Source organism: Steroidobacter agaridevorans (assembly GCF_009932555.1).
GTDB classification, from domain to species: domain Bacteria; phylum Pseudomonadota; class Gammaproteobacteria; order Steroidobacterales; family Steroidobacteraceae; genus Steroidobacter; species Steroidobacter agaridevorans.
The window spans coordinates 10668-68338 of record NZ_BLJO01000006.1 but is presented as its reverse complement, the minus strand read 5'-3'; the positions used below and the strand labels follow the sequence as shown (position 1 = coordinate 68338).

General features: G+C 62.0%; 41 protein-coding genes and 1 tRNA gene (1 of these 42 only partly in view). 21 read left to right on the top strand and 21 right to left on the bottom strand.

The features are described from left to right. Positions 1 to 880: the 3' portion of an acetate/propionate family kinase gene (locus GYH35_RS21275; protein ID WP_161829450.1), read on the top strand. Its footprint begins 260 nt before the window's first position; the window shows 880 of its 1140 coding nt (coding positions 261–1140); its start codon lies off the left edge, out of view; its stop codon occupies positions 878 to 880. On the opposite strand, the gene GYH35_RS21270 is transcribed toward GYH35_RS21275, so the two are convergent. From GYH35_RS21270 to egtB, 4 genes are read right to left on the bottom strand one after another with little or no spacing between them, the layout of a single operon-like run. Beyond that, the gene (locus tag GYH35_RS21270; protein ID WP_161829449.1) at positions 867 to 1988 is read right to left on the bottom strand and encodes a carboxylate-amine ligase; all 1122 of its coding nucleotides are present in this window, start codon (positions 1986 to 1988) and stop codon (positions 867 to 869) included. The two genes, GYH35_RS21275 and GYH35_RS21270, sit on opposite strands and share 14 nt — an antisense overlap. 3 nt (positions 1989 to 1991) lie before the next feature. Beyond that, positions 1992 to 2747 (bottom strand): trehalose-phosphatase, encoded by a 756-nt coding sequence (otsB, locus tag GYH35_RS21265; RefSeq protein WP_161829448.1) that lies wholly within the window; start codon positions 2745 to 2747, stop codon positions 1992 to 1994. Between the two features lie 59 nt (positions 2748 to 2806). Further along, on the bottom strand, positions 2807 to 3778 hold the full coding sequence (gene egtD / locus GYH35_RS21260) for an L-histidine N(alpha)-methyltransferase (RefSeq protein ID WP_161810627.1): 972 nt from the start codon (positions 3776 to 3778) through the stop codon (positions 2807 to 2809). Positions 3779 to 3792: 14 nt separating this feature from the next. Then, on the bottom strand, positions 3793 to 5076 hold the full coding sequence (gene egtB / locus GYH35_RS21255; protein WP_161810628.1) for an ergothioneine biosynthesis protein EgtB: 1284 nt from the start codon (positions 5074 to 5076) through the stop codon (positions 3793 to 3795). Positions 5077 to 5446: 370 nt separating this feature from the next. Here egtB and GYH35_RS21250 point away from each other — a divergent pair. Then, positions 5447 to 5522 (top strand) — tRNA-Phe (locus GYH35_RS21250). Positions 5523 to 5530: 8 nt separating this feature from the next. Here GYH35_RS21250 and GYH35_RS21245 read toward each other — a convergent pair. After that, complete coding sequence (locus GYH35_RS21245) at positions 5531 to 7819, bottom strand: S9 family peptidase (RefSeq protein ID WP_202624471.1); 2289 nt, start codon at positions 7817 to 7819, stop codon at positions 5531 to 5533. Positions 7820 to 7833: 14 nt separating this feature from the next. After that, positions 7834 to 9786 (bottom strand): NPCBM/NEW2 domain-containing protein, encoded by a 1953-nt coding sequence (locus GYH35_RS21240; RefSeq protein WP_161829447.1) that lies wholly within the window; start codon positions 9784 to 9786, stop codon positions 7834 to 7836. Positions 9787 to 9905: 119 nt separating this feature from the next. Here GYH35_RS21240 and GYH35_RS21235 point away from each other — a divergent pair, with 119 nt between their 5' ends. The 3 genes from GYH35_RS21235 (at position 9906) to GYH35_RS21225 (ending at position 13412) form a co-directional block, all read left to right on the top strand. Further along, on the top strand, positions 9906 to 11324 hold the full coding sequence (locus tag GYH35_RS21235; RefSeq protein WP_202624470.1) for a glycoside hydrolase family 28 protein: 1419 nt from the start codon (positions 9906 to 9908) through the stop codon (positions 11322 to 11324). A gap of 239 nt (positions 11325 to 11563) precedes the next feature. Beyond that, entirely contained in the window at positions 11564 to 12604 is a 1041-nt protein-coding gene (locus GYH35_RS21230; protein ID WP_161829445.1) for a type IV toxin-antitoxin system AbiEi family antitoxin, read from the top strand. Positions 12605 to 12662: 58 nt separating this feature from the next. Then, the gene (locus GYH35_RS21225; RefSeq protein WP_161829444.1) at positions 12663 to 13412 is read left to right on the top strand and encodes a nucleotidyl transferase AbiEii/AbiGii toxin family protein; all 750 of its coding nucleotides are present in this window, start codon (positions 12663 to 12665) and stop codon (positions 13410 to 13412) included. Between the two features lie 54 nt (positions 13413 to 13466). Here GYH35_RS21225 and GYH35_RS21220 read toward each other — a convergent pair whose 3' ends face one another. From GYH35_RS21220 to GYH35_RS21210, 3 genes are all read right to left on the bottom strand, one after another. Next, positions 13467 to 15044 carry an alkaline phosphatase D family protein gene (locus GYH35_RS21220; protein WP_161810633.1) on the bottom strand — a complete coding sequence of 526 codons (1578 nt, stop codon included), beginning with the start codon at positions 15042 to 15044 and terminating at the stop codon, positions 13467 to 13469. Positions 15045 to 15191: 147 nt separating this feature from the next. Beyond that, a complete protein-coding gene (locus GYH35_RS21215; protein WP_161810634.1) occupies positions 15192 to 15794 on the bottom strand; it encodes a BON domain-containing protein in 603 nt (200 codons plus the stop codon). Positions 15795 to 15848: 54 nt separating this feature from the next. Beyond that, entirely contained in the window at positions 15849 to 17018 is a 1170-nt protein-coding gene (locus GYH35_RS21210) for a M23 family metallopeptidase (RefSeq protein ID WP_161829443.1), read from the bottom strand. 198 nt (positions 17019 to 17216) lie between these two features. Here GYH35_RS21210 and rmuC point away from each other — a divergent pair, with 198 nt between their 5' ends. Together rmuC and GYH35_RS21200 are read left to right on the top strand one after the other, a co-directional pair. Beyond that, the gene (rmuC, locus tag GYH35_RS21205) at positions 17217 to 18698 is read left to right on the top strand and encodes a DNA recombination protein RmuC (RefSeq protein WP_161810636.1); all 1482 of its coding nucleotides are present in this window, start codon (positions 17217 to 17219) and stop codon (positions 18696 to 18698) included. A gap of 16 nt (positions 18699 to 18714) precedes the next feature. Continuing rightward, entirely contained in the window at positions 18715 to 19716 is a 1002-nt protein-coding gene (locus tag GYH35_RS21200; RefSeq protein ID WP_161829442.1) for a helix-turn-helix transcriptional regulator, read from the top strand. A 391-nt stretch (positions 19717 to 20107) separates the two neighbouring features. Here GYH35_RS21200 and putA read toward each other — a convergent pair whose 3' ends face one another. Beyond that, complete coding sequence (putA, locus tag GYH35_RS21195; protein ID WP_161829441.1) at positions 20108 to 23263, bottom strand: bifunctional proline dehydrogenase/L-glutamate gamma-semialdehyde dehydrogenase PutA; 3156 nt, start codon at positions 23261 to 23263, stop codon at positions 20108 to 20110. A 109-nt stretch (positions 23264 to 23372) separates the two neighbouring features. On the opposite strand from putA, the gene GYH35_RS21190 reads away from it, so the two are divergent. Beyond that, on the top strand, positions 23373 to 23867 hold the full coding sequence (locus GYH35_RS21190; protein ID WP_202624469.1) for an Lrp/AsnC ligand binding domain-containing protein: 495 nt from the start codon (positions 23373 to 23375) through the stop codon (positions 23865 to 23867). 7 nt (positions 23868 to 23874) lie between these two features. Here GYH35_RS21190 and GYH35_RS21185 read toward each other — a convergent pair whose 3' ends face one another. From GYH35_RS21185 to GYH35_RS21165, 5 genes are all read right to left on the bottom strand, one after another. Beyond that, complete coding sequence (locus tag GYH35_RS21185; RefSeq protein ID WP_161829440.1) at positions 23875 to 24555, bottom strand: hypothetical protein; 681 nt, start codon at positions 24553 to 24555, stop codon at positions 23875 to 23877. Between the two features lie 95 nt (positions 24556 to 24650). Next, the gene (locus GYH35_RS21180) at positions 24651 to 25214 is read right to left on the bottom strand and encodes an RNA polymerase sigma factor (RefSeq protein WP_161829439.1); all 564 of its coding nucleotides are present in this window, start codon (positions 25212 to 25214) and stop codon (positions 24651 to 24653) included. Positions 25215 to 25308: 94 nt separating this feature from the next. Then, complete coding sequence (locus GYH35_RS21175; RefSeq protein WP_161829438.1) at positions 25309 to 27906, bottom strand: CHAT domain-containing tetratricopeptide repeat protein; 2598 nt, start codon at positions 27904 to 27906, stop codon at positions 25309 to 25311. Then, complete coding sequence (locus tag GYH35_RS21170; protein WP_161829437.1) at positions 27872 to 28417, bottom strand: hypothetical protein; 546 nt, start codon at positions 28415 to 28417, stop codon at positions 27872 to 27874. Before GYH35_RS21170 ends, GYH35_RS21175 begins: the two co-directional genes overlap by 35 nt. 10 nt (positions 28418 to 28427) lie before the next feature. Next, the gene (locus GYH35_RS21165) at positions 28428 to 29711 is read right to left on the bottom strand and encodes a peroxidase family protein (RefSeq protein WP_161829436.1); all 1284 of its coding nucleotides are present in this window, start codon (positions 29709 to 29711) and stop codon (positions 28428 to 28430) included. 168 nt (positions 29712 to 29879) lie between these two features. Here GYH35_RS21165 and GYH35_RS21160 point away from each other — a divergent pair, with 168 nt between their 5' ends. From GYH35_RS21160 to GYH35_RS21120, 9 genes are all read left to right on the top strand, one after another. Continuing rightward, complete coding sequence (locus tag GYH35_RS21160; protein ID WP_161810645.1) at positions 29880 to 30731, top strand: HpcH/HpaI aldolase/citrate lyase family protein; 852 nt, start codon at positions 29880 to 29882, stop codon at positions 30729 to 30731. A 182-nt stretch (positions 30732 to 30913) separates the two neighbouring features. Further along, positions 30914 to 33325 (top strand): sodium:solute symporter, encoded by a 2412-nt coding sequence (locus tag GYH35_RS21155; protein WP_202624468.1) that lies wholly within the window; start codon positions 30914 to 30916, stop codon positions 33323 to 33325. Positions 33326 to 33329: 4 nt separating this feature from the next. Beyond that, entirely contained in the window at positions 33330 to 34205 is an 876-nt protein-coding gene (locus GYH35_RS21150) for a LysR substrate-binding domain-containing protein (RefSeq protein ID WP_161810647.1), read from the top strand. Between the two features lie 111 nt (positions 34206 to 34316). Continuing rightward, positions 34317 to 36500, top strand: a complete 2184-nt coding sequence (locus GYH35_RS21145) for a TonB-dependent receptor (RefSeq protein ID WP_161810648.1) — start codon at positions 34317 to 34319, stop codon at positions 36498 to 36500. Between the two features lie 77 nt (positions 36501 to 36577). Then, a complete protein-coding gene (locus GYH35_RS21140; RefSeq protein WP_161829435.1) occupies positions 36578 to 37786 on the top strand; it encodes a serine hydrolase domain-containing protein in 1209 nt (402 codons plus the stop codon). Between the two features lie 7 nt (positions 37787 to 37793). Continuing rightward, positions 37794 to 38687, top strand: coding sequence for a ribokinase (locus GYH35_RS21135; RefSeq protein WP_161810650.1), 894 nt, complete (start codon positions 37794 to 37796; stop codon positions 38685 to 38687). Then, positions 38684 to 40837, top strand: coding sequence for a formylglycine-generating enzyme family protein (locus tag GYH35_RS21130; RefSeq protein ID WP_161829434.1), 2154 nt, complete (start codon positions 38684 to 38686; stop codon positions 40835 to 40837). The genes GYH35_RS21135 and GYH35_RS21130 overlap by 4 nt, the downstream gene beginning before the upstream one ends. Before the next feature lie 6 nt (positions 40838 to 40843). Continuing rightward, positions 40844 to 42694, top strand: coding sequence for a glycoside hydrolase family 127 protein (locus tag GYH35_RS21125; protein WP_202624467.1), 1851 nt, complete (start codon positions 40844 to 40846; stop codon positions 42692 to 42694). Between the two features lie 106 nt (positions 42695 to 42800). Further along, the gene (locus GYH35_RS21120; protein WP_161829433.1) at positions 42801 to 44018 is read left to right on the top strand and encodes a CaiB/BaiF CoA transferase family protein; all 1218 of its coding nucleotides are present in this window, start codon (positions 42801 to 42803) and stop codon (positions 44016 to 44018) included. Between the two features lie 123 nt (positions 44019 to 44141). On the opposite strand, the gene GYH35_RS21115 is transcribed toward GYH35_RS21120, so the two are convergent. The 5 genes from GYH35_RS21115 to GYH35_RS21095 all read right to left on the bottom strand — a co-directional run bounded on the left by GYH35_RS21115 (position 44142) and on the right by GYH35_RS21095 (position 51949). Next, a complete protein-coding gene (locus tag GYH35_RS21115; RefSeq protein WP_161829432.1) occupies positions 44142 to 45629 on the bottom strand; it encodes a tryptophan halogenase family protein in 1488 nt (495 codons plus the stop codon). 9 nt (positions 45630 to 45638) lie between these two features. Then, positions 45639 to 46652: a cupin-like domain-containing protein gene (locus tag GYH35_RS21110; protein ID WP_161810655.1), complete on the bottom strand. Its 1014-nt coding sequence runs from the start codon at positions 46650 to 46652 to the stop codon at positions 45639 to 45641. Beyond that, positions 46636 to 47346 (bottom strand): SapC family protein, encoded by a 711-nt coding sequence (locus GYH35_RS21105; RefSeq protein WP_161810656.1) that lies wholly within the window; start codon positions 47344 to 47346, stop codon positions 46636 to 46638. Before GYH35_RS21105 ends, GYH35_RS21110 begins: the two co-directional genes overlap by 17 nt. Before the next feature lie 6 nt (positions 47347 to 47352). Then, positions 47353 to 48903: a tryptophan halogenase family protein gene (locus GYH35_RS21100; protein ID WP_161829431.1), complete on the bottom strand. Its 1551-nt coding sequence runs from the start codon at positions 48901 to 48903 to the stop codon at positions 47353 to 47355. Positions 48904 to 48985: 82 nt separating this feature from the next. Then, the gene (locus GYH35_RS21095; protein ID WP_202624466.1) at positions 48986 to 51949 is read right to left on the bottom strand and encodes a TonB-dependent receptor; all 2964 of its coding nucleotides are present in this window, start codon (positions 51947 to 51949) and stop codon (positions 48986 to 48988) included. A 233-nt stretch (positions 51950 to 52182) separates the two neighbouring features. Between GYH35_RS21095 and GYH35_RS21090 the strand changes: the two genes are divergently transcribed. The 3 genes from GYH35_RS21090 to GYH35_RS21080 all read left to right on the top strand — a co-directional run bounded on the left by GYH35_RS21090 (position 52183) and on the right by GYH35_RS21080 (position 56010). Next, on the top strand, positions 52183 to 53532 hold the full coding sequence (locus GYH35_RS21090; protein ID WP_161810659.1) for a sugar porter family MFS transporter: 1350 nt from the start codon (positions 52183 to 52185) through the stop codon (positions 53530 to 53532). 64 nt (positions 53533 to 53596) lie between these two features. Next, on the top strand, positions 53597 to 54655 hold the full coding sequence (locus tag GYH35_RS21085; RefSeq protein ID WP_161810660.1) for a LacI family DNA-binding transcriptional regulator: 1059 nt from the start codon (positions 53597 to 53599) through the stop codon (positions 54653 to 54655). Positions 54656 to 54666: 11 nt separating this feature from the next. After that, the gene (locus tag GYH35_RS21080; RefSeq protein WP_161810661.1) at positions 54667 to 56010 is read left to right on the top strand and encodes a GH1 family beta-glucosidase; all 1344 of its coding nucleotides are present in this window, start codon (positions 54667 to 54669) and stop codon (positions 56008 to 56010) included. Positions 56011 to 56013: 3 nt separating this feature from the next. Here the strand turns inward: GYH35_RS21080 and GYH35_RS21075 are convergent, their stop codons facing one another. After that, entirely contained in the window at positions 56014 to 56328 is a 315-nt protein-coding gene (locus GYH35_RS21075) for a hypothetical protein (RefSeq protein WP_161810662.1), read from the bottom strand. 202 nt (positions 56329 to 56530) lie between these two features. On the opposite strand from GYH35_RS21075, the gene GYH35_RS21070 reads away from it, so the two are divergent. Beyond that, a complete protein-coding gene (locus GYH35_RS21070; protein ID WP_161829429.1) occupies positions 56531 to 57577 on the top strand; it encodes a YncE family protein in 1047 nt (348 codons plus the stop codon). Positions 57578 to 57671 lie beyond the last annotated feature (94 nt).

The following is a 57671-nucleotide window of genomic DNA, read 5'->3' as shown; positions in this document are numbered from 1 at the left end:
GCAACTGAACCACCTCGCGCCATTGCACAACCCGCCGGCGCTCGCAGCCATTCGTCGCGCCATGGCTTCGTTGCCTGGCGTTCCTCACTTCGCCGTGTTCGATACCGCGTTTCACTCCGCGCTGCCCGCTCATGCGCGTGAGTATGCGTTGCCGCTCGATATCCGCCGGCGATTTGGCATTCGTCGCTTTGGCTTTCATGGGATCAATCACGAACATGTGGCTCACAGCGTCGCCGCTTACTTGCGGACTGATGTGAAGAAGCTGCGAGTCATTTCTTGCCACCTGGGGAATGGCGCGAGCGTCACTGCCATCGAAGGTGGGCGGAGTGTCGACACAAGTATGGGAATGACGCCGCTCGAAGGGTTGGTCATGGGAACGAGGGCAGGGGATGTCGATCCGGGCGTGCTGTTACAACTGCGTCGCGAAAGTCATCTCGATGCGGATGAGCTGGATGACTTGCTCAACAAACGATCCGGGTTGAAAGGACTCGCTGGAACGAACGACATGCGAGAGATCGCGCGTCGGGCCAGCGTCGGCGATGAGGATGGTGTGTTGGCCATCGACCTGTACGTGCACCGCGTTCGGAAGTACATCGGCGCGTACGCGGCAGGAATGGGTGGAGCGGATGCCATCGCGTTCACGGCTGGCGTCGGAGAGCACAATGCTCTGATTCGGCGTCGCTGCTCGGAGCGGCTGGAGTTCATGGGCGCCGTGCTCGATGTCGCGAGCAATGAGCGTGTGAAGTTATCGAGTGAGCAACCCGTCGCTGCGTTCAATGCCGCTGGCTCACGCGTGCACTTGCTCGCCGTGCGCGCCGATGAAGAACTTTCCATGGCTCGCGCCACAGCCGCGGCATTAGCAGGCGTCAGCGCAAAGTAGTCACCTTGAGCCACTCGACGACTTTCAGTAGCGCCTCCCAACTCTCATCCCCCGCCGCACGACGGTCGTTATAGATCTTGAGTTGCTCGTGCGCGCTTGTCCCCTCGCTGAGAATGCGATCGATCGGCTTCAGCGCTTCCGCACAGTCGAGCCGATCGATCTGCTCGCCGCATGCGGCAATCAAATCGCTGACGACCGTTGCAACCGGCACCACCTCGTTGGACGTCTCGAGGATGAACTTCGCGTTGATTCCATCCCGCTTGGCGCGCCACCGATTCTCATCGATGAGCCGCCGTGTATGCGTGCTGCGCTCCTTGCCCATGTCGGGATTGTCCACCAACGTAGCGACCAGCGCGCGATACAGGGCGGCGATTGCCAAAGCATCTTCCAGTCTCGTGCACGCGTCGGCGATTCGCATCTCGAGCGTTGGATATCGCAACGCCGGCCGAATCGCCCACCATAGCTGCGTCGAGTCGCTGATCGCTCCGGCCGCCTGCATGCGATCCGTGAACGCCTGGTAGTCGGCCTCGTCCCGAAAGAAATCCGGGATGCCGCTGCGCGGCCACTCGTCATAGAGCGCCTGCCGATAGCTCAGCAAGCCAGTAACGCGGTGATTCCAGAACGGCGACGACGTGCTCAGCGCAAGAAACGCCGGCAGCCAGTGCATCGCCCGATTCATCACGTCGACGCGGTCGATCGTCTCGGGAATGGCCACATGAACATGCAGCCCGCAAACCAGATTGCGCTGGCTGATGATTCGAAAGTCGGCAATCAACTTGTCGTAGCGTCGCTTCTCGGTAACGAGCTGCTCTTGCCACACGCCCAGCGGATACGTACTCGCCGCGACGATATTCAGCCCATGCTCCGCCACGACCTCGCTCAGCACGCGCCGAGTTCGCGACATCACTTCGCTCGCCTCCGCGTGACTGCGCAGGATCGGCGACGCAATCTCAATCTGTGACTGCAACAACTCCGACGTGACGACATCGCCGAGCTTGGCCTGCGCGTCGCTCATCAACCGATCGAGCGAGGGCGTGCCCAGCAGCCCGGTCTGGGCATCGACGAGGAAGAATTCTTCCTCGATGCCGAATGAGGGATCGAACGCCATGGGCTACTGAGCTGGCTGAGGTGGAACGACCGGCGGAACAGTCTGCAACCAACGCAACACTTCACTAACACTGCCCAGCCGATGCTTCGCGCGAGTAGCAGCCGCCTGGCCCACGCGAATCGACACACCCTTCATCTCGTTCACGACTTCGAACGCGTCTTCGTCAGTGACGTCGTCTCCGATGAACACAGGGATGCGCCCGGCGAACGGCGCTTCCTGCATGAAGGACGTGATCGAACTGCCTTTGGTCCACGCGCCGGGTCGCAGCTCCAGCACGCTCTTGCCCGCTTGCAACGCGAACGTCGGGCCGAGGTGCGTCAGGACTTCGTTCATGATGCGATAGACCTCGTCCTGCATTTCAGGGGCACGGCGGAAATGCATGGCGACGGCGTAGTGTTTGTCTTCTAGCAGCAGACCTTCGTGACCCCGCACGAATTCAGCAAGCTGGCCGCGCACACGCGCGATCGTCGCTGCGTCCACTTCGGGGCGTAACACATGCCCATCTGCGGTGCGTCGCTCGCAACCATGTACGCCCGAGGCAATGAACTTCAACGGCGAGAACAGGCCGTCGAGATTCGCGAGACTGCGGCCGCTGACCAGCGCCAGCGCCCCGTCGAGGCGCCAGCGGACATCTTCGAGTAAATGTTTGAGGTGGGTGGGCACGTGCACTCCCTGCGGTGTCTCGGCCAGCTCCAGCAGCGTGCCATCGACATCGAGAAACAGCGCCCACCCCTGCATATTAGGAGCGGATTCCGACATGACCGTGGACCATACGTGGGTTTACCTTCCGGCTCAACTCCGCAGGTCCGTCGGCGGTTCTACTGCAGGCGTGCGGGCTCCAGCAGTTGCACGCTGAACAGCTTGTTGGAGTCCATCCACACTCGCTTGACTGCCAGGCCGGCGGTCGCTGCCAGTTCGCCGAAGGAGTCGAGCGTGTACTTGTGGCAATACTCGGTGCGCAGATGCTCGCCGCGACCGATGCGCACTTTCTCGCCACCGAGGTGCACGGTCTGATCCTTCTTGCTGACCAGATGCATTTCGATGCGGCTCTCGTTCTCCACCCACACGGCGAGATGATCGAAGGCGTCGAGGTCGAAGTCAGCGCCGAGCTCGCGATTCACATGACGCAGAGCATTGATGTTGAACTCCGCCGTCACGCCAGCTGCGTCGTCGTAGGCACGCTCGAGAACGCGAGGATCTTTGCGCAGATCGATGCCGATCAGCACCGCGCCATTCTTACCAACCAAGTCCCGCATGCGAGCGAGCAACTCGCGCGCCTGCGGGCGATCGAAATTCCCCAGCGTCGAGCCGGGGAAATAAACGATGCGACGCTGCGCACTACGAACGAACTGCGGCAGCTCGAAGTTTTGCGTGAAATCGGCGCACACCGGCACGATGTGCAGCTGTGGATAATCCTTCGCGAGCGCGCCGGCGGCCTGGAACAAGTGTTCGCGCGAAATATCGACCGGCACGTAGGCCAGCGGCTGCTCCAGCCGATCCAGCAGCAACCGCGTTTTCAAACTGGTGCCGCTGCCGAACTCGATCAACGCCGCTTCCGGACCGATGTGCTGCGCCATCTCGGCTGCATGGCCGTGCATGATCTGCAGCTCGGTGCGAGTGATGTAGTACTCGGGCAGCTCGCAGATGTTGTCGAACAGGAACGAGCCCAACTCGTCGTAGAACCAGACGGGCGACAGTTCCTTCGGCTCTTTCTTCAGACCGTCCAGTACATCGTTGGTCAGGGCGTCCTGAGTGGATTTGGCGGGAACGGTGCTCGGATGCTTTGCCATTGTCCTTCCTTCAATTACAGGTCGCGCGCCAGGCGCACACCCATGAACTGCCAACGAGCCTGGGGATAAAAGAAATTCCGATACGTTGCGCGCACATGATCGGCCGGTGTCACACACGAGCCGCCGCGCAGGACCAGCTGACTGCACATGAACTTGCCGTTGTACTCGCCGAGCGCGCCTTTCACGGGCCGATAGCCGGGATACGCGACATAAGGAGACGCGGTCCACTCCCAGACATCGCCAAACATTTGTTTCAAGCCAGGCTGATCGCCGGCAGGCAACGGTTTGAGCATGTCGCTCTTCAATAAGTTTCCACGGACGGGCAACGATTCGGCGGCAAGCTCCCACTCGGCTTCCGTCGGCAGTCGCGCATTCGCCCACCGAGCGAACGCGTCGGCTTCGTAGTAGCTCAAGTGATGCACCGGCGCCGCCGCGTCCAACGGCTGCAAGCCTCGCAATGTGAATTCGGCGTCGAGCGACGGCGTCCAGTAGAACGGCCGCGTCCAGCTTTCCTGAGTCACCGTACTCCAACCGTCAGACAACCAGAATTCGGCGCGTCGATAGCCGCCGTCGCGAATGAACTCCAGATACTCGCCATTGGTCATTAGACGATCGCCGAGCGCGTAGGGCTCCACCAGAGTGCGATGACGTGGGGTCTCATTGTCGAAACAAAAGTGCTTGCCAGTCGCGCCGATCTCTCGAATGCCGCCTTCGAACGTCAGGAACTGCAGCGGCTCCGAGGTGCGCACTTCGGTCGCCGGTTGTGGCTTGCGCGTGTAAGCGGGCAGCAATGGGTTCTTCGACAACAGGTGCTTGATATCCGTGAACATGAGCTCTTGATGCTGCTGCTCGTGATTCATGCCTAGCGTCACCAGCGGCTCGAACTGGTCGTCATCGTCGCTGCGCGAATCGAGCAGCTTCAGCATGTGCTCGTCGATGTGCTGCCGGTACGCGAGCACTTCCTTGACGGTCGGCCGAGTGAGCAAGCCGCGCTCCGGGCGCAGGTGCATCGGGCCAACAGCCTGGTAGTACGAGTTGAACAGCACTTCAAACCCGGCTTGAAAGGGCTGATAGCCAGGCAACAGTGGGCGCAACAGGAACTGCTCGAAGAACCAGCTGGTGTGCGCCAGGTGCCACTTCGCCGGGCTCGCGTCCGGCATGCTCTGCACCACGTAATCCTCGATCTCCAGCGGGCTGCAAATGCTGACCGACGTCTCGCGGATGCGGGAATAGCGGCAGGCCAGGGGTTCGTGGGAGCGATCGATGACGGGAGTGGCTGCCGGATAGACCGCTGCCATGAAGGGACTCCTTATATATGGGACCTGGATGTCTGCCGGGTGCGCATCCTTGTCCAAGGAGTCGCCCCCAACAACGCCCGATCGCACCGAAAAGTTGCAAACCTAAGTAAACCGAGGGGTTAGCCGCGATGCGCGAGCCGCAGAGTATAGAACCCCAAACCTGACAGCCCGCGCCGGCATTTCCGTGCGCATTTGTGGCCCGAGAGCAGGTGCGGTCGCCATCCGGATGTCGGGTGGGGGCCGATTTGCCTCCCGACCACTCGTTTTTCTTGACGCCTTGCCGAGCCCCCGCTCTAATACGCGCCCGCTCCGGCGCATGCCGCCGAAGCCACCTCCAGGCCCCGACCCTCGGTCCGGGCCACCCCAGCATGGCCGGGTAGCTCAGTTGGTAGAGCAGCGGACTGAAAATCCGCGTGTCGTTGGTTCGATTCCGACCCCGGCCACCACTTTCAAATTAGGGACTTAGATCGCTTTGCGCGCCTGCCGCGCCGGTCCCTTGCGTGGCCCGCAGCGCCCGCATAAAGAACTCGAACTGCCTCCGCTGCACATACGGAATCGGCCCCGTCGATCTCCCCACGCTGTGCTCCGCGCCCGGCACCACCAACAGCTCGAAATCCTTGTCGGCTTTGATCAGCGCATCGACGACCTGCATCGTCGAAGCGGGATCCACGTTTGAGTCCTGCTCCCCGACGATCAACAAGAGCTGACCTTGCAGCTTGGCGGCGTGGTCGACGCCCGAGGCGGCGGCGTAGCTTGCGTCGACGGGCCAGCCGAGCCATTGCTCATTCCAGCTGATCTTGTCCATCCGGTTGTCGTAGCAGCCTGCGTATGCAACCGCGGCTTTGTAGAAGTCAGGATGGAACAACAATGCATTGAGCGCGCTCTGGCCACCGGCGGAGGCGCCGTAGATGCCGACGCGACTGATGTCATAGGAAGGATCGCGAGCGGCGAGCGCTTTGTGCCAGAGAATGCGGTCGGGGAAGCCGGAGTCGGCGAGGTTCTTCCATGCGGTGTCATGAAAGGCTTTGGAGCGGTTCGCGGTGCCCATGCCGTCGATTTGCACGACGATGAAGCCGAGATCGGCTTGCGCCTGCATGCCGATGACTTTGTCGCCGCCGGAATGGAAGCCGAACGGCCAGAAGGTCTTGGGCACGAAGCTGTCGTGTGGGCCGGCGTAGATGTTTTCGAGCACCGGATATTTCTTTGCGGGATCGTAGTCGCGCGGACGCACGATCAAGCCCCAAATCTCAGTCGTGCCATCGCGTCCCTTGGCTACGAAGGGCTCGGGCGGTTTCCAGCCGGCGGCGGTCAGGCGCGAGATATCGCCGCGTTCGAGCGTCGCGATCAGTGTGCCGTCTGCACGGTGAAGCTCGGATACGGTGGGCAGGTCCACTCGCGAATAGGTATCGACGTAGGCGGACATGTCGGGCGCAAACCGAACTTCGTGTGTTGCGTCGGCCGTCGTCAGTCGGGTGAGATTGGCGCCGTCGAAGTCGATCCGAAACACATGTTTGAAATACGGATCTTTGCCGGCATCCATGCCGCTGGCCGAAAACCAAATGCGTCGCTGCGCGTCGTCCACCTTGAGCACGTCGCGGACGACCCACGGGCCACGGGTGATCTGCTTCAGCGCGCCGGTAGCAGCGTCCGCGAGATATAGGTGTCGCCAGCCATCGCGTTCGGAGATCCAAACGATCTCTCGTGCGTCGTCGCCAACATCGTGTCGATAGCGACGATCGGCATACACAAAGGTCCTGGCATCTTCGGTGATCACGGCCTTCGGTGCGCCCGTCTGACCATCGACTTCGATCACCCGTGCCTGACCATGTCCGCGGCGCTCATAGTCGAAGACAAACGTGTGGCCATCCTTGCGCCATGCGGGCTGGGACATCTCATAGGGATTGGGGAAGAGCGCGTTGTCGATGTCGATCCGGCGACGCTCGGCAACATGAAACAAAACGGGTTGCTCGATATCGACCGCATCGCCGGGCTTCGGATAGAGCTGCTCGCGGAGCGCCGGTTGCAGCTGATTCGATGGGGCTGCTTCGACCCGAGTGACGATCCGCCGAAAGCCCGGCCGCACACGATAAGCGACGAGTCGCGTCGAGTCGGGCGACCAGGCCAGGGTTTCGGGATCGTAGAAGTTGCCAGGCGTTCCGTCAGTGCTGAGTGCGAACACATCCTTCGATCCCACGGCGCGGACGACGACATTGTCGTCCTCGACCAACGCCTCCCACTTTTCGTCCGGCGACTTGCGCGGATGATTGTCTGCCGGCACTTCCAAATCGCGGACCACGCCGAAGGCGCGTGGGCGATTCCTGTCTGTGGGTTCGGCCTTGTAACACGCAAAGTTCACAATGCCGCACGTCCAGCGCTCGTCTCTAACCGTCACAGTGATCGCGCGGTTCTCATCCGCATATTCGAACGTCTCGAACGGCAGGCGCAGTGGCTCGACGTGCTGCTGGGTCGCATCGCTCAGCGCGATAGCCAGCTTCCCAGCGTCGAACGGTGCGCGGCGCTTCTGTGTGCGCACATCGATTTCAACGAAAGCGAAGCCGCCTTCGACGGTCTTGCGATAGTGAAATCGTTTGCCTTCATGACTCCATTCGACGGGTTCCGCAACGTCACGAGTGAGATACATCCAGTCGTCGCGGAGCGTAACGGAGCGGCGGACGGCCGCTGCATCCGGCGCGGCGAGGGCGGGCGCGGCCAACGCCGAGGCCAACATCACAGATACAAACATGTGTGAGCTACGCATCACTTGGCCTGCCCGATCTTCAGCATGACTGCTCCATGACTCGGCACCTCGATCGCATAACCGCCGTCGAAGTTACCGAGATCGCGTCGTTCCCAGAGGTTGCGAACCGGTTGCGTGCCCTTGAGTCCGAGGTCGGACCAGCGCGCTTCGATGCGGTGAGAGTCGAGGCCGCGATTGAACAGGGCGACCGCGATGGTGCCGTCAGCCAGCGGTCGCGACCAGATCTCCGTGCGATCCTTCGACCACACTCGGCCGCCTGCTTTCGCCAGCACGTCGAGATTGACGTCCAGAACCTCATCGTTGGTCAGTAGCGCGATCGTGAACGGATCGAGCTTCGACAGATCGGCGCCGATGAACAATGGCGCGGCTTGCATTGCCCACAGCGTGATATGCAGCACTTGCTCGTCGGGCGTCAGTCGTGTCGGATGCAAGTCCGGTCCCCAGCCGACAGGGCCGACCACCAGCATATCGGTATCGTTCCAACGGCCGGGGCTCACATATTTTTCGCGCCCGGCCTGACGAAAGCCGACGCTGTCGAGATTGGCCCACATGTCGAGCAGGTCGCCGGTCGTGCGCCACATGTGCCCACCGACTTCGCCGCCCCATTTCCAAACGTCGCCATAGCCGTACTGGCACAGGTTGAACACGATGTCGCGATTCTGGGCGGCCAGTGCGTTGCCCATGATTCGATAGGGCTTCTTCAGTTCGGCGAGCGAGCGATCCTGCGCGACGTCGTCGTATGAGCACCAGTCATATTTGAGGAAGTCGACGCCCCAGCGCGCGAACGTCGCTGCATCCTGCGCCTCGTGCTGGTAGCTGCCTTGGAAATCGCCGCAGGTCTTCGGTCCGGGCGATGAATAGATGCCGAATTTGAGTCCTTTCGAATGGATGTAATCGGCGAGCGCCTTCATGTCCGGGAATTTCTCGTTCGGTTTCAGCTCGCCTTTGTCATCGCGGCCGCTGGTCCACGCATCGTCGATCACGATGTGGTTGTAGCCATACGAGGCCAGTCCCGAGCGCACGAGCCAATCGGCAGCGGCGCGTACTTTCGCGTCATCGACGGCGGTGCCCCACACATTCCAGGAGTTCCAGCCCATCGGTGGCGTGAGCGCGAGTTTGTGTTGGCCCGCGACGATGCGGAAAGGACGAGTCGCGCTGCCCTCGGCGTTCGTCACTTTCAATTGCAGGTCGGTCGTGCCTTCCTTCGCGAGTTGTCCCGTGATGATGCCTGTCGCGGGATCGAGTCGCAGGCCCGCAGGCAAGCTGTCGGCTGCGAAGCGCAGCGTGCCTGCGCCCGTTGCAGGAATCCGATACAGGAAAGGACGGCCCGGTGTCGCGCCATAAACCAGCGGGCCGTGGATCGCAGGTTTCGATGATGTAGTCGAGGCGATCTTGGGCATCGGCGCCGGCGGAGCGACATAGGGAGTGGGGCGGCGTGAGGTGGCCGATGCCAGCTCGATTCGTGCGTTCGCCCAGTTGGCGAGGTCGCCATTGCTCGTGTCGCCGCCGTCGTCCAACAGCAGCGTAATCGTGCGTGCGCCCGTGAGATTCACATCGAATGTTTTGGGCGCATCGCCGACTTTGAGAATGCCGGTGTCCGCGGCCTGCTTGTCGTCGACCCACACTTCGAAGCGGACCGTGCCTTCGCGTTTGCGATCGTTGGCGCTGTCATCGAGTCCGACCACCGCGCTGAAGCGCGTGGCTTCGCCGTGCAGGTCGAGCACCAGCTCGCTGATCGAGCGGGTGCCAATGCCGCGTTCGTAAGTCTTGCCATCCATGATCAGCTTGCCGCCGCCGACCGCGAGATTCGCGAGCGGCACACCGCGCCGCTGTTTTATGGCTTTGAGATCGACCTGGTCGAGCCAGAAAGTGGTTTCGCCAGCGGCGCTCGCCGCCGACAGGTCAGAAGATAAGAGCAGGGCGGCGAGCGAGGCGATGGCGGTGATTCTCATGGTGGTATATCGTATACCATCGCATCGGGGCCGCAAGTCGCGCGGCATGCGCCATCGGGTTGCGCGGTGTGTGAAGATACCCCGACGTTCATCTCGGAAAGGTACGAATGCGCACATCGATGAATAGACGGACCTTCGTCGCGGGAACCGGCGCCGTTGCCCTGATGGCCTCGGGCAAAGTGCCGGCGGCGACCAGTTCGGAAGAAGCGTGGGAGCGAGCGGCCGACATCGCGCGAAACATTCGGCCGCCGACCTTTCCCGATCGCATCTTCGACATCACCAAATTCGGCGCAGTGCCCGATGGCGCCACCTCGAACACGGCTGCGATTGCGAAGGCAATTGAAGCCTGCGCAGCGGCGGGCGGCGGAAGAGTGTTAGTGCCGGCCGGCACCTTCTTCACCGGTGCGATCCATCTCAAGAGCAACGTCGAGCTGCATGTCGTCGATGGCGCGACCCTCCGCTTCGATACGAACCCGGCGAGTTATCCGCTGGTGTTCACGCGCTGGGAGGGCATGGAGCTGATGAACTATTCGCCGCTCATTTACGCCTTCGAGCAGAAGAACATTGCCATCACCGGCAAGGGCATCCTCGATGCGCAAGGTAGCGCAAAGAACTGGTGGCCATGGAAGGGGCGCTGGGGCGGCACCGTGGATCATGGCTGGGTCGAAGGCAAAGGCCTGCCGACGCAGCTCAAGGCACGCACCGAGCTCTTCAATATGACCGAGGCCGGTGTGCCGCCGGAGAAGCGCGTTTTCGGCGAAGGCGGCTATCTGCGCCCGCCGTTCATCCAGCCGTATCGTTGCGAGAACGTGCTCATCGAAGGCGTCCGTTTGCGCAACTCGCCGTTCTGGAACATTCATCCGGTGCTGTGCCGGAATGTGACGGTGCGAGGCGTGGATGTGTTCGGGCACGGGCCCAACAACGACGGCATGGATCCCGAGTCGGTCGATCACATGCTCGTCGAAGACTGTTCGTTCGATACCGGCGATGACTGCATCGCTGTGAACTCGGGGCGCAATGCGGATGGACGGCGTCTCAACGTGCCCTCGCAGAACATCTTGATTCGCAACTGCCGGATGAAGGCAGGGCACGGCGGCGTGGTCGTCGGCAGCCAGATCTCGGGCGGCGCACGTTGGGTGTTCGCGGAACAGTGTCACATGGACAGTCCGGATCTTTGGTATGCGATCCGGTTCAAGAACAATGCATTGCGTGGCGGGCTGCTGGAGAACTTCTACTACCGCGATATCGACGTGGGTCAAGTCGGGCGCGCTGCGATCACGTGCGACTTCAACTACGAAGAAGGCGCGAACGGTGCATTCACGCCCAGACTTCGAAACATCGTAGTGGAGCGGATGCGGGTCGCCAAAGCCGGGCGAGTGCTGGATTCTCAGGGCTTGCCGAAGGCGCCGGTGGACGACATCACTCTCAAAGACTGCGAGTTCAATGAAGTCACCCAGCCCAGCATCGTGAAGTACACACGCAGCGTCCGCCTCGAAGGCGTGCGGGTGAATGGCGCTCTGGTGAAGTCGCTCGGCTAGAGGATGCAAGCGAGTCCCCGCGCAATGCGGGGACTCTGCGCGCTGCTGCCACGAGTCATCGTCGGGCAGATGTCTGGCCTATAAAAAGCAATGCAGATCAATTAGTTACGGAAGAGCATAGATCGCCTTGTTCACTTTTATGGCTTGTTCACAAAAAATGAACACCAGACGGATTTGAACGGCGGCGGCGGTCTGTTCATAATGGCGTCGTGTTCACATTTTGTGAACAAGGTACAAAAGTGAACGACACCGAAGCCACCGTGATGGAGCAGGTAGCCACCCACTTGCGAGATCGGGGCCTGCTTGTCGTCGTTAAGGATGCTCGTCGCGAAGAACGCATCGATGCGTGGCTTCGTGTTACCAAGGACAAGCGACATGTCGACTATGCGGTTGAAGTAAAGCAACAGGTCACGCCTCAGACTCTGGGCGCCGTGGTCACGCAGCTCGAGCAATGGGGAAAACTGACCAAGAAGCCGCCGCTGCTCGCAGCTCCATACATCACACCGCCGGTCGGGGATCGACTGATGGCGCTCAAGCAGCAGTTCGTGGACGCGGCTGGCAACGCTTATCTCGATGCTCCCGGGATGTTCGTGCTGATCACGGGTCGCAAGCCAGATAAGACCACGTTGCCCGAGAAGCCAGTCGATGCTTTCACTGCCGCGAGTTTGAAAACACTGTTTGCTTTCATCTGCAAACCGGCGTTGGCGGCGGCTCCCTATAGAGAAATAGCGGTGGCTGCGAACGTTTCTCTAGGCGTGCTTCCTGGAGTGCTGGCCGGGCTGCAACAGGCAGAGCACCTTCACATCATGGGCAACAGTCGCAAGCTCATCGCCACCAGGCGCTTGCTCGATGCATGGTCACTCGCCTATGCGAGCAAGCTACGCCCCAAACAACTCATGCGGACATTGGTGACGCCAGCCTTTGCGAGCTGGCGTAAATGGGATCTGCAAGCGGATCGAGCGGCATGGGGCGGTGAGCCCGCGGCGGCGCTACTGACAAAGCACCTGGAGCCAGGTGTACTCACGCTGTACGCCGGGAAGCCACCGGCACGGCTGATGGTCGAGCATCGCATGTCGACTGCCAGCCACGGCACGGACCACAATCTGGTCGAGATTCGCAAGCCCTTCTGGGGAGACATTGCGTGGCACGAAAAGCCCTGGGTGACGGTGCCGCCGGCGCTCGTTTACGCCGACCTGCTGGCCACCGGCGATGCGCGTTGCATTGAATCCGCTCAAATGATTTACGAGGACATCCTTGCTCGATCTTTCCCAGCGCGGTGAGTTGAGTCTGCACAGTGAAGTGGCAGCGGCTGTCGTGCACGTACTCACGCAGTCAGGCATGGCGGGCATCGTTGTGGGTGCGTTCGCTCGCGACCTGCATTTGCATTACGGGGCTGGAGTTCCGCAGCAAAGGCGCACGGAAGACGTGGACTTCGCCTTTGCTATCGACACTTGGGCTGCATTCGATGCGCTGAAACGACGCTTGATCGAGTCCGGAGCGTTTCGGGCTGTCGAAGGAAATCAGCACCGACTCGTGCATGCCAACGGCATCAAGATCGACCTGGTCCCATTTGGAAGCATCGAAAGAAGTGACCGGACCATCGCCTGGCCGCCCACGGGTGACACCATCATGGATGTGTACGGGTTTCAGGAGTCACTTGCGTCGTCGGAACAGGTTCTGCTGCCAGGGAACGTGAAAATTCACATTGTGAGCCTGGCGGCGCTCGCGCTTCTGAAGATCATTGCGTGGCACGACCGACATCAGCGTGCGCCGCGCAAGGACGCGGCGGATTTGAATCTCATCTTCAGGAACTATCTTGCGCTTCCAGACAATAAAGAACGATTCTGGAACGATTTCAGCGAATGGGCCGAGTCGGAAGACTTCGATTACGAGGACAGCGGAGCACGAATGCTGGGGCATGACATACGTCGTCTGATCGGTGCCCCCGGGTTGGCAAAGCTCGATGAAATTTTGAAAGCTCAGATCGAGCAGAGCGACGTTGCCAAATTGCCCCGCGAGATGGATGGGCACTCTCCGGAGCGGGCGCACGCGTTGTTGAAATCACTCTATCGCGGCTTGGTCCCCTGACGGCAAGGCTGTTGCGGCGGCGGCGTCCAGCCCGCCGCCGCCCCATCGCTATCATTAAACCTTCAGCGCTCCAGCCTTGCCCTGCTCGACGACGAACGATGCGAGAGTGCTGATCGGCGCGTCTTCCACGACGACGCTCGGCACGACGCGGTAGTCCGTCTTCCACTGCTCGCGAGAAATCTCGCAGCGGACATAGCCGTGGCTGTTATTTTGGAAGAGCTGATGCGGATTGTTGACATCGCCGCCGTACGTTGTCCGCAACGTGCGATCGCCGCCGCTGCTGATCGAAGTGCCGATGAACTCGGTCGCCACCGGCTCCGCGTCGAGATTGATGTAATCCGGCGGAACGTTGCGCACGTAGTTCTGATGCACGTCGCCTGTGATCACGACGGTGTTGGACAGCTTTTGGGCAGTGATGAAGTCGAGAATGGCCGCGCGGTCGAATGGATAGCCGTCCCACTTCTCGCCGCCGTACGACTTGATCGCGGGATCCGCATTCCCGTCATTCGGCGCGAACGGCACTTGGTTGGCGAGCACATTCCATTGGGCTCGCGAGCGGTTCAGGCCGTCGATGAGCCAATCGCGCTGCCTTTGGCCCGCAATCGAGCGCGAAGCATCGAGCGCCGACGGGCAATAGCCATCGACTCGCTCGGTCACCGCGCAACCTTCCGGCGCACCGGCGGAGCGATATTGTCGCGTGTCCAGCACGTGAACCTGCAACAGACTGCCGAAGCTCAAGCGACGATAGAGCTGCAGATTCGGTCCCCGTGGGAACGAGAAGCGTCGCAACGGCATGTGCTCGTAATAGGCCTGGTAAGCACGCGCACGTCGGTCGGCAAAGATCGGCGTGTCGACTTCATCTTGCGGAATGAAGCCGGCGTAGTTGTTCTCGAGTTCGTGGTCGTCCCACGTCACGATCCAGGGGAACTTCGCGTGCACCGACTGCAAGGCGGCGTCGGATTTGTACTGCGCATGTCGGATGCGGTAATCGTCGATCGACATGATCTCGGTCGCCGGCAAGTGCGCGCGTACGCCTGCGCCGCCCGGGCCTTCATAGATGTAGTCGCCGAGGTGCACGACGAAATCGAGATCTTCTTCAGCCATACGTCGATACGCAGGGAAGAAACCGTTCACCCAGTTCTGACAGGAGGCGAACGCAAACGTCAGCTCACGCTGCGGCGGGCCGAACAGCGGCGCGGTGCGTACTCGACCGACCGGGCTGACTTCACCGCCGACTTCGAACTGATACCAGTACCAACGTCCCGGCGGCAGGTGGTCCAGTTCCACGTGTACGGAATGCGCGAGCTCAGGGAGAGCGAGCGCGGCGCCACGTCGCACAACCTTGCGCATTCTTTCATCGAGCGCGATCTGCCAGCGCACCAGCACCGGTCGGTCAGGCATGCCGCCACCCGGTTCCAGCGGTTTCGGCGCGAGGCGCGTCCATAGAACGAAGCCGTCGGAAGAGGGTTCGCCCGAGGCGATGCCCATCGTGAACGGATAGCCGCCCAAACGTTCCTTCGAATCGAAGGGCGAGAAGGTTTGTGCCGATACCGCGGTGCTTAACAGCGCCGCGCCCATGCCGGTCAAGAAGCCGCGGCGGCCGAACAGGTAAGGAGTCCTATCGTTTCCCATGCTGCAGTCTCCGAGTCGAAGTCGAAACTGCAGTATGTGAGCAGCGAATGAACCTTCACTTTCGAACAGATGACTGTTTGATTGCGCCGCTCATCGACGAGCAGGGCGACCACGCAAATTCTGCGCGGTCTGGCTCCTGCTTTCCTTCTATCGTTCGCTACGCGCGGCGACTCGTAGCTGGTTGCTTACGTCGTCGACGCCGATCGATTCGACTGCGTCCTCGACGCGCCAGCGAGTCAATTTGTCGGGGACGGTGCCGCTCAATGTGACTTTGCCTTGCTTGACCTCGACGGCGATGTCACTGGCGTCGATGTGCGCGTCATCCGTCAATCGCTCACAAATCATCTCGGTCAAACGGTCGTCGCTGCGCGCGTAGCCTTTCGGGCCGCGGCCACGATGCGATTTGACATCGGCCCAGCTGCGCTGTCCCTCGTGCAACTCGCCGTACGAGCGGACTTCGCCATAGATGCGGTTGTCCGGATGACGCTCAGGCGCAAACCGACCTACAGGCGGCCCCGGCTGGAGCTGGCTGGGTGCGATCGGCTGCTGCTCGCGACTGTAGCCGCCGCTCACGAAATCCCGGCGCGCATAGTTGTCGCCGGGCCCGTAGTAAGCGTCGCTGAACTCGCTGGTCTCCTGATGCCGGTATTCACCTACGTCAGCACCGCGGTCTTCGCGGATGTGCATGCGGTCAGACGCGCGATCGTCGCGCCAGCCGCGACCTCTGTCGAATACAACATTGCGTCGCATGGAAGTCCTCCTGGCCGTTCCCTTCTGGAACGCGACAGGCGCTGCGATGTTTCGTCATGGAAAAACAATCACGGTATTGGCGGCGGGCAATTCCATGCCGCGTTTACCAGTTGCGGCAGGGAAGGATTTCCAGCGCTCGCCGGTCGTAAAGCCCTCGATGTCCTCGTAAGCACCCAGCACTTCGAAATTGCGGAAGACATACGGAATGCCTTCCGCCGACAGCTCCGAGGCTGCGTCGGCGACGTGGAAGTGAAGATGCGGTCCTGACGAACTGCTGCCGGAGTTGCCCAACAACGCAAGGACATCGCCTCGTTTGACCCGATCGCCGCGCTTCACTTTGATGCTGCCATGCTTGAGATGTTCGTAGAATGCATAACGATTGTTGCCGAGATCCAATGTCACATAGTTGCCGCTGGCATTCTCCAGGGCGATCGCACCGGTGGCTGCGGACAACTTTGCTCCTTCCTGCATATCGTCGACGGCATCGACGATGGTGCCGTCGGCGACAGCCAGCACTTCCGCACCGTAGCCGTGCCAATTCGACACGATCTCGGGATCGCCGGCTGCGCGCGTCGCGTCGTCCGCGAGCTTCACCCAATCGATGGCGAAGCGCGCCGGAATGCGGGCACGGCCACCGAGCGTATAGATAGAGGTTCGATGTCCACCCAGCATCATTGGGTCGTACAGCGCGACCCAGGGTCCGCCACGCAGCGGCATGTCCAGAGCGACGGGTTGCTCGGTGCGCACGACGCTCATGAGATCGGTGATCGCAGTCCGCTCTCGACCCGCCGGCCGCATGAGGTCGAGCTCGATGCTGTGCTTGAGCTTGGTTGGAGCGGTGGCGCCGGAGTCGAGCGCCAGCCACAGGTATAGAATCGTGCGTCCGCCGGCTACAATGCGCCGTCGTTCCGCACCTTCTGCCCGCGCGCCCACTCGGCTCAGTCGTTCGGCGAGCTGCGATCCGCTGAAACTCGCCAGTTGCTGGCCGCTGCCGCCATCGATCACATCGACGCGAAGTATTTCCACGTCGAACGGGCGAAAATTCGTGACGTGGAGTTCGTAGCCAAGATGCCGCTTGCCCGCGATGGTCACGGGCAGGGGCGCAACCGGAATCTGAACGTCGACCGACTGAACCAGCGCGGGCCGCGCAGCATCGGCCATGACAAGCGGCCCCAGCAGTATCGCGATGAGTGGAAGGATCAGGTTCGACGGGCTGCGAGTCACGGAATCGCTCCTTGTGCCGCGATGAGGGTGTCAAGGGCCATTATCGGTGCGGCCGCCCTCTATCTTCGGATGAATCGCCGAGGCGTTCTGCCGGTGCGCCGGGCCGAAGCTGGGGCGGTGTCACGTTTTGAGACTGATGAGTGCTGGAATCCCGACCGCATCGCTGGCGGGTCCGGCTTTAGTTGAGTGGAGGGTGGGATGGTCGAGTTGCTGATCGGAGCGGGTGCGTTGGTGGTGGGGTTCGCGTTGGCGTGGTATCGCAGCGGGCCGACGCGGATTGCACTTGCGAGCGCCGAAGCTCGCCTGCTCTCGGCGGAGCAGCGGTTGCAGGAAACGCAGATTTTCTTGACGGCGGCGCGAACCGACCTGGAACAAGCCAATGCCGCGTTTCATACAGCCTCCTCCGCCCGGGCCAGCGCCGAAGCGGTCGCTGCACGAGTGCCGCAGCTCGAGCAGGAGTTGCAGCAGGCCCGGCAGGTCGCCGCCGATCGCCAGGCCCAGATCACTCAGCTGCAGGCGCGAGGCGAGGAGCAGGCGAAAGCGGCCGAAGAAAAGCTGCGCTTGCTGAGCGACGCGGAAACGTCGCTCTCGAACGCGTTCAAGGCGCTCTCCGCCCAGGCGCTCGAAACAAACAATCAGAATTTCCTGCAGCTCGCGACCGCTTCGCTGGGCCGTTTCCAGGAAAATGCGAAAGGTGAGCTGGATGCGCGCCAGAAAGCGGTCGACGCGCTGGTGCAACCGATTCGCGAATCGCTGCAGAAAGTCGACGGCAAGCTCGGCGAAATGGAGAAGGCGCGTGAGTCCGCGTACTCGGCCCTGAACGAGCAGTTGCGTGGCCTGGTCGAGACGCACCTGCCTATGCTTCGTAGCGAAACCGGCAATCTGGTGAAGGCGCTGCGCCAGCCGACGGTGCGGGGGCGCTGGGGCGAGATGCAGTTGCGGCGGGTCGTCGAAATGGCCGGCATGCTCGATCATTGCGACTTCGTCGAACAGCCGAGCGAGAGCACGGAAGACGGCCGGTTGCGCCCGGACCTGATCGTAAAACTGCCGGGCGGTAAACAGATCATCATCGACGCCAAGGCGCCCGTGTCGGCCTATCTCGAAGCCGCCGAGGCGGCCGACGATGAAACGCGTCAGCTGCAACTGGCGCGCCATGCACAGCAGGTTCGCGCGCACATGTCGGCGCTCGGGCGCAAGGCCTATTGGGAAACTTTCACGCCCACGCCCGAGCTGGTGATCATGTTCCTGCCGGGCGAAATGTTCTTTAGCGCCGCGTTGCAGGCCGATCCCGGGCTGATCGAGTTTGGTGTGAGCGAAAAGGTCGTGCCCGCCACGCCGACGACCCTCATCTCGCTGTTGCGTGCAGTCGCCTACGGCTGGAGACAAGAAGCGCTGGCCGTGAACTCGCAAGAGATCGCGGCGTTGGGCAAGCAGATCTACGAGCGCATCTCGACGCTGGCGGGGCATTGGAACGACGTCGGCCAGCGGCTCGGCAAGGCCGTCGATGCTTATAACAAGTCCGTAGTCAGCCTGGAGTCGCGGGTGCTCAGCTCGGCGCGTCGCTTCAACAGTCTTCAGGTGGCCACCACGGAAATCGAAACCATGGAGCCTATCGGCGTGCTGCCGCGAGTCCTGCAGGCTCCCGAGCTGATCGAGCAGCGGCTGGCCGCGAACAATTAGCCGCCGTCGAAGGTAATTGCCGAGCACGATCGGTTCGCCGTATCGTGCCGCGGTGGACAAGTTCGATCGCATATTTCAATTGCATGCCATCCTGGCGTCGCGCCGGACCGCCATTCCGCCCGAAGACCTGATGGCGAAGCTGGAGTGTTCGAAGGCGACGTTGCATCGAGCCCTCAATGCGCTGAAGGATTATCTGCATGCGCCGGTGATCTTTGATCCGGACGCGGGCGGGTATCGATACGCACGCGAGCCGCACGGCGATACGTACGAGCTGCCGGGATTGTGGTTCACACCGCATGAGTTGCAGGCGCTGGCAGTGATGCGACGGCTGCTAAGCGACGCGGGCGGCGGCTTACTCGAAGAACATCTGGGCCCGCTCGCGCAGCGGCTCGATGAGTTGACCCGCCACCAACGATTGAACCTGGGAGAAGCGGCGAGTCGATTGCGGTTTCCGGGTGTCGGCGGCAAGCCGGCCGGCGATGCCTTCAAGATCGTCGCGTCGGCGACATTGCAGCGTCGGAAGCTGTGGATCGAGTACCACGCACGCAGCGACGACCGGCGCACGGATCGGACAATCTCCCCACAGCGCGTCGTGCATTACCGGGATACCTGGTATCTGGACGCGTGGGACGAAGGCCGCAACGCGCTGCGGAGTTTCTCCATCGATCGGATTCGTCGTGCGTCCATGCGCGAGGAGATCGCCTTCGACGTTCCCGAATCCGAGCTGGATGCGCACTTCGCCACCGCCTACGGCATCTTCGGCGGCAAGGCCGACAAAGTCGCCGTCCTGCGCTTCACCCCCGAGCGCGCCCGTTGGGTGGCGGATGAGCACTGGCATCCGGAACAGGTCGGAGCATGGCAACCCGACGGCAGCTACGAGCTCAGAATTCCCTACCGCGATTCACGCGAGCTCGTCATGGATATCATGCGTCACGGTGCGCACGTTGAGGTAAAGGAGCCGGCCGAGTTGAGAACCGAGGTTCGCGACCAGTTGCGCAAGGCGGCCGCCCAGTACTGAGACGAACCGACACGCCAGCGCGACGAATGACGAATTGACTCATCACCACGGTCGGACGCTCGTCCCGACGTCCGTCGCATCGTCACATACCTCTGGGCGCGGCGGCGGCGCCTGACTATTTGGGGCTCACCTGATCGACGAGGTGAGTTCCATGTTCTTCGCGAAACGCTGTTATGTCACTTCCGTTCTGCTGTGTGTCGGGCTCACGGGCTGCACGCCCGCGAACTTCGTTCAGCGAGTTCGCCCGGCGCCGGCATGTGATGTGCAGATCTGTCTGAACGCTGGCGCGAGCCAGGCGCGCTGTGCGTGTCGGACGCACGAGCAAGTACAGCGACAGATTTCTGAAACGGGGGGACGGCAGCTCTAGTGAGCTGCCGCCGTGGGCGACGGATCAAGAACCCAGTGACAGCAAGCGAGCGTTGCCGCCGGTAGCGACGGTATTCACGGTGAGCGTGCGCTCGGTCGCGAAGCGGAACAGGTAATGCGGGCCGCCGGCCTTCGGGCCGGTGCCTGACAAGCCTTCGCCGCCGAACGGCTGCACGCCGACGACCGCGCCGATCATGTTGCGATTGATGTAGATGTTGCCAACCGCAGCCTCGGCGACGATTTCCTGCCACACGCTCTCGATGCGAGTGTGGACCCCGAGCGTCAGCCCGTAGCCAGCTTCGCGAATCGCGGCAAGCACGTCGCTCTGTAGATTTTCACGCTTGAAGCGGACGACGTGGAGGATCGGGCCGAACTCTTCGCTAGTCAGCTCGCGCGCGTTGTTGAGCTCGACCATGCGGGGGGCGAAGTAGCTGCCTTCGGTGCGCACCTGGTTCAGATCGCACTGCTTGAGCATCTTCACGCCTTTCTGCGTCACCTTCTTGCTGTAGTCCTCCAACTTCGACGCGGCGCTCTGGTTGATGACCGGGCCGACATCGGTGGACGGCAGCGACGGATCGCCGATGTGCAGCTCGTTCATGCCGCCCGCGATCAGCTCGATGAGCCGATCTGCGACATCGTCCTGCACGAACAACAAGCGCAGTGCCGAGCAGCGCTGACCCGCAGACGTGAACGCCGAGGTGAGCACGTCATCGGCAACCTGTTCGAGCAGTGCCGAGGAGTCGACGATCATCGCGTTGATGCCGCCGGTCTCGGCAATCAATGGCACGATCGCTCCATCGCGCGCAGCGAGCGCACGATTGATGAACTGCGCGGTCGAGGTCGAGCCGGTGAAGCACACGCCGCCCAGCGCCGGATGTTTCAAGGCGACTTCGCCGAACATCTTGCCGGCGGCCGGAACGAAATGCAGAACGTCGCGCGGCACGCCCGCTTCGTGCAGCAGTCGCACGGCCAGTGCAGCGACCAGCGGCGTCGACTCGGCAGGTTTCGCAACGACGCTGTTGCCAGCGACCAGAGCAGCCGTCACCTGACCCAAGAAGATGGCGAGCGGGAAATTCCATGGGCTGATACACGCGAACACGCCGCGGCCGCGCAGGCTGAGCTTGTTGTCTTCGCCGGTCGGGCCCGGCAGCACTGTGGGCTCGGCAAAATGCTCGCGAGCTTGTGCGGCGTAGTAACGACAGAAATCCTCCGCCTCGCGAACTTCGGCAATCGCGTCCGGCAGCGTCTTGCCCGCTTCCTTGACGAGCAGTCTCACCAGTTCAGCACGATGCGCGCGCAGCTTGTCCGCCGCGCCAACCAAACAAGCGGCACGATGAGTGGCGCCAGCGTCATCCCACGCTTTACGCGCCTGGCCCGCTTTGTCGAAGGCGAGCGCGATGTCTTCCTTGGACGCGGCGCTCACATAACCCACCAGCTCCGAGAGGTTCGCCGGGTTCCGCACTTCATGCGGCGTCGACTCGATCTTGCCGACCAATGTCGAAGGCGCCGCATGCGGCAGCTCGCCGGACTTCTGCAGGGAGGCGATCTGTTCGGCCAGCTGCTGCGGATTGCCCCAGTCCACTCCGGAGGAATTTTCACGGGAGGCACCATACAAGTTGTTGGGCAAGGGAATATGCGGGTTGGTCATGCTGTCTGCCGCTTGCAAGGCTGCAATCGGATCCTCCACTACGGTGTCGACGGGGACGCTTTCATTCATGAATCGGTTGACGAACGAGCTGTTCGCGCCGTTCTCCAGCAATCGGCGCACGAGATACGACAACAGTTCCTCATGCTGACCGACCGGCGCATAGGCGCGAACGCGCGGAAAACCGTCGATCTGTCGCTGTGCTTCGGCGTGCAATAACGCGCCCATGCCGTGCAGGCGCTGGAACTCGAACTTCGCTCCCGGCGGTCGCAGTTCCAGCACGGCGGCGATGGTGTGCGCGTTGTGAGTTGCGAACATCGGGTAGATCACATCCCGATGCTTGAACAGGCGCTCGGTGTTGGCGAGATAGGAAATATCGGTGGACACCTTGCGCGTGAACACTGGGAACGACGAGAGGCCGCGCTCCTGAGCACGCTTGATCTCGGCGTCCCAGTAAGCGCCCTTCACCAAACGAACGCAGATTCGGCGCCCCGTCTCGCGCGCGAGCGCGGCGACCCATTCGATCACATAAGGCGCGCGCTTGCCGTAAGCCTGGATGACGATGCCGAGGCCCTGCCACGACTGGGTCTGCTTATCGCGAGCCAGGGCTTCGAACACGTTCAAAGACAAGTCGAGGCGATCGGCTTCTTCGGCGTCGATGGTGAAACCCACGTCAAACCTGGCGGCGCGACGGGCCAGATCCCCGACGATCGGCGCCAGCCGCTGCATGACCAGGCCCTCGTGCATCAGGTCGTACTTGGGCTCCAGCGCCGACAGCTTCACGGACAGGTTGGAGCGCTCATCGATGGGCGTGCCTTTACGCTGCGAGCCGATCGCGTCCAGCGCTTGTTCATAGGATTTGCGATAGCGCTCGGCATCGGCCCAGGTGCGCGCGCCTTCGCCCAACATGTCGAACGAGCACAGCGACAGCTCGGAAGTCTTGGCGGAGCGATCCAGCGCTTCTTGAATCGTGCGGCCGACGACGAATTCGCCGCCGATGATTCGCATGGCCTGACGGAACGCAGAGCGCAGCACCGGCGCGCTGATTCGACGCGACAGGCCTTGCACCCATGAAGTCGTTTCCTCGCGGGCCAGCTTCGGCGGCTCGATCAGCTTGCCGGTCAGCATCAAGCCCCAAGTGGAGGCGTTCACCCAGGTCGAATGCGACGCGCCCGCGTGAGCGGACCAGTTGCCCGATGCGATCTTGTCGGCGATCAGGCGGTCGGCGGTCTCGTCATCGGGAATGCGAAGCAGGCCCTCCGCCAGACACATCAGCGCGACGCCTTCCTCATTGGACAGCGCGAACTGCTGGAGGAACGAGTCGAGCAACGGCCGTTCGCGCGATCGGGCGCGGGCGCCGCTGACCAGCTGGGCTGCCCGGGCTTTGGCGCGGGCCCGTGCATCGAGCGACAGGCTCGAGCTTTTCAGCAGGGCTTTGACGCAAGTGGCCTCGTCTTGAAGCGTCGCACTTCGGATCTGCTCGCGGAGCTGCTCGAGCGACGGGGCGGTGGGGATGGCTGAGGATTGGGCGACCATGGGTAAAGCGGGCGAATCGGCGTTGCCGGGGGCTTGTAGTAACTGGGGCGAAAGCACTAGCGTATTGGGCCAGGGCCCGTCGAAACGACCTAAAAGTGGGGGTGAATCCGTGAAATCAACTGGCGCGAGTGCGGTAACCGTCCTGGACAAGATCGATCAGCGCATCCTGACCCGGCTGCAGGAGGACGGGCGGGTGTCCATGGCGCAGCTCGCCCGGGAGCTGCACATCAGCGTCACGCCGTGTGTGGAACGGGTTCGGCGGCTGGAGAAGTACGGTTACATCGTCGGCTATCGCGCCGATCTGTCGCCCGCGCACCTTGGCCAGAATCTGCTGGCGTACGTGCAGGTCGCGCTCGATCGCACGACGCCGGAGGTCTTCGATCGCTTTCGGACCGCGATGGAAGTGCTCGAGTTCGTGCAGGAGGCCCACATGGTGGCGGGCGGTTTCGACTATCTATTGAAGATTCGCGTGCGCGACATGAAGGAATATCGCAGCGTGCTGAGCTCTCACATCGCGTGCATCAAAGGCGTCCAGCAGACGCACACTTACTTTGTGATGGAAGAGGTGAAGAGTTCCAGCAAGGTGCGAGTACAGGCCCGATAGCCCGGGCTCACCCAGTGCGTCTGCTCGCAGGCCACACACGAATCAGGAACCGGCTGGTTTGATCGGTATCGTCCGTGATCGTCACTTCGTAATCGCCGGGCGCGACGCGCGGCGCATCGAGATAGAGGGTGACCATGCCATCCTCGCCGGCCGTCAGATGGTCGATCTCCGCGACTGGTTGCTTGTTATCGTCCGCATCGACCCGAGCCAGCGAGATCCGAAAGTGCGAGTCGGCCCCTGCGAATTCCGGCAGCACTCGCAATTCGATAGCTTCGCCGGTCTCTGGCAATGTGATCTCGGCATCGAACGAACTGCCGCGGCGGCGTAGCACGGCGTGAGAACTGGCGACGGTCGATGGCCCACCCAGCGCCGCCAGGTTCGCGGCCATCAAGGGCGGCGTTGGAGTTCGGATAAAAAAAGCCACGCCGATGACGAGGATCGCCGCCGCGGCGATGGCCAGATAGCGCCATCGTGCATACCAAGGGGTGGGCTTCAGTAGAGCGTCGAGCTCGCCGCTGGCTCGCAACTGAGCCAGGCCTGATTTGAAGCGCGCTGTGGTTTCGATTTCCCGCAGCATCTCGGGATGCTCGAGATAATAGGTTTCGAACGCCTCGCGCTCCGGGTCAGGCAACTGGTCCGCGAGATATCTCGCGACGATATGATGGTCATCGATGTACTGTCGGTCCATTGCTCAATCCGCCCTGCAACATGGACTTCGGACCATCCCCACGCCATCCAATGGTGTAACTGTCATCGGCACCTGGCTTCTCTCACGCGCTGCACTCAACACATTCCGCAGCTCAATAGCGCGATAAAGAAGTCCGACTTGTCGAGGCCCTTGGCTTCCAACAGCGAGCGCATGCGTTGCCGGGCGCGAAACACCACCCGATCGAAATGCAGTGGCGAGAGTCCCATGGATCGGCAGATCTCGGACTTGTCTTCCTCATCCAGATAGAAGCGCTTGACGATTTCGCGGTCGCGGGCGGTGGGCAGCGACGCGATGGTGGACACGACGTGGCGCATGATGCTGCTGTCCATCGCGGACTCTTCGGTGGCCCGTTGTGCTGGCAACTGATCGATGTTCTCGTCGCCGGCGTGCACGCCGGGACGGTTCGCGTACTCGCGACGATAGTTGCGATATAGATTCAGCGCGACCCGGTACACATAGCCCGCCAGCCGATCCTGATCGGACACGCGTCCGGCGCGGCTGTGCGCGATTGCCGTGGCCACGGCTTCGTTCAATATTTCCTGGGCGATATTCCCGTCGCGGATGCGGCGATGTAACAGCGTGTACAGACCGGTGTAATGCCGCTTGATGAACTCGTTGGAGATCGCGTCCTCGACCACGAATCGTGTTCCAGTCCTTAATAATACTTGCCGGCGCAGAATAGCGATGAATGACAGCGGCGTCATCCTGATCGCAGCGCGAATCCTGTTTTCTTTACAAGGACTGCTGGTCGTAACCACGATTGGATGATGCGAGCGCCACACCCGCCCAATAGTAGGGATCCGAGAAACGGCGCGATGCAAGCAACTCGCGCTGTGCAGCTTGCAGTGCCGCCGAGCTGCCGGCGCCTTGATGCAGCTTGCGATAGAAGCTATCCATGAGTGCGGCGGTGGCGGCGTCGGAAACACTCCACAATGTGCCGATGACCGAACCGGCGCCTTGGCTGAGGAAGCCATCCGCCAGACTTCGCACGCCCCAGCCGGTGTAGTCCTTGCCGCGCATGGTCTCGCAGCCGCTGACGATCACCAGCCTGGCCGAGAACGGCGTGCTGAACAATTCAGTGAAACCAAGGAAACCGCCGGACGTCACGAGGCCGACGATGTCCGGCGTGGTCTGGTTGAAATAGCCGTGGGTCGCGATGTGCAGAACCTTTGCCGCTCGCACTTTGGGTGAGAGCAGCACGTCGCTGGTTGCCTCCGCGCCGGCATAGGTGATCACGCGGGGCGCAAAGAGAGTCGCGACGCTAGTCGCTTCAGCGAGCGAGCTGGGTATCGCCGACAACTCGGTGCGCTGAGGCTTGAGCAAGGGAGCGGCGAACACGACGATGTCAGCGTTCTTGCTGGAAGCATTCGACGTCACCGATCGCTGAGCGTAGTAGCTCGACAACGATCTCGCGCGCACGATTTCGAACTTCGCGACCAAAGGAGCGTAACTTGGGGATCGGTCGTCGAGGTCGATGGCGGAGAACGGCAGCGGCTGCATGACATCGTCCGGCACGATGACGAGGCGCGTCGCGCCGCCATGCTTGCGGATGAAGTCACGCGGCAGCAGTTCGGCAAGAGCTGAGAGTGTCGCTTCGACCTGCGCGCCATGACCGGGAGCGCTCAACATATCCAATGAACGCTGTACCAGCGCTTGCACGATCGAGCGAGGCGGCAGACGGAAATAGCGAGTTTCGCTGCCGGCGAGCGCGATGCCGAAGCTGACGTTTTCCTGGATGAAGTAGCGAATGAAGACGTCGCTCGATGGCACTTGCTGCGGACGGAACGTTGCCTGCTGCTTCGGCGGCGTACTCGCGACGGGAGCTCGATACGTTGTGAGATAGGCGTCGCGCGCTCTATCCAGATCGCGCAAGGCCTGGTCCAACCGTGACTTCGCATCCTTCCGACGGCGAGCGTCGGTCGTATCTGGATGCAGGCGGTCGAGCGCGGCATTCGTCTCGATGAGCGCTCGACGAGCGGTGCGATACCGCTCGAACAGCTCGATCGCCTCAGTCTCATACGCACGGCCGACGACACCTGAATGTCGAAGCTCGGCCGGCACGATCTGCTGCGCGTAATAGGTTTCCAAGAGCGGCAGGACTTGCGGGCGATCCAGTTCATAGATCGCCTTCACATACTCGTTCAACACCGGTTGCGCGGCCGTGAGCCACGCCAGAGTGTCATCGTGCGTATCGCGCAGATCGCTGGCGACACGTTGTGCCAGCCGGATGGCTGCTTGCCCGTGCTTGCGAACGTTGCCGAGATCGCGATTCAGCGCATAGTGCCGGATGGCTTGTTCGGCGAACTGGAGCTGATGCGTCGGGCGCGCCAACTCGGATTTCTGCCGCGCCGAAGAACCGTCGATCAGAGCTTCGATGTCGCGGACCAGCTTGGAGGCGAGCGCCGCGTTCTGAGATGCTTCTACCGCGCGCACTCGCCGATCGTTCGCGATGCGCAACAACAGTACAGAGGCATCGATGCGCTGCTCGGGCAAACCGCGCGGATCGTCGAGCGCGAGCTGGGCATAGCTCCGTGCGAGCTTCGGCTCGCCTTGGGCTGCGTAGTCGAGAGCCAGCTCAATGTAAGTCACCAGCTCGCGATAGTTGCGCTCGTCGATGAACACTTGCAGCGCCTGCTCGTGCCAGTCGATCGCTTCCCGATACTCACCGCGATCGCGCGCCAGGCTGCCGAGCTTCAGCCGGGAGATGCTGATCTTCATCGCATCGCCCGACGCCAGGTCCAGTTCGTAGGCTGCTTCGAAGTAGCGCTGCGCCACGAGCCGCTCGCCTGTCTTTCGATACGCATCGCCCAAGCCGTAGTAAAGCTCGGCCAGCAGGACGCGGTTGTTGTGCTGGCTGGCGCTGACGATCGCGCGCCGCAGAAGATCCTTGGCCTTGGCGACTTCGCCAACCAGGATCAGCGAATAAGAAAGGTTCGAAGTGATCCGGTCGATGAGCGCCGCGTCGGCGTGCGCGGCGGTGAGGAATTGTAGCGATCGCTCCAGCGCCTGCCTGGCCCGGGCATGATCGTCATTGAGCAGATGATATTCCCAGAGCGCTTCGAGCCATTGCCCGTGCTGCAGCGGATCGGCCTTGGACCCGGCGAGCCCGAGCTGGATCTGCTCATAGGCCTGCGGCAGATAGATCGAGCGCCGTCCCGACTCGTTTTGCGAGCGCCGTAGCAGCTCGACAGTCTTGCGGCGCGCTTCCTGCTGCGCACTTGCATCGGAGGCGCCGGCTTGCAGCCCGAACAGCAGCCAGCCGGCGCCGATGAGATATGCCCATGCGACCAGCCAATCAGCGCGATACCTGCGACAAGACGGCTCGTTCATTCGCCACCGGCCCCTGAGGAGCCTGTGGTTGTAGCATAGCCGTGCGGTAGGGGCGCCAGGAAAACAGCGAGACCACGTTCTCCTGACCCGGTTTGGCCCAGGTGATGAAGTCCTGATGGACCAGGTTCATGGCCGAGTCGCGGCCCTTGGCGACCTTCCAGTGCACTACTTTCCAGCCGTGCATCTCGCCGGTGGGCTGGTTGCCGATCTGGTCGTCGATCAGCACCGGGCGGCCCTGTTCCATGCCCGGATACAAGCGCAGGCGTTGCATCACATCGGCCATTTTCTCGTGCCAGTTGCCCGACAGCGAATCGGCGCGCGCGAAGTATCTGTTGTTGTCGTCGCGCCCGAGCACATGTCGCAACGCCTGCGCCGTGTCGTTGCCGAAGCCGGGATGATAGAACGCCAGCTCCTCGACGGCCGAGGGCGGAATGAAACAAGGATTGACCACCAGCGTGGGCTCATGCCCTTCGTGCGCAACCCACTCGACCAGCTCTTCGGGGATTTCCATTCGAACCTCCTTAGTTGTTTCTAAGCACCAGCTCGACCACGTGCCGCATGCAGAACGTGCGCTCCGTATATGCGGCGTTAGCGAAGACACGGCGCTGCTCCTGCAGCTCATCGCCCAGTGCGCCCAGCCAGGACAGGACTTCATCCACCGGGAACCAGCGATCGCGATAGATCGAGTGCGGCGCGCCGGCGATCGCGTTGGCCAGGCCTTCCGCACAGATCAAACTGCCGACCACACCGAGATGCTTGCCTTCGCTGGCATGCGACGCTTCGAGCAGCAAGTAGGGCCACAGCGGCAAGTTCTCGATCGAGATGCCGCTCGACGGCATCAACTTATCGGCGAGCGGGCCGAGGTCGGGCAGCGGCCGGATGCCGAAGGCCGCCTTGAGCTTCGAACCGTTCGGCCCCGCCAGCAACTGCTGCACATAGGCCTTGCCCGGCGGCAGCTGTGCGGCGATGCCGGCACGCAGATTCATTTCCGCAATATTGATGGTGGCGCCGGTGGGAATCGGCACCTGACGCATTTCCCGCGTGATGAAAGGATCGATGGTCATCGCGTCCTCGACCCGATTGTTCAGCACCGGCCAGCCGAACATTCTGCGGAAGTCCAGTTCCAGCCGCGGATCCAGATTGCGATTGGACTGGAACAGCTCGGGCAGAGTCACATCGGGCTTTTGCGGGAACGATTCGTAGAACGGCCGCACCATCGAGTGCCCGAAGCGGAACGCCGCATGCGCGAACTCGCGGGCGATCGGGCGTGACGGCAGATTCAACCAGCGTTGATTGAAACGAAACACGCTGTCGAAGACCGCAGGCGCCAACACCTGTCGCAGATAGTCCTCGACGACCACCAATTGAAACACCAGCGTCGTCATCGCTCGCGCTTCGCCGGCGGTGCTGGCGTAGCCGCGTTGCAGAATCACGTTGTGAAGTCGCTGCCAGAACAAATGCAGCTGCGACACGATCACGTTATCGTCGTTGCGCAGCTCGGGAATATTCGGGACGCCGTCGGTGCGTGGCAGATCTTCAGGGCCCTGCGGAGTCGTTCGCCGGATAGGAAACAAACCGCGTGCGTCCAGCAAGGTCGCGGTTTGATTGCCGATTCCATAGACGCTGTCCATGTTGAGGTAGGGCATCACGTCGCGAGACTGGCCCGGGATCGGATTGGTCTGCGGCACGATGTCGTGCGCGACGAACTGTCCCAGATAGGTGTAGCCCACATCGATGAAGCGCGCGACATGCGATGACTCGGTCATCGCGTGCGCCAGCGTGGTCACCTGTTGCTCTGTCAGCATGGCGGACTCCGTTGCTGTTTTGGGCCCGTGTTCACAGGCCCTGGGTTGCCGCGGCAGGGGGCACGGGTATCTGTGACCGGCGGCGGAGATCTCTCAGCGACAAGCAACTTTTTGTTGCTTCTGATGCAAGCAGATCTGCGGCCGAATCGTGCTATCTGATGGGCCATCATGCGCAGCAAGTTATTTGTTCCGGGCGCGCGGCCAGAACTGTTCGGCAAGGCGCTGGCCTCGGCGGCCGATGCCATTTCCATCGATCTGGAAGATGCGGTGGTCGAGGCTCGCAAGGGCGAGGCGCGCGCGGCCGTGGCCGAGTTCTTGCGTTCGAGCGAGGCGCAGACGTCGACCAAATCCATCATCGTGCGGGTCAACGCACTTGCGACGACACATTTCTCGACCGACGTGCGAGTGATTGCGTCGCCGAGCCTCGCGCTGGCGAACTTGCCCAAGGTCGAGTCGGCAACTGAGATCGACGCCGCGATTGCCATCGTCGACCGCGCGTTCGTCGACGCCGGGTTGCGCCCGACGCTGCGTGTCCTGGCAAATATCGAATCGCCGAAAGGACTGCGCAACGCCGTTGCGATCGCCGAACACCCGCGCGTGGCCGGGCTGCAGTTGGGTTATGCGGACTTGTTCGGGCCGTTCGGCATCGAGCGTCGGGATCCGCAACACGTGTATTCGGTGATGTTCGCGGTCCGCATGGCGGCGGCGGAGGCGGGAGTGTTCGCCTACGACGGCGCATTTCCCGATATTAAAGATGCCGATGGTTTTCGCGCCGAAGCCGGGATGGCGCGCCGGCTCGGTTTCCTGGGCAAGAGTTGTATCCATCCCAGCCAGGTGGCGCTGGCGAACGAAGTGTTCCGGCCGGGCGACACGGAGATTCAGCAGGCCCAGAGATTGCTGGACGCTGCGCGCGAGGCGGCGGGAAATGGCGCGGGCGCTTTTCTGTTGGATGGCCGGATGATCGACACGCCGGATATTCGCCGGGCGGAATGGGTTGTCGCGAGCTCGCGTCGGGCTTAACGGCACCGCCGCGCTTCTGGAAGGCACCAGAACAAAGAAAAACTACGGTGTGAAATCACCGCCAGATGGTTTTCGTTTCGATTGGATTGCCACACACTCGGCCGGCGTCACACTGGCGCTGCGTTGGTCGCTTCGGGGGGATGATGGACGGTCAGGCGTCGCGCCGACCGCCATCGATGACAATGATTCGCGCCGTCCGGCTCCTATTAATAAGTGTGCTCCTGGGGCTTGCGGGCACCGCGCCGACGCGAGCCGAAAATCTGGTCAGCCTCGACATCGCGTCGCTGCCTGCGGCGCCCGAATCGATCGCCCATCTCACGGCCATCGGCGACACCTTGGTCGGCTGGGGCGCGTCGGGCACCTGGCGGCTCGATCCAGGGCAGCAGTCCTGGCGTCGATTGCGCGAATCGGACGACGGTTCTGTCGTCAGTGTCGCCGGCGATGGACAGGTGGCCTATGTGCTCGGAGGCTCGCGCGCGAACGGTCGCGTCGAACGTATCGAGCGATTCTCACTGATCGACCAGGCGCAGGCCGCGATTCCTCCGCTCCCCGAGCCGCTGTTCTCTGCCCATGCCGCCGTTGCCGGCGCGAAGGTCTGGCTCTTCGGTCTGGATTCGAATCGAGGCCGTCGCTTTTTTGAGATCGATCTCAGTGCCGTCAGCCCGACCTGGATCACTCATGGCGCGTGGCCGGGTGCAGCGGATGAAGTCACTTCTGCGGTCGAGCAGATCAACTCGCTCTTGATTGCCGTGCGCGGCGGTGAAGGTCAGGTCGATCGGATCCTGCAATGGAAAGCGGACGAGGGCTGGAAGGATCGAGGCGCGGCGCCCGCGGCGCTGGTGCCCGAATCGGCCAGTGCATTGGGCCAGGCGCATGTGCTCTATCTTTCGAGCGCGACGCCGAGTGCCATCGTCACGTTCCATACCATCACCGGCTCGTGGGCCACCCTTGCCGAAACGCCAAACGCTGCGCAGGCCCTGGCCACCGGTTGGCAAAACGGTCTGGTGTGGTTACGCACCAGCGAAGACGGCACACAGCAACTGAGCTCCGGCCAGGTCCGCTCGACCAACCTGCTGCTGCAGCCGCTGGATTGGGTGATGATCGTCGCCTACCTGGCGTCCATGATCGGCATGGGCATGTATTTCTATTTGAAGGAGAAGCGCAACTCCACGTCGGACTTCTTCGTCGGCGGGCGCAAGATTCCGTTCTGGGCCGCCGGCGTCAGCTTGTATGCCGCCAACACCAGCTCGATCAGTTACATCGCCATCCCGGCGAAAGCGTTCGAGACCAACTGGCAATATCTCACCAACAACCTGATTGCGGTGCTGGGGCTGATGTTCGTCGCGGTGTGGATCGTACCGCTGCTCCGCCGGCTCAATCTCATGTCGGTGTTCACCTATCTGGAAACGCGCTTTCACCCGATGATTCGCACGCTGGCGAGCGCGTTGTGCATCCTGATGCAGATCGGCGCGCGCATGAGTGTGATCATGTTCCTGCCGTCGCTCGCGATTGCGACGACCACGGGCATCGCCGTGGAATGGAGCATTCTGATCATGGGCGTGTTCACCATGATCTACACCGCCATGGGCGGCATGAAGGCGGTGATCTGGACCGACTTCGTGCAACTCATCGTCAAGATGGGCGGCATCGTGTTCGCCATCCTGTTCATCGCCTTCATGGTGAAAGGCGGCTTCGGCGAGATGGCTGCGATTGCCGCGGCCGAGGACAAGACCAGGCTGTTCGACTTCAGCTTCGATCTCACCAAGGCGACGGTGTGGGGCTTCGTGTTCCTGGTGCTGTTCGACGTGGTGCTGACCTTCCCCAAGGATCAGGTGCTCATGCAACGGGTGCTGTCGACCGAGTCGGCCAAGGAAGCGGGCCGGTCGGTGTGGACGTTCGCCGCCATCATGATCCCCGGCGGCTTCATGTTCTACATGGTCGGCACCGCATTGTATGCATTCTATAAGACGCATCCGGAGCGCTTGAACCCGCTGCTGCCGATCGATTCCATCTTTCCGCTGTTCATTGCGGCGGAGTTGCCGATGGGCGTGCGCGGCCTGATCATCGCGGGCATTCTGGCGGCCGCCATGGCCACACTGTCGAGCATCATGAACAGCGTCGCGACGCTTGCATCCGTGGACTTCTATGAAAAGCTGGTCAAGAACCCCGACCCGAAGGTGAGCGTGCGCTTTGCCGAATGGATGACGGTGGTCACGGGCCTGGCCGGCATGGGCCTGGCGTTGCTCCTGTCGCGCTATGACATCCATTCGTTGTTCGATGTCTCGATCGAGCTGGCCGGCTTGTTGGGCGGCGGCTTCGCCGGCGCTTATACCTTGGGCATGTTCACGCGGCGCGCGAACTGGCAGGGTGTGGCCATTGGCATCGGCACGAGCATCGTGATAACTACGTTCGCGTGGTCCATGAGTCTGGTCCACCCCTATTTCTACCTGGCCATTTCCATCTTGCTGTGCATTTGCATCGGCTACGTCGCGAGCTTGTTCTTCCCGGCGCCGAGCGCGCAGGCGCTGGAAGGATTGACGATTTTCGGTGAGCGCAGCCGCCCGACGGGCGCGGCATTGATGCAGAACGAGTAGCCGCTTGGATACGCAGTTCCTTCGCACCTTCGTATCCGTCGTCGACAACGGCTCGATGGCTGCGGCCGCGCGCTTGCTGAACATCACGCCGGCCGCAGTCGCTCAGCAGATTCGCACGTTGGAACGGCAGATCGGCCAGGCACTGATCGCTCGCGCCGGCCGCACGGTCAGCGTCACCGAAGCGGGTGCTCGAATCCTCGAGCGCGCCCGCGAGCTGCTACGAGACGCCGAAGATTTGAAGGCCGTCGCGAATGATGAAGGTGTCGCGGGTGAGCTACGTTTGGGCGCTGGCACCACTGCGCTGACGGGGGTGTTGCCCGACATCCTCACGCGCATCGTTGCGCGCTTTCCTCAGATCAGTGTGTTCATCAAGCCGGGTTACTCGGCGGACTTGTATCGCGCCGTCGAGAAAGGCGAGCTGGATGCGGCGGTCGTGCTCGAAGCGCCGTTCACCTTGCACAAGAGTTGTGGCTGGCTGCAATTGCGTGAAGAGCCGCTGGTCGTGCTCGCGCCGCAAAGCATGGCCGGTCGGGATCCGCATGAATTGTTGGCAACGCAACCGCTGGTGCGCTACGACCGCAATCAATGGGGCGGCCGCAAGGCGGATGAGTACCTGCGCATGGTGGGCATCACGCCGCGCGAGCGTTTCGAGCTGAATGCATTGAATGCCATCGCTGTCATGGTGGATCGCGGTCTGGGTGTGTCGCTGGTGCCGGACTGGGCCAGGCCGTGGCCGGAGGGTTTGAAACTGGTGCGTATTCCTTTGCCGCATGCCTCGGAGCCGCGGCGCATCGGCATCGTTTGGTCGCGCGCCTCAGTGCGGATCCGGCTGGTCAACGCTTTCGTCGAGGAAGCGGCGAGCACAAGTAATAAAAAGTAACGTCTGAATATAGTCCGCCCGGATTGGTTTCGTCGCCCGTTGGCACAGACTCCCATCGCGTAAGCGCACTCACAACAGCTCTTAAGCACTGGTCTGGAATTTGGGGGAGTCATGAAAAACTATATGGGGCGTCGCATCCCGCTTGCGACCAGTTTGAGCTCGTTGCTGCTCGCGTCGGTCGCTACCGGCGCTCAGAGTCAGGACACCGCAGCCGGCGCCGAAGATCAGATCGCCGAGGTGATCGTCACCGGTACGCGCGTACCCAAGTCGGTCGACAGGATTCCGGGCGCCATCACCGTCATCGGTGAAGCGGAGCTCGCCCAGACCCAGGCGGTGACTTTGGATGCAACAGCGGTGCTGTCGCGCACCGTGCCGGGCTATTCCGAATCCTCGCAGGCCATGAGCAACACCGGTGAAACGTTGCGTGGCCGCATCCCGCTGCGTCTGTTCGACGGCGTGCCGCAGGGCTCGCCGTTGCGCGAAGGTACTCGCAGCGGCACGTTCACCGACATGGGCATCGTCGAGCGCATCGAAGTCATCAATGGTCCTTCGGCCGCTGAAGGCATCGGCGCGGCGGGCGGCATCATCAATTACATTTCGCGCTCGCCCACCGTCGAAGGCACGGAAGTGGATTTGACGGCGCGCTACAGCAGCCAGTTCGAAAACGACGGCGACGATTGGAAGATCGGCGCGACGTTGACTCACAAGCAGGACCGTTTCGATGTGCTCGCCGCCGTGTCCTATGTGGATCGTGGCATGACCTACGACGGCAATGGCCGCGCCATCGGCTTGAACACCAGCGGCTCGGTCGCGGATTCCGAAGCCGAAAATCTGTTCTTCAAGGGCGGCCTCAATATCGGCAACGACCAGCGCCTGCAGCTGAGCGTCAGCCGCTTCAACATCGCGGCCAAGGGCAATTACATCCTGGTCGATGGCGACCGCACCACGGGCGTGACGAACACCTCGGTGCGTGGCAGGCCGCTCGGAGCCAAGGCCGAGTTCAACGATTTCGATCAGGAAAGCCTGACCTATACCCACAGCAATTTGTTGGGCGGCTCGCTCACCGTCAACGCGTATCGCGCCGAGCAGGCGATGCGGTATGTTGCGGAAGACGGTCCGGATCGTCAGGACCCGTTGCTCGCGCCGCTCGGCACGTTGATCGATCAGTCCGAAATTCACACCGAGAAGAAAGGATTGCGCACCGGATGGGCGCACTCGGATGTGTTCTCGGTCACCGGTCTGGAGCTGAACGCCGGCGTCGACTGGACCGAGGACGTGGCGGAACAGCGCCTCGCGCTCACCGATCGCGTGTGGGTGCCGCCGATGCAATACACCAGCATCGCGCCATTCGCCCAGCTCTCCTATGACATCGGTCCGGTGACCTTGAGTGGCGGCATTCGCCGCGAGGATGGCGAGCTGGAGGTCGACGATTACGTCACCACCTGGTTCCGCGATCGTCGGCCGGTCGATGGCGGCACGCTGAGCTATGAAGAGAATCTGCCGAACTTCGGCGTCGTCTGGCGCATCGTGCCGGGCCTGTCGACGTTCATTTCTTATAGCAAGGGCTTCACGCTGCCCAACGTCGGCATCCCGCTGCGTAACGTGCAGTGCTCGAACGACAATCCCGAAGGCACGCAGCCCGATGGTTGCCCGAACGATCCGCGGCAATCGGTGGCTGGCATTCTCGATCTGCAGCCCGTCGTGGTGGACAACACCGAAGTAGGCTTCAACTGGCGTGGTTCGCGTGTGAGCTTCGGCGCGTCGTACTACGAGTCCGATTCGGACTTGGGTGTGTCGCTCGCGGTCGATCCGAGATCCGAAGACTTCGTCATGTTGCGCCGACCGGTGGAGATCAAAGGTTACGAGTTCAGCAGCGAATTCAAGATCACCGACACGCTGCGGGCCACGGCCTTGTACTCGCATACCGAAGGCAAGACGCGCACGATCGATACCGGTCCGCTCGATCGTGAGATGGGCGTGAACGACATCAGCCCGGACAAGATCGGCACGTCGTTCAGTTGGCAGTTCACCGAAGCGGGCGATGTGACGGTGGGTTCGACGACTTATCTCGGTCGCGATTTGAACGAAGGCCGTCCGGGTGAAGAGCACACCAGCGGCTACACGTTGTTCGATCTCGGCGCGAACTATCAGTTCGGCAAGAGCCTGGTGACGCTCGGCGTGGAGAACGTCACCGACAAGTTCTATGTGCTGAGCTGGTCGCAGGTGCCGGGCTTCCGTAATTACTGGTCGGGCCGCGGTCGAGTGACCTCGCTGACCTACACGATGAAATTTTGAGGCCGGAAGGTAGACGGGCCATGTCAAAGAGCCGTGCGGGCGTTCCCCCCGCCCGCGCGGCGGCCCACGGGAGCTGGTTGGCTCTGGCTTTGATAGCGCTGTTCGCGCAGCCAGCTCTTTCGGAGGGAAGCTCCGCCGATAAGTTCGTCGCGGCGGCTATCGACAAGGGACAGTACTTGGGCGCGGTCACGCTGATCGCGCGACACGGAAAAGTTGTTTCCTGGAAAGCGCATGGACGACGCGAGCTCGGCTCACCGGACGCGCTCGAGCCCGATGCCATCTTCCGTATCTACTCCATGACCAAGCCGATCACGTCGGTGGCGGCCTTGATGCTGATGGAGCAGGGCAAGTTTCAGCTGGACGATCCCGTCAGCAAGTATCTGCCCGAGTTCGGCGAGGTGCGGGTGCTCGCCGGTGGCACGGCCGATGCGCCGGAGCTGCGGGCGCCAAAGCGCCCCATGACGATTCGCCAATTGTTTGTGCATGCTGCCGGACTCGCGGGGGGCGAGCAGACACCGCCGGAGGCCATGCGGCTGATCGAACGCGCGGAGTTACACCGGGCGACGGATTTGCAGAGTTACGTCCGCATGCTGAGCCAGGTGCCGCTGGCCGCCGATCCAGGAGCGCTGTTCAACTATGACGGCGTGCATACCAACGTGTTGGCCCGCCTGGTCGAAGTGTGGTCGGGCCAGAGGTTCGATCGCTATCTGCAAGAGCGCATTTTCGCGCCCTTGCGCATGCAAGACACAGGCTTCACAGTCCCGGTGAGCCAGCGCCATCGTATTGCGCAGATGACGGCGACCGATGCTGCCGGCCGGCTGATCCCTTCGGCGACGTATGCCGGCGTCGAGCCAGGACGGGCGATCAATCTGTATTTCAGTGGCGCGGGCGGCCTTTACTCCACTGCGGCGGACTATCTGCGCTTCGCTCAGATGCTGCTAGAGGGTGGCGAGCTCGAAGGCGTCCGCATCCTCAGCCGCGAGACCGTGAGCTTGATGATGACCAATCAGCTCGGCACTCTCGAACCGCCGCAACTCGAGTTCCGGCCCGGCGAAGGTTTCGGACTGGGCGGCTCTGTCGCGATCGATCCAGCTCGGAGAGCCCGCGTGGGCAGCGTCGGTGACTTCGGCTGGTTCGGTGCGGCGTCGACGTACTTCACCATCGATCCGCGCGAAGGACTGATTGCGATGCTGTTCATGCAACATCTGCCGGAAGGCTCGCCAGTCGAGCCTCCCAAGCTCAGCGGTCGGTTTTACACTCTGGTTTATCAATCGTTGGTGCAGTGAGCGCGTCATGATCCTCGTCGCCGGCTCGGCCAATCTCGACTTCGTGGTGCAGGCGTCGCACATCCCGGCGCCGGGCGAGACCGTGCTCGGGCGCGATTTCAAAACGTATCCGGGCGGTAAGGGGGCGAACCAAGCCATCGCTTGTGCGCGCGCCGGACAGGCTGCGACGCAGATGCTGCTCGCCCTTGGCAACGATCCTTTCTCAAAACCGATTGAGGCTTCGCTGCTCGCGGCGGGCGTGCAGATGCACGTGGTGCGTGTCGAGGATCGGCCGACGGGGACGGCGTTCATTTGTGTTTCGGACGATGCCGAGAATGCAATCACTGTCGCGCCCGGCGCCAACAATGCTCTGCGCGGCGAGCACCTGCCGTCGCTGGATGGCTGCAATCATCTGCTACTGCAGTTGGAGACGCCGATCGAAACGGTCATCGCCTACGCCCGAGAGGCGCGAAAGCGGGGCGTGCGAGTCGTGCTGAACGCAGCGCCCGCGCGAGCGCTGCCCGATGAGTTGCTCGAGCTGCTCGACGTGCTGGTGGTCAACAAAGGCGAGCTCGCAACCGTCGCGGCCCATCAAGGCAGCATCGAACAATGCATGCAACGAATCGACGTGCCGTGCATCGTCGTAACCCTCGGCGATCGCGGCTGCTGCGCACGTGTCGATGGCGAACTGATCATGCAAGATGCCTTTGCAGTCATGCCGGTGGACACGACGGCAGCGGGTGATACTTTTTGTGGCGTGCTGGTCGCGGCGCTGGATCGAGGCATGAACATGGCGCAAGCGCTGCGCTGGGCAAACGCCGCCGGCGCTCTGGCCTGCACCAAACATGGCGCGCAGTCGAGCATCCCGACGCACGCCGAGCTCCTGGATTTTCTGTCTCAACATTCCTGTTCGAACTCATGAAATCGAAGCCGCAACGCGCTCCCGTCACTCAAGTCGGCGAGTACGCTCTTCCGCACACCGTTGGCGCCCATTTGCCGACGCCGGGCAAAGCGCCGGGCTGGCCCATGATCAACATCGGCCAATGGCGCATCGATGTGACGGGCGCCGTGCCGGTCTGGCTCGCCGAGATGAAGGTGTGGCGGCACGAGCATCTGATTCGCATGGGTTACGACGACTCGGAGTATCGTCGCCCCGAGTTCGCGTGGACGCAGAAGAACATCGTGCACACGCAGATGATGGTCGAAGATCGTTATTTCTACGATCCGGTCGCCGGCAAATACACCGTCGACAAGTATCTCGACGACCTCGAGCGCCGCTTCGGCGGCATCGATAGCGTGCTCATCTGGTACGTCTACACCAACATCGGCATCGACGATCGCAATCAAACCGCGCTGGCGAGCGATCTGCCCGGCGGGCTGGAAGGATTGAAGCAGGCGATTGCGGATTTTCACCGTCGCGGCGTGAAAGTGTTTCTGCCGACCATGGCGTGGGATAACGGCACCAAGAGTGAAGGCGTGCCCGACTGGGAAGCAGTCGCCAGGCTGGCAAAGCTGGTTGGCGCCGATGGTGTGAACGGCGATACATACAATGGCGTGCCGCGCTCGTTCCGTGTGGCGTCCGAGGCCATCGGTCATCCGCTCGCGTTCCAGCCCGAGTCGGTGCCCTATGCCGACGAGCAGTTGATGTGGAACAACCAGAGCTGGGGCAGGGCATCCATCGAAATCATTCCCGCGGTGAGCAAGCTCAAGTGGCTCGAGCCGCGCCATGTGATCAACATCGAGAATCGCTGGGCGCGAGATCGCACCGACGATTTCCACTACATGTTCTTCAACGGCATCGGCTATGTCGCTTGGGAGAACGTGTGGGGTGTGTGGAATCAGTTCACGGCGCGCGATGGCGAAGCGCTGCGTCGCCTGTCGACATTGTTGCGCAAGTTCTCCGAGCTGTTTGTGAGCTTGGATTGGGAGCCGTACGCGCTGACGCTCCAGCAAGGCGTGTTCGCGAGCAAGTTCCCATCGACGACCAAGACGCTGTGGAGCATCGTCAATCGCAACGAGTACGACATGTTCGGCGAACAGCTCGTCGTGCCGCACGTTGCAGGCCGGACTTACTACGACTTGTGGAACGGCACGCGCCTCTCGCCACGCATCGTCGACGGTCAGGCTCACATTTCGTTGACGTTGGAAACGCGCGGCTACGGTGCGGTCCTTGCACTCGAGAGCGGTGCGAGCGTCGAAGGTCTCGATGCGTTGCTCGCGCAGATGAAGAAGTACAACGAGGTGCCGCTGCAGTCGCTATCGAATGTCTGGCAGGCGATTCCGCAAAAGATGGTGGAGATCGAACCGACCAAGCCGTCCGCCGCCGCCCCCGAGGGCATGGTCACGATTCCAGCCGCGGATTTCGACTTCGTCGTCGGCGGCATCGAGATCGAGGGCTATACCTGGAAGGGCTTGGATTTCCAGTACCCGTGGGAGAACTCGGCGCGTCGCAGCCATCGGCATCGCATGCACGTCAAGTCGTTTCACATCGACAAATATCCGGTGACCAATGCGCAGTTCAAGAAATTCCTGGACGCGAGCGGATACCGGCCGAAGGACGCGCACAACTTCCTGCGCGATTGGGTCGACGGCGCGCCACGCAAAGGTTGGGAGAAGAAGCCGGTCACGTGGGTGTCGATCGAGGATGCGCGGGCCTATGCTGCTTGGGCCGGTAAGCGGTTGCCGCATGAGTGGGAGTGGCAGTACGCCGCGCAGGGCGCCGATGGCCGCCTCTATCCGTGGGGCAACGATTGGAACACGTCGAACATGCCAACGCAGAGCAAGGAGCGCGAGATGCCCGTGCCTGCCGACGTAGACGCCCATCCGCAGGGAGCGAGCCCGTTTGGAGTCATGGATCTGGTCGGTAACGTGTGGCAATGGACGAGTGAGTTCTACGACGAGCACACGCGTGCCGCCGCACTGCGCGGTGGCAGCTCTTATCAGCCGCAAACGTCGCACTGGTACTTTCCTCAGGCGTACCAGCTCGATCAGCACGGCAAGTATCTGCTGATGGCGCCTTCGAAAGATCGCGCGGGCATGCTGGGCTTCCGCTGCGTCGTGGACGCAGGCTGATTCGCTGTGCCCAACGCGCTCATGCAGTTTGCAGATCCGGCGGACGTTGCGCTCGGCGGTGTCCTCGGCGAAGCATTGACGGCCAATGCATTGGGCCGACTGAGCCGCTTCATCGTCGACGAGCACAGTCCGGCGATTGCTTTATTTCATCCGAAGCATCGCGAGCAGAACTACGAAGGCGATTGGTACGGCGAGCACGCGGGCAAATGGCTGTACGCAGCGGCGCGAGCGGCTCATCGCAGCGGTGATCGCGACCTTCGCGAGAACGTGCTGCACGTGGCGGACTTCCTCGTCGGCGTTCAGACACCGGAAGGTTATCTCGGCACCTACGCACTCGACCGTCGCTTCACTCGCAAACAGCAGCCGCCTCTGCGGACGTGGGACGGCGCGCCGAGCCTGCGCACTTGGGATATCTGGACTCATAGCTATCTCATCCTGGGCTTGCTAGAAGTCCACAAATACTTCCCCGATGAGAAATACGTCGGGGCCGCGGGTCGCATTGGCGAGCTCTGCTGGCGGGCGCTGACGCTGGGTGAAATCGACATCACCGAGCTTGGCAATCACTTCGGCATGTCCGCGACGGTGCTGCTCGATCCGGCAGTGGAGTTGTACTTCGCCACCGGCGACAAGCTTTATCTTGAGCTGGCAACGCGAATCGTAGAACAAGCCGAGGCTCGCCCGGAGTTGCGGCTGATCTCGCAGGCGCTGGCTGGCGCAGATGCCGCAGAAATCGCGACGGGCAAGGCTTATCAGCTGTGCTGGAACCTGGTCGGCCTCGCGAAGTTGTATCGAGCGACGGGCGATGAGCGGTACGCATCTGTCGTGACGCGACTGTGGCAGTCGATTCGCGAGCATCACTTGACGCTGGGCGGCGGACCTTGGGGCGGCGTCGGGCACCGCTCGCGCGAAGTCTTCAATCATCCCAGTGTGTTCAGTCCTCACGCGTACGTCGAAACGTGCTCTGTCCTGGCGTGGCTGCAATTGAATCGCGAGCTGCTGACGATCACGGGTGAAGCGCGTTACGCCGAAGAGATCGAGCGGACCGCGTACAACGACTTGCTCGGCGCGGCGGCTCCCAATGGCGAAGACTGGTGCTACTACCAGTTCCCGAACGGCAAGCGTGTGCACACGACCTATTGGCGCTGCTGCAAGTCCAGCGGCGCGATGGCGTTGGAGGAACTGTCGGCGATCGCCTATGCGAAGCAGGGGCAGAGCCTGTGCGTGAATCTGCTAGGACCGGGGCATGCGACGCTCGCGAATGAAGCGGCTGGACGCGTCCGCCTGGAGCAGATCACGAACTATCCGTTCGATGGCCGCGTGCGATTGCGAGTCGATCCCGAACATTCAGCCAGCTTCGGCTTGCGGGTTCGTATTCCCTCGTGGGCGGGTCGGGTGGACGCGACAATCAATGGCGCGTCGGTTCCCGGCATCGGTGCGGGCGAATTCCTCACGGTGAATCGGGAATGGCGCAGCGGTGATGAGCTGGTTCTGAATATTCCCCTGCAGTCCCAGATTCATCAGCGCGCGAGTTTCAGCGTACAGGAATCGCGAGCGCCCGATGGCGCGCCCGTCGCTCAGGAGGTCATGCACTATGACTATCTGGCGTTGACGCACGGGCCGCTGGTTTTTGCTACGCCGTTGATCGACGGATTCAAGAGCGCGGAAACCCTGCTCATGCATCGAGAGTCGCTGGAGCAGGCGGTCGAGCTCGTGAATGCGCCGTCGGGGCCGGAGCTTCGGCTGCACTCGCAGGGGCGCAAGCCGCTGACGTTCACGCCATATTTCGCGACCGGCGGGCGACAGGACGGCGCCTGGCGGCTGACCTGGATGCAGGTGTCATGGAGCGATCCGGCATGACCGCAGAATTTGTGATGTTTGAGGATAGGGCGAGTGGCTTCCTGTTTGGCGCCCACACGACGACACTTGGGCGAGACTGAACGGGAAGGATCACCGATTTCGAGTTATGGCGACCACACCTAAATCGACGCTGCCCGAGCGCGCCGGCCCGGCCGGGCCATTGAGCGGCGTCACCGTGCTCGATCTGAGCGCGTACATCGCAGGTCCCTACGGCTGCACGTTGCTGGCCGACCAAGGCGCGCGCGTCATCAAGATCGAGCCGCCCGACGGCGACAACTTGCGCAAGTATCCTTCGACACTGGAGGACGAGAGCCGCGCATTCATCGGCATCAATCGCAGCAAGCTGGGTGTCGCTCTCGATCTGAAGAAGGCGGAAGGATTGGCTGCGCTGTTGCGCCTCGTGCGCACGGCCGACGTGCTCGTGCATAACTTCCGCCCGGGCGTGCCCAAGCGCTTGGGCATCGACTTCGATCAGTTGTCGCAGATCAATCCGCGGCTGATCTATTGCGCCGTCACGGGCTATGGCGAAAAAGGTCCCCTGAAAGACAAGGCCGGCTACGACCAGGTGCTGCAGACCATGACCGGCATGTGCACGCTGCAAGGCAAGCGCGGTGGGGCGCCTGAAATCATTTACGGCTCCGTCGTCGATTACTACGCGGCAGCGTTGCTGGCGGGCGGTGTTTCTTCCGCGCTCTATGAGCGTGAACGCAGCGGCCGGGGACAGTTCGTCGGCGTCTCGCTGTTAAGAAGCGCGTTGACCATGCAGTCCGCGCGACTCGTGTGGGTCGATGGCGAGCCGCGTGACATCGGTCGTGATTTCCGCTCAGGCGGCATCACGGGTTTGCATCCGACGCGCGAAGGGTATCTGTATATCTCCGCGAACACGCCGCACTTCTGGCGAGCGCTGTGCGAGAAAGTGAACCTGCCGGAGCTGGCAGAAAACGAGCGTTACGACTCGGTTCGCAAGCGCGCCCAGCATGCGGCCGAGATCGTGCCTAAGCTGCACGAAGCTTTGCACGAACGCACGGCGCTGGAATGGGAAGCGCACTTCGGCGATCGAGTGCCGTGCGCGGCGGCCAGAGCCATCGAAGATGTTTTCGACAACGAGCAGGTGCTGGCGGAGGAGATGGTCAGCACCCTGGATCATTCACTGGTCGGCAAGTATCGCGGCCTGACTCGATCCATCAAATTCGATCGCACACCGGGCCCGGCTCCGTTCGCCGCCCCCAGCTTCGGCGAACATACTCGCGCCGTGCTCGAAAGCGCCGGTTGTTCGGAGGCGGAGATCGAGCGGCTGCACGAGGGGCAGAGCGCCGATAGGTAGCTAGTTATGCCACCCCAGGCACAGGGATGTGCCCGCCGCCGCAGGCGGCGAGCGCAGGGGGAAAAGTCGCGCCTTTTCCCCTCTGCGCCACAGCGCGAGTGGCAGGATGCCCGAGTCGCTGTTTCAAACAGTCGCCTTGCAGTACTGCTCGACGTACGCCTGATGCTTCGGCAGCTGTAGCACCGTGTTGTCGACTTGCGATTTGATCTGATCCAGGAAGCGCGACAGCTCCACGTCGCCCATCAGGTCCGCGACTTGATGATATTGCTTGGGCACGATGCCCTGGCCGAGCATCACCTGGATCCAGGAGTTCTCGGCGAACAGCTCGTTCTGCAAGCGGAAGACGCGGCCGGTCTCGCGGAACAGGTCGATGCGATGTTGTAGCGAGGCGGGGATTTCCATCGTCCGGCAGGCGTTCCAGAACGGCGTGTCCTGACGGTTGGTGACGTGGTAATGCAGGACGATGAAGTCGCGGATGTGCTCGAGTTCCGCCACCGTCTGGCGATTGAATTCCTCGATGTCGCTCGGATTGATCTCGGTGCCTGGAAACATCTGCAGCAGACGGATGATGCTGCGGCCGATCAAATGAATGCTGGTCGACTCCAGCGGCTCGATGAAGCCGCTCGCGAGTCCGACGGCGACGCAGTTCTTCACCCAGGTTTGCCGGCGCTGGCCCGGCTTGAACTTGATCACTCGCGGTTCGGTGCGCACCTTGCCTTCGATGTTGGCGAGCAACGACTGCTTCGCCTGCTCGTCGCTGATGTAACGGCTGCAATAGACCATGCCGTTGCCAACCCGATGTTGCAGCGGAATGCGCCACTGCCATCCCGACTCACGCGCGATGGAGCGAGTTAGTGGAACGGCTTCACCGACGGATTCGGTTTGGACGGCGACGGCGCTGTCGCACGGCAGCCAGTGCGACCAATCCTCGTACGGCTCGTGCAGCGTCTGGCCGATCAGCAGTGCGCGGAAGCCGGTGCAGTCGATGAACAGATCGCCTTCGATCTCGGCGCCAGAGTCCAGGCGAATGGCTTTGATGAAGCCGGTGTCGTCGTGCGTGAGGACGTTGGTGATCTTTCCTTCGATGCGCTTGACCCCATAGCCCTCGCTGAACTTGCGCAGGAACCTGGCGTAAAGGCCCGCATCGATGTGGAAGGCGTAGTTCATGCCGCCGCGTGGCAAATGGGCGAACTTGTTTTCGAGCGCGGCCTTCAGCTCGACGCAGTAATCGCCGTAGTCGCCGGCGAGATTGCGCTGACGGCCCTTGAGCCAGAAATGCTGGAAGCCGGCGGTCCAGTGGTCCTTGCCGGTGGTGCCGAACGAATGGATGTAGTTCTGGTTAACGTCGCGCCAGTTCTCGAAACCGATGCCCAGCTTGAACGTGCCTTGGGTCGCGGCCAGGAACTCCTGCTCGTTGATGTCCAGCAGGCGATGGAATGTCACCAACGTCGGAATGGTCGCTTCGCCGACGCCGACCGTGCCGATCTCATCGGACTCCACCAGCTTGATGTCGAGCGCCTTGCCCAGGGTTCGCGACAGACCGGCGGCCACCATCCAGCCCGCGGTGCCGCCGCCGGCGATGACGATTTTCTGGATGCGTTTGCTGGTCATGCGATTCCCCTAGCGATTCAATCTTTGCAGCAGCCGCGCGCGAATGTCGCGGGCGATGTCGGCGTCCATGGGCGACAAGGCGCGGCGCGCGTTTTCTGGAATGTGAGCGGCGGTTTGCTCGTCCGCCTCGAAGACATAGTGACGGAACAGGTTGAACCAGGCGTCACGCTGCTCTTTCGGCAGATCGCGCACGGTCATGATCGTGTACATCAACGCGCCGATCGGTGAGTCCATGAACGCCGGCGACCGGCGCCACCAGTAGTTCACCAGCACGTTGAGGCTGTCGAGCGCCTCGATGTGATGCCACCACATGCTCGGAATGAAAATCGCATCGCCGGGAGCGAGCTCGGCCACCTGCGCGTGACGGGCTGCCGCAGCGAACTTCGGAAAGCGCTGCAGATCCGGCTTCGCGAAGTCCACGAGGCTGATGGCCTGGCCGGCGGGCGTGAAATCCAGTGGCCCGATATACAAATTCTCCAACTGCTCGGGCGGAAACAACGTGAAGCGTCGATGACCGACGGCCACGCACGCAATGTTGTCGGGCAGGTCGTGATGGGCAGCGATGCGCGTGCGATTGCCAAGCCAGATGCTGACGAGCGGTTGCCGCTCGCCGAAGCCGAGATCGTTCTCGCCACGGAACCCAGGAAGACATGTGTCGACGGTCGTCGAGCCGACATAGATGGCGGGCGGCTTCGCCGCATCTTTGTGACGCTCGACTTCATCCAGCATGACATCCAGCTTCAGCTTGACCGCTTTGAAGTTGAAGCCGCTCAGGTCTTCGTTATAGAAAAACCGGCCCTCGATCTCCGGAGCGCCGAGCAGCGCGCCCACCGTCGCGTCACGATAATACTTGCGGATGTAGGCGACCGCGGACCGATTCGATTCCAGTCCGGCGCGCACCATCGGCCAATCGGCGACCAGCCCCTTGAGCACGACAGGTTGCGTCGACAGCAGCACGTCGTCCGGCAGCGCGCGCGGATCGACGCCAGTGATCTCCGGGATTCTTTTAGCGCTCGTCAGCATTGAGCTTGTTCACACGCTCGATCAGCGCACGGAAGTTGGAAACAGAAGCGATCGCCATATAGATGGCGTGCAGATGCCCGGCACGATTCAATCGTTCCAGCACCGCGCCGTTCAGGTCGAGCAGGCGCTCTTCCTTGAGGGTGTAGAAGCCGGCCAGGCGGTTCTGCGAGCCGTCGTTCAATTGGATGTCGAGCACGAACGACTCGAGCAGCTCATATTGGAGCAATGCGCCGATGAAGGGCTCGTTGGCGGCGAGGCCCTGATGGATGGCGAGCAGCAGCGAATTCATGCGTTCCAGGAACTCGGTGTTGCCGCCGAACTCGCGAAAGATCGGTTCGCCCTGCGTGCGACTGACGCGCGGGTTGTCCAGATCGATGTGCATCATCGGCTGACGGTCCTGCGAGAAGCCGATCAGGAAGGGCAGGCGCTCGATAGTCATCGGAATATACGTCGCATCCCAGCCCTGCTTGCCAAGGAACAGGTTCTGACCGTCCTTGAAGCCCAGCAACGCCACGGGTTCGAACTGCCCCTGCGCGTTCTTGCGGAACACGATCGGGTAGTGCGCCTGGAGGTTGCGGAACTCTCCAGGGAACGTGGCCGCGAGCATGACGTTGTCGCCGTACTCGGCGCTGCGCGTCGTGATCACGCGCAGGTCTTTGTGGTCGACGTTGTTCAGCAGGACGTGTTTGCTCATAGCGCGTCAAATCTTCGATAGGCCGGTGCGCCTGATGTGATCGATCAGCGCGCGGTTCGTGGGTAGTGCGGCCAGCATCTTGCTCGTCAATGCGGCTGCTTCACGGAAGTAACCATCGGCCCGGTCGGCGTCATCGGTGCGTCGCGAGGCGCCGGCGCGATCCGGACGAAAGCCCATTCCGTACAGGACGTACTGATAACTGGCCGATGGAAACACTTCTTCGATGCGATGGAAATCGTAACGGGACGGCGGCTGATGGCGCCAGAGCGTCAGTTGTTCCTGGAGGCGCTCGGGAATGGAAGCGGGGCGACAGTTGTCGCGCCAGAAATCCGAATCGGTCCGTTGGGTCAGCACGTAGTGCAGCTTCAGGAAGTCGATGACTCGCTCCCAGCGGTAGCTGAAGGCATCGTTGAAGCGGCGGGCGACGATGTCCATCGCAGCGCGAGTTGCCGGCATCTGATCTCTCAACATCGCAGCGGAAAGTTCGACCAGCGCGAGTGCCGATGCTTCCAGCGGCTCGATGAATCCCGCCGACAGTCCGATCGCCACGCAGTTCCGATGCCAGAACTTTTCGCGATAGCCCGGGTTGAACGTTAGTTTGCGCGGCGACGGCATGCCCTGCTGCCCGCCCGTGCGCTCGATGTATGTCCGCAGCTCGCGCTCGGCGGCTTCGTCTGAAGTGTGCGCACTCGAATACACATGGCCGATGCCACGCCGTGTCGGCAGGCCGATATCCCAGATCCAGCCGTTGCTTTGCGCAGTCGAGACGGTTTGCGACCCGATCGGGCTGTCGTCGTTCTGATAGGGCACTTGGATCGCCAGCGCCGAATCGTTGAACAGCACATGCTTCTGTGACTTGAACGGCACGCCGTAATGCTGGCCGAGCAACAGCGACTGCATGCCGCTGCAGTCCACGAAGAGATCGGCGGCAATAGCGCCGTTCTCTTTGGTTTGCAGCGACGCGATGTCGCCGTTGTCGTGCGTGTCGATGCCGATGACGTGATCGAGCACGTGATGCACACCGAGCTGCTCGACGCAGTGCTTGCGCAGGAACAGACCGAACTTGCCGGCGTCGAGGTGATAGGCGTAGTTGACGACCGCCGCGTACTCGGGCGTCGCCACTTGTTTGGGCGCCTTGTCACGCGCGCACAGGTGTGGCTGAAAGCTCACCAGGTCGGCGAAAGGCACATCGGCGTGTCGTTCCAGCCAGCCCGCGACCAGATTGGTCTCGCTATAGCCGTGCGGCAGAACGAAAGGATGGAAGTAACGATCGTCCTGTCGATTGCTGACCCATTGCTGGAACTTCGAGCCCTGCTTGAACGAGGCGTCGCATTCGCGGATGAAGTCGGTCTCGGTCACGCCGATGCTTCTCAGCGTGTCGCGCATGGTCGGCCAGGTGCCTTCGCCGACGCCGATGGGTCCGATGTTCGGCGACTCGAGCAGGGTGATTCGCAGCGTCGGGCCGGAGCGCGAGCGGTGCTCTGCCGCGAGCACGCCGGCGGTCAGCCAGCCGGCCGAACCGCCACCCACGATCAGGATGTGTTGGATCTCCGCCATCGCTCAATAATGCCTTTAAAAGGAAAAAGCCGCTGGGGGAAACAGCGGCTTTTCCTGCCTGCAGCTTCGGTGCAGGCTCGGCCTAATTGCCGAACTTGTAGCGCGCGCCGACCATGAAGCGCGGACCGGTCTGCTGGACCATGATCACCTGATGAGAGTTACGGCTGTGCTGGCGATAGATCTCGTCGGTGAGATTGATCGCCTCGGCCATCAAGGTCAGGTTGTCATTCCAGTTGTAGCTGGCATTCACGTCGAGCTGACCGTACGCCTCGGTGTAGACGGGGTTCGGCAAGCCGCCGCCGTCGAAGCGTGCGGCGAGGAACTCGTCACGCCAGTTGTACGCGGCGCGCACCTGGAACTTGTCGTTCTCGTAGAACGCCACCACGTTGGCCGCATCGCTCAAGCCTTCCAGCGCGAACTGTTCGCCGCGGTTGTAGTTGTCGTACGTGAGGTCGGAGTCGACCAGCGTGTAGTTCGCCGACACGCCGAAGCCGGTGGCGCCGAACATGTGCTGAACGTTGAGCTCCCAGCCATCCAGGGACGCGGACTGCTGGTTTGCCGGCACCTTGATCGCGAACGACACGATCGGATCGCCCGGCAGGCCGGAAATGATCGGATTCGTCGGATTGTTCGGATCGGGGCGCACGCCCGGATCGCCATTGTGGTTGGCGAAGATGTAATTGCGGACGCAGGTCAGCTCCGCCGTCGGACAGGCGTTGGCGACGGCTTCCTGGAAATACGCGCCCTGGCCCGGATGGTGGATGTCGTACGGGGTCTGCATTTCCAGCGTCGTGCCGATGTAGTTGTCGATGTTCTTACGGAAGTAACCCACCGACAGATAGCTCGCGTCGGCGTAATACCATTCGAGCGAGAGGTCGATGTTTTCCGATTCCAGCGGCTTCAGCTTGGGATTGCCCTGGTTGCCGGTGCCGCCGTTGATGCGGACGATCTGGTCGACCGTGCGGCCACCTTGGATCTGATCCCACAGCGGCCGGCCGATACTCTGACCGTAGCTTGCGCGCAGCTTGACGCTGTCGGTCAGGTCGACGGCGAAGTCGAGGCTCGGCAGCACGTAGTCGTAATCGCCTTCGAGCTGCTCATAGATGCCCGGGCCGAGCACCAACGGGAACTCGTTGTTCGCGACCCAATTGATGCCCGTGATCGTCGGCACCAGCGAGCGCGAAGTCACATCCGTCTTCTCATAGCGCAGCCCCACCGCGCCCTGCATGGGCAGACCCCATTCCCATTCCTGGCTGTATTGCACGAAGGCGCTCTGCGACTCTTCTTCGACGCGGCGGTCGACCTGGAAGATCGGCGAGGCGCGATAGTTCTGCTCGCCGCCGACGGACGCGGCGATGTTGCGCACGGTCTCGAAATCGAAGGTGAAGAACTGATTGAACAGGTTCGGATTGCCGCTGCCGCCAATATTGTCGAAGTATTGACGCACGGTATCTGCGCGCCACACGTCGTCGGGATAAGCGCCCGCGTCGCCGTTGCTGCTCCACGTATCCAGCTGCACGTTGGAATAGGCGGAGCGGTTCTTCAGATCCGTCAACGCAACGCCGAAGTTGAGCCGTGACTCGTCGGTGAAATCCAGGTTGCCGCTCAGCTGTGCCTGCTGGATCTCCGTCTTCATGTAGCTGTTGCGGAAGCTGGAGCCGGTGACTTCGGTGCGGGAAGGATCGATGGCGCTCATGCCGGGCGGCAGCTGCACGCTGATGACCGGGAAGTCCTTCGAGAAGTCCGCTGTGGTCGTGCCACGGAAGAAGCCCGCAACACCGAGTACTGCGTTCGAACCGTACGGGCTGTCGGCGCCCGATTCGGCGCTGGAATCGTGGAAATCGAATTCCAGGCCGAAGCGATCGGTGGCGCGCCACTCGACGTTGAAGCCGACCGAATTGTTTTCGTTCTTGGTGGCGAACTTGGCGCCGCCCATGGACAGATCCGACGGAGCCGCGACGGCATCGATGGCTTCCGAGTAGATCAGCGGCGCGGCCACCGGGCCGTCCGTCCAGGTGCTGGTCGACGGGCCGAAGTTGAACCACACCGAGAGCTCGTTGCGCTGTTGCGCGATCTTGTTCTCGGAGTACGTGTAGTCGAGCGTCGTCGTGATGCTATCGGTAGGCGCGTACTGCAAGGTCAGCTGACCGTTGGTGCGCTTACGCTCCACGCCGTTGACGCTGTAACCCAGGTTCTGTGGCACCGAGTAGGTGTCGGTCGCATCCGGGCGATTGGTGATGCGCTCCGAGCCCGGCGCGCCGGCTTGAGGAATGGTGCCCCAGTTGTTCTCGTCGCCGGCGAACGATTTCCAGCCGTTGCCCACCGACGCTTGATTGAAGCCGAAATCGCGTTCCTGATAGCTCGCGCTGAGCGCGATACCGAACTTGTCGTCGCCGAAGGTCTGGCTGTAGATGCCGGAAACTTCGGGAGTGATGGAATCGCCTTTCAGGCTGTTCGGCAGATTGTCCACGGACGTGTCCATCACGCCCTTGGCGCCGAAGCTGGTGTGCAGCCCCGGATTGTCGAGCGGGCGCGCGGTCTTGATGTTGACCGTCGCACCGATGCCGCCGGTGGGCGTCGCTGCGCGGCTGGTCTTGTACACCTCGATCGCCGAGATCGATTCGGAAGCGAGGTTTGCGAAATCGAACGCGCGCGATGCCGATGCACCGGTCTCTGCCAGTGCCGAAGCGGGCATCTGGCGGCCATTCAACAACACCAGGTTGTAGTCCGGGCCGACGCCGCGCACCGTGACCTTCGAACCCTCGCCGAGCGAGCGGTCGATGGATACGCCGCTGACCCGTTGCATGGATTCGGCCAGGTTGGTGTCCGGGAACTTGCCGATGTCTTCGGCAACGATGCCGTCCATCACGCCCTGCGAGTCGCGCTTCAACTCCATCGATGAAGTGAGACTGCCGCGGATGCCGGTGACCACGACCTCTTCGAGCTCGGTGGTTTGCTGAGAGAAGGCGGGTAGTGCGACCGCCGTTCCGAGAATCAACGAGATAGCACGCGCTACTTTATTGCCATGAAATGCGCGATCGCTCACGACTTTTACCCCCGATGTCCATTCGTCGCCAAAATTATTGTTGCGCTGGGCGTCCGGCCGATGACCAGTAAACACCGGATGTAAGCGCTTACAATTTACGGTAGCATGCTCCCGAGCGATCCGGCAAGCGGGCTGTTGCGCGCTGGCTGGCGAAGTTGGGGGGAAGCGGTCATAGTTATCGCTAACATTGATCGCCTCACGGCAAAAGACGATTAAAAACATCGGCGAGTCACATGTCGCAAGGCAAGTTGAACATCGGATTCGTGGCGCTGACGGTCGCGATCGGCGGATTCCTGCTCGGTTTCGACGCCACCGTGATCTCGGGCGTCGTGCCGTTCATCAAGGAATATTTCTCGCTCAGCGGCGCGAGCGGCGATTTGAAACTGGGCTTTGCGGTCAGCAGCCTCGGCTGGGGCGCGATGGCGGGCAATGCCATCGCGGGTCCGTTGAGCGATCGTTTCGGGCGGCGGCGGGTTTTGCTCGGCACCGCGTTGTTATTCGTCATGTCCTCGCTATTGGCCGCATCCGCTACTTCGTTCCCGAGCTTCGTCGCCGCTCGTATCGTCGGCGGCCTGGCGGTCGGCGGCGCGATTCTGATTGCGCCGGTTTATATCGCGGAGATCGCGCCGGCCGACAAGCGCGGCAGCCTGGTGTCGTTGAATCAATTGATGATCGTGATCGGCATTTCGGCGTCGTTCTTCTCGAACTATTTCCTGCTGGATCTGGGCGAGCACAACTGGCGCTACATGCTCGGCGTGCAGATGGTGCCGGCGCTCGCATACTTCACTCTGTTGTGGTTCGTTCCAGAGAGTCCGCGCTGGTTGCTGCTGAAAGGTCAAAATGAGGCGGCGCTCGCCGTGCTGCGCAGAGTCGCGGGCGAACAGCAGGCGCAGGAAAACCTGGAACAGATCCAGCGCAGCCTGACGATGAAAGCAGTGTCGCGCGGCTTTCGCGGCCTGTTCGACACGCGCGTGCGGAAGATCATGATCATCGCGCTCGGCCTGGCGTTCTTTCAGCAGATCACGGGCATCAATGCGATCTTCTATTACCTGCCGACGATCTTTACTCAGGCCGGCGGCGGCGTGGACGACGCGTTCCGCCAGGCTGTCATGGTGGGCGTGGTGAACGTGGCGATGACCTTCGTCGCGATCTGGCTGATCGACAAGCTGGGGCGCAAGCCGCTGCTGATCGTGGGCATCGCGGGCATGGCGCTGTCCTTGTTCGCGATCAGCTGGGCCTTCAGCCAGGAAAGTTACAACGCTCGCCTGGTGTTGATCGCCATCATCGGCTTCGTCGCCTCGTTCGCGATTTCGCTGGGGCCGGTGATGTGGGTGCTGCTCTCGGAAATATTTCCGAACGAACAGCGCGCGGCCGCCATTTCGGTGGCAGGATTCTCGAACGCTCTGGTCAGCGCCACGGTCACAATGATATTCCCCTGGGCGCTGTCCACCCTGGGCTCGGGCGGCACTTTTCTGGCATTCGCATTGTTCGCCACCGCGGCGCTGCTGTTCGTGGTGCTGCTCGTGCCTGAGACCAAAGGCCGCACGCTCGAGCAGCTGGAAAGCGACTTGATGACTGCCTGAGGGGCGGGACACCCGAATTTCCGGGCGCATGGATGCGCATTAATATGAAATTCACTGCACGACGATGAGCAAGCGAGCTGACAACAACGCCAGGAAGCGCGCTACGACCGCCTTGCCGGATTCCCCGCCCACGCTGGAAATGGTGGCGAAGGAAGCTGGCGTGTCGATTGCGACCGTATCGCGCATCATCAACGGCACTGCGAAGGTAAGCCCGGAACGCAAGGACGCGGTCGAGGCGGCCATCGCCAAGCTCAATTTCCGGCCGAACGCCGCGGCGCGCGGACTGGCGCTGGGGAAATCGAACACCATCGGCGTCATCACCCAGGCCATCGACAGCCCGTTCTACGGCGAAGGCTTGCGAGGCATCGAAGATTACCTGCAGCAGCGCGGCTACACGGCGCTGTTCATGAGCGGCAATTGGGATGAGCAGGACGAGGAACGGTGCATGGCCGAACTGCTGTCCCGGCGCGTGGACGGCATCATCATTTTCTCCGGCCGCTTGCAGGATCGCCAGCTGGCCAGCTATGCGAAGCAAGTGCCGCTGGTGGTGAGCGGCCGCAGTCTGAAGGCGCCGAACATTTTCAGCTTGCAGGTGGATGACGAGCGGGGCGCCTGGCTTGCAACCCGGCATTTAATCGAGCTCGGGCATCGGCGCATCGCGTTCATCGCCGGCATTCTCGATCACCCGGACGCATCGTTACGCTTCAAGGGATATCGGCGCGCGCTCGCCGATGCGGGCATTGCACATGATCCGAAGCTGGTCGTGCCCGGCGACTTCCACGAAGAAGGCGGTGTCGAGGCGACCCTGCGGCTGCTCAAGTCGGGCAATAAATTCAGCGCACTGTTCTGTGTGAACGATCAAACGGCCTACGGCGCGTGCCTGGCCCTCCATCGCAGCGGCTTGAATTGTCCGCGCGACGTTTCCGTTGTCGGTTTCGACGACCTGCATTCCTCGTCTTATCGAGTGCCGCCGCTCACCTCGGTGCGTCAATCGATCCGCGTGCTGGGTGAAAGCTCGGGCGCGGCCATGCTTCAGATGCTGCAAGGTGAGCAGCCGGATATTTCCTTGCCGCAAGTCGAGCTCATCGTGCGTGAGTCCACCGCGGCGCCTGCCAAAGAATGAAGATCGAGCGAATGATCGAGCAATTACCGGTAGCCGAGCTGCGTCGGCGTTTTGCCAGCGATTTTGTCTGGGGCGTGGCCACCAGCGCATTTCAGATCGAGGGCGCGGCGCGCGCCGACGGCAAGGGGCCGTCGATCTGGGACGACTTCTGTCGCGTGCCTGGCGCCATCGCGGATGGCGGCACGGGCGATGTGGCGTGCGACCACTATCACCGGCTCGAATCGGATCTGGATTTGATCGCCGATCTCGGCGTCACCGCCTATCGCTTTTCCATCTGCTGGCCGCGAGTTCAGCCCGGAGGGCAGGGCGCATACAACGAGCGCGGCATCGAATTCTACGAGCGCCTGGTCGATGGCTTGCTGGAAAGAAACATTCGGCCCTACGCGACGCTGTATCACTGGGATTTGCCGGCCGAGCTGCAACGTCTGAACGGCGGCTGGCTGGCGCGCGACACGGCCTATCGATTCGCCGAGTACGCGGAGGTGATCTCGCGTCGCCTGGGCGATCGCGTCGTTTCCATCGCAACTCACAATGAGCCTTGGGTGTCGGCGGTGCTTGGCTACGAGCGCGGCGTGTTCGCACCGGGTGTGAAGGACCGTCGCGTCGCGTACCAGGCCAGTCATCATTTGTTGCTGAGTCATGGACTGGCGATGCAGGCGATCCGCGCGGCTGGTGTCAGAGCCGATGTGGGAATCGTGTTGAATATGTCGCCGGTTCGTCCGGCTACGGATTCCGAGCTCGACGCGCATCATGCGCGGCTCGAAGATGGACGGCTGGTCCGTTGGTACACGGATGCCGTGTTCAAGGGCCAATATCCAACCGATATCGTCGAGCATCTCGGCGCCGATGCGCCGGTGGTCCAAGCTGGCGATGCAGGGTTGATCGCGCAGCCGTGCGACTTCGTCGGCATCAACTATTACCACCCGACCGTGTCCAGCAGCTCCAATCCTGCCTCGCCGGCTTCAAGCGGCGCAGCCGTCACCGATATGGGATGGGAGGTTGCGCCTCGCAGCCTCTGCGATTTACTGCTCCGATTGAAGCGCGATTACCAGCTGCCGCCCATCTACATCACCGAGAACGGCGCGGCGTATCGCGATCAGTTGGTGGACGGGCGGATCGAGGATGAGCAGCGACGCCAGTACATCGAGTCGCACCTGCTCGCCGTGGCGGAAGCGATCGAGCACGGTGTCGACGTTCGGGGCTACTTCGTCTGGAGCCTGATGGATAACTTCGAGTGGGCCGAGGGCTATCGCAAGCGCTTCGGCATCGTGCACGTGGATTACGCGACTCTGCGCCGGACTTTGAAGCGCAGCGGGTTGTGGTATCGGTCGTTGCTGAAGACTGCGACTGTCTGACGATCAGCAGACGCCGACGGGCAGGATCAGTTGAGTGGCTTCGGGCGGAGGACTGCGGCGGCCGCGGGTGCGACCCTTGTTGCTTCGACCACGCGGGCTGGCGTGAATGGCCGAAAGGGTTTCGCGAGCCGCTTCGGTCGCGTGATCGGCGGACTCATAGCCCAACATGCGCGTGAAGAGATCAACCACCGGCGTGTGCCGGTAGCTGTGCAGCTCGTAGCTGAAACCGTCCTGGTCGTGGAAGATCCGCGCGTATCCATGCTCGGTGTGGAGTAGATCGACCAGCGTGCGCATCGCCTTGGCCAGCAGGGCTGTCATGCGCCGGAGTATAAGAAGAAGAGGTTTCGGCAAAGAGGCGATCAGTCCGCAGCCTGGACATTTTAGGGGTTCGCCTTATTCATATTTTTCGCGGGCGGCCGGCGTTGACATGGCCATGGAGGGGAATTCGCTCCGCACCGTCAGTCAATTATCAGCCTGCCGAACGCATACTGCCGCGCTTTCCCGTCACGCGGAGTATGCGATGCGTTTAGGTTCATTGGTGCTCGCCGGGGCTGTTGCCTTTGGCGCAACGGCTGCGGCCCACGCCGACCAGGCCGGCTTGCTTTACCAGCTGGAGTCGGCGGTCAGCTTGCCCAGCACCGACAGCGGCTGGGATTACATCAAGATGCAGCCGGGCACCGCTCGCCTGTTCCTGGCGCGCGATGTGGATGGCCTGACCGTGTTCGACGTGGACCAGAACAAGGCGATCGCGACGGTCGAGAACTCGAAGGGCGCCAATGGTCCGTTGCTGCTGCCTCAGTACAACCGAGGCTATGTGGCGAACACCGATGGCTCGCTGTTGAGCATCGACCTGCAGACGCTGAAACCGATCCAGCGTTTGGCGCTCGATAAAGACGGTGGCTTGAATAGTGGTGTGCACGACCCGGCGACCAAGCAGGTGCATTTCATCACTGGCACGCGCCCGGCGCAGTCCACGTGGTACACGCTCGACGCCGCGACCGGCAAGCTGCTGAAGACGACGACTTTCCCGTTCAAGAAGATGGACGATCCAGCCATCGACGGCGCCGGCAACATCTACGCGCCGGCCCGCAAGGACAACCTGATCCTGAAGCTCGACTCCAAGACGCTGAAGGAAAGCGCGCGCTGGCAGGTGCCCTGCAATGTTTCCAAGACGCGTTGGCAGGCGAGGACCAAGCGCATCATCGCCGCTTGTGTCGGCGACAACCCGCAAATGTTCTCCGTGGACCCGGCCACCGGCAAGGTGAGCGCGACCGTCGCGATCGGCCCGAGCATCGACGGCATCGGCATCGATGAGAAGCGCCAGCGGATCGTTACATCGAGTAACGACGGCTTCGTGACCGTGATTCAGCAGAAGGGGCCGGATCAGTTCACCGTGCTCGGCACTGTCACGACGCGAGTCGAAGCCCGCATGATGTACATGGATGAGCGCAACGGGAACCTGTATTTCGTGACGGCCGATTCGACCACCACGAAGGATGCGAGCGGAGCGGAGAAGCAGGTTTATCACCCGAATAGCTTCGTGGTGCTGACGTACAAGCCGATCTGACGACCTTTGTCGTGAGCCCTCTCTCGTCATATGCGAGGGAGGGCTTCGCGCGTTCTGCACCAGTAAATCTCGCACCAACGTTTCGGCGCGTCGT

Coding starts and splice junctions, on each gene's coding strand:
- GYH35_RS21270 (WP_161829449.1), bottom strand. CDS start 1,988: ATGGCGTTCGATCCCTCATTCGGCATCGAGGAAGAATTCTTCCTCGTC.
- otsB (WP_161829448.1), bottom strand. CDS start 2,747: ATGTCGGAATCCGCTCCTAATATGCAGGGGTGGGCGCTGTTTCTCGAT.
- egtD (WP_161810627.1), bottom strand. CDS start 3,778: ATGGCAAAGCATCCGAGCACCGTTCCCGCCAAATCCACTCAGGACGCC.
- egtB (WP_161810628.1), bottom strand. CDS start 5,076: ATGGCAGCGGTCTATCCGGCAGCCACTCCCGTCATCGATCGCTCCCAC.
- GYH35_RS21245 (WP_202624471.1), bottom strand. CDS start 7,819: ATGTTTGTATCTGTGATGTTGGCCTCGGCGTTGGCCGCGCCCGCCCTC.
- GYH35_RS21240 (WP_161829447.1), bottom strand. CDS start 9,786: ATGAGAATCACCGCCATCGCCTCGCTCGCCGCCCTGCTCTTATCTTCT.
- GYH35_RS21235 (WP_202624470.1), top strand. CDS start 9,906: ATGAATAGACGGACCTTCGTCGCGGGAACCGGCGCCGTTGCCCTGATG.
- GYH35_RS21225 (WP_161829444.1), top strand. CDS start 12,663: ATGGCGGGCATCGTTGTGGGTGCGTTCGCTCGCGACCTGCATTTGCAT.
- GYH35_RS21220 (WP_161810633.1), bottom strand. CDS start 15,044: ATGGGAAACGATAGGACTCCTTACCTGTTCGGCCGCCGCGGCTTCTTG.
- GYH35_RS21215 (WP_161810634.1), bottom strand. CDS start 15,794: ATGCGACGCAATGTTGTATTCGACAGAGGTCGCGGCTGGCGCGACGAT.
- rmuC (WP_161810636.1), top strand. CDS start 17,217: ATGGTCGAGTTGCTGATCGGAGCGGGTGCGTTGGTGGTGGGGTTCGCG.
- putA (WP_161829441.1), bottom strand. CDS start 23,263: ATGGTCGCCCAATCCTCAGCCATCCCCACCGCCCCGTCGCTCGAGCAG.
- GYH35_RS21185 (WP_161829440.1), bottom strand. CDS start 24,555: ATGGACCGACAGTACATCGATGACCATCATATCGTCGCGAGATATCTC.
- GYH35_RS21175 (WP_161829438.1), bottom strand. CDS start 27,906: ATGAACGAGCCGTCTTGTCGCAGGTATCGCGCTGATTGGCTGGTCGCA.
- GYH35_RS21170 (WP_161829437.1), bottom strand. CDS start 28,417: ATGGAAATCCCCGAAGAGCTGGTCGAGTGGGTTGCGCACGAAGGGCAT.
- GYH35_RS21165 (WP_161829436.1), bottom strand. CDS start 29,711: ATGCTGACAGAGCAACAGGTGACCACGCTGGCGCACGCGATGACCGAG.
- GYH35_RS21160 (WP_161810645.1), top strand. CDS start 29,880: ATGCGCAGCAAGTTATTTGTTCCGGGCGCGCGGCCAGAACTGTTCGGC.
- GYH35_RS21155 (WP_202624468.1), top strand. CDS start 30,914: ATGATTCGCGCCGTCCGGCTCCTATTAATAAGTGTGCTCCTGGGGCTT.
- GYH35_RS21145 (WP_161810648.1), top strand. CDS start 34,317: ATGAAAAACTATATGGGGCGTCGCATCCCGCTTGCGACCAGTTTGAGC.
- GYH35_RS21135 (WP_161810650.1), top strand. CDS start 37,794: ATGATCCTCGTCGCCGGCTCGGCCAATCTCGACTTCGTGGTGCAGGCG.
- GYH35_RS21130 (WP_161829434.1), top strand. CDS start 38,684: ATGAAATCGAAGCCGCAACGCGCTCCCGTCACTCAAGTCGGCGAGTAC.
- GYH35_RS21120 (WP_161829433.1), top strand. CDS start 42,801: ATGGCGACCACACCTAAATCGACGCTGCCCGAGCGCGCCGGCCCGGCC.
- GYH35_RS21115 (WP_161829432.1), bottom strand. CDS start 45,629: ATGACCAGCAAACGCATCCAGAAAATCGTCATCGCCGGCGGCGGCACC.
- GYH35_RS21110 (WP_161810655.1), bottom strand. CDS start 46,652: ATGCTGACGAGCGCTAAAAGAATCCCGGAGATCACTGGCGTCGATCCG.
- GYH35_RS21105 (WP_161810656.1), bottom strand. CDS start 47,346: ATGAGCAAACACGTCCTGCTGAACAACGTCGACCACAAAGACCTGCGC.
- GYH35_RS21100 (WP_161829431.1), bottom strand. CDS start 48,903: ATGGCGGAGATCCAACACATCCTGATCGTGGGTGGCGGTTCGGCCGGC.
- GYH35_RS21090 (WP_161810659.1), top strand. CDS start 52,183: ATGTCGCAAGGCAAGTTGAACATCGGATTCGTGGCGCTGACGGTCGCG.
- GYH35_RS21085 (WP_161810660.1), top strand. CDS start 53,597: ATGAGCAAGCGAGCTGACAACAACGCCAGGAAGCGCGCTACGACCGCC.
- GYH35_RS21080 (WP_161810661.1), top strand. CDS start 54,667: ATGATCGAGCAATTACCGGTAGCCGAGCTGCGTCGGCGTTTTGCCAGC.
- GYH35_RS21075 (WP_161810662.1), bottom strand. CDS start 56,328: ATGACAGCCCTGCTGGCCAAGGCGATGCGCACGCTGGTCGATCTACTC.
- GYH35_RS21070 (WP_161829429.1), top strand. CDS start 56,531: ATGCGTTTAGGTTCATTGGTGCTCGCCGGGGCTGTTGCCTTTGGCGCA.